Origin of the sequence: Xanthobacter flavus, from assembly GCF_017875275.1 — a bacterium.
Lineage (GTDB): Bacteria > Pseudomonadota > Alphaproteobacteria > Rhizobiales > Xanthobacteraceae > Xanthobacter > Xanthobacter flavus_A.
In genome coordinates this window covers 1,411,682-1,468,698 of record NZ_JAGGML010000001.1, presented here as the reverse complement: position 1 = coordinate 1,468,698, position 57,017 = coordinate 1,411,682, and the positions used below count along the sequence as shown (strand labels likewise).

51 protein-coding genes (2 of these 51 running past the window's edge) are annotated in these 57,017 nt (G+C 69.6%); 17 read left to right on the top strand and 34 right to left on the bottom strand.

What is annotated here, in order from left to right:
* Positions 1–1,014, top strand: partial view of an alkene reductase gene (locus J2126_RS07160; RefSeq protein WP_209485224.1) — the 3' portion only. Its footprint begins 135 nt before the window's first position; 1,014 of the gene's 1,149 nt are visible here — the last part of the coding sequence; its start codon lies beyond the left edge, outside the window; it ends in the stop codon at positions 1,012–1,014.
* Between the two features lie 140 nt (positions 1,015–1,154).
* Here the strand turns inward: J2126_RS07160 and cydB are convergent, their stop codons facing one another.
* From cydB to J2126_RS07120, 8 genes are all read right to left on the bottom strand, one after another.
* Positions 1,155–2,189, bottom strand: coding sequence for a cytochrome d ubiquinol oxidase subunit II (gene cydB / locus J2126_RS07155; protein WP_209485222.1), 1,035 nt, complete (start codon positions 2,187–2,189; stop codon positions 1,155–1,157).
* A gap of 2 nt (positions 2,190–2,191) precedes the next feature.
* Entirely contained in the window at positions 2,192–3,610 is a 1,419-nt protein-coding gene (locus J2126_RS07150) for a cytochrome ubiquinol oxidase subunit I (RefSeq protein WP_209485220.1), read from the bottom strand.
* Between the two features lie 2 nt (positions 3,611–3,612).
* Complete coding sequence (locus tag J2126_RS07145) at positions 3,613–5,910, bottom strand: FdhF/YdeP family oxidoreductase (RefSeq protein ID WP_209485218.1); 2,298 nt, start codon at positions 5,908–5,910, stop codon at positions 3,613–3,615.
* Between the two features lie 249 nt (positions 5,911–6,159).
* A complete protein-coding gene (locus J2126_RS07140; RefSeq protein ID WP_209485216.1) occupies positions 6,160–7,059 on the bottom strand; it encodes an efflux RND transporter periplasmic adaptor subunit in 900 nt (299 codons plus the stop codon).
* On the bottom strand, positions 7,056–7,262 hold the full coding sequence (locus J2126_RS07135) for a DUF1656 domain-containing protein (RefSeq protein WP_209485214.1): 207 nt from the start codon (positions 7,260–7,262) through the stop codon (positions 7,056–7,058). Before J2126_RS07135 ends, J2126_RS07140 begins: the two co-directional genes overlap by 4 nt.
* Before the next feature lie 22 nt (positions 7,263–7,284).
* Positions 7,285–9,309, bottom strand: a complete 2,025-nt coding sequence (locus J2126_RS07130) for an FUSC family protein (protein ID WP_209485211.1) — start codon at positions 9,307–9,309, stop codon at positions 7,285–7,287.
* Between the two features lie 116 nt (positions 9,310–9,425).
* Positions 9,426–10,553 (bottom strand): FAD binding domain-containing protein, encoded by a 1,128-nt coding sequence (locus J2126_RS07125; protein WP_209485209.1) that lies wholly within the window; start codon positions 10,551–10,553, stop codon positions 9,426–9,428.
* A gap of 18 nt (positions 10,554–10,571) precedes the next feature.
* Positions 10,572–11,348, bottom strand: coding sequence for an SDR family NAD(P)-dependent oxidoreductase (locus J2126_RS07120; protein WP_209485207.1), 777 nt, complete (start codon positions 11,346–11,348; stop codon positions 10,572–10,574).
* 259 nt (positions 11,349–11,607) lie between these two features.
* On the opposite strand from J2126_RS07120, the gene J2126_RS07115 reads away from it, so the two are divergent.
* The 7 genes from J2126_RS07115 (at position 11,608) to J2126_RS07085 (ending at position 18,411) form a co-directional block, all read left to right on the top strand.
* A complete protein-coding gene (locus J2126_RS07115; protein WP_209485205.1) occupies positions 11,608–12,123 on the top strand; it encodes a peroxiredoxin in 516 nt (171 codons plus the stop codon).
* A complete protein-coding gene (locus J2126_RS07110) occupies positions 12,120–12,662 on the top strand; it encodes a DsbA family protein (protein WP_209485203.1) in 543 nt (180 codons plus the stop codon). The genes J2126_RS07115 and J2126_RS07110 overlap by 4 nt, the downstream gene beginning before the upstream one ends.
* Before the next feature lie 147 nt (positions 12,663–12,809).
* A complete protein-coding gene (locus J2126_RS07105) occupies positions 12,810–13,946 on the top strand; it encodes an MFS transporter (RefSeq protein ID WP_245327759.1) in 1,137 nt (378 codons plus the stop codon).
* 35 nt (positions 13,947–13,981) lie between these two features.
* Positions 13,982–15,160, top strand: coding sequence for a lipase family protein (locus tag J2126_RS07100; protein WP_209485199.1), 1,179 nt, complete (start codon positions 13,982–13,984; stop codon positions 15,158–15,160).
* Between the two features lie 214 nt (positions 15,161–15,374).
* Positions 15,375–16,211, top strand: coding sequence for an alpha/beta fold hydrolase (locus J2126_RS07095; protein WP_209485197.1), 837 nt, complete (start codon positions 15,375–15,377; stop codon positions 16,209–16,211).
* Positions 16,212–16,368: 157 nt separating this feature from the next.
* Entirely contained in the window at positions 16,369–18,009 is a 1,641-nt protein-coding gene (locus J2126_RS07090) for a Na+/H+ antiporter (RefSeq protein ID WP_209485195.1), read from the top strand.
* 114 nt (positions 18,010–18,123) lie between these two features.
* Complete coding sequence (locus J2126_RS07085) at positions 18,124–18,411, top strand: hypothetical protein (RefSeq protein WP_209485193.1); 288 nt, start codon at positions 18,124–18,126, stop codon at positions 18,409–18,411.
* A 157-nt stretch (positions 18,412–18,568) separates the two neighbouring features.
* On the opposite strand, the gene J2126_RS07080 is transcribed toward J2126_RS07085, so the two are convergent.
* The 4 genes from J2126_RS07080 to J2126_RS07065 form a co-directional block, all read right to left on the bottom strand.
* On the bottom strand, positions 18,569–19,084 hold the full coding sequence (locus J2126_RS07080) for a Dps family protein (RefSeq protein WP_209485191.1): 516 nt from the start codon (positions 19,082–19,084) through the stop codon (positions 18,569–18,571).
* Between the two features lie 281 nt (positions 19,085–19,365).
* Complete coding sequence (locus tag J2126_RS07075) at positions 19,366–19,746, bottom strand: response regulator transcription factor (RefSeq protein WP_209485189.1); 381 nt, start codon at positions 19,744–19,746, stop codon at positions 19,366–19,368.
* Between the two features lie 104 nt (positions 19,747–19,850).
* The gene (locus J2126_RS07070; RefSeq protein ID WP_209489944.1) at positions 19,851–20,489 is read right to left on the bottom strand and encodes a response regulator transcription factor; all 639 of its coding nucleotides are present in this window, start codon (positions 20,487–20,489) and stop codon (positions 19,851–19,853) included.
* 11 nt (positions 20,490–20,500) lie between these two features.
* Entirely contained in the window at positions 20,501–21,979 is a 1,479-nt protein-coding gene (locus J2126_RS07065) for a two-component system sensor histidine kinase NtrB (RefSeq protein ID WP_245327234.1), read from the bottom strand.
* Positions 21,980–22,432: 453 nt separating this feature from the next.
* On the opposite strand from J2126_RS07065, the gene J2126_RS07060 reads away from it, so the two are divergent.
* Together J2126_RS07060 and J2126_RS07055 are read left to right on the top strand one after the other, a co-directional pair.
* Positions 22,433–22,993: a helix-turn-helix domain-containing protein gene (locus J2126_RS07060; RefSeq protein WP_209485185.1), complete on the top strand. Its 561-nt coding sequence runs from the start codon at positions 22,433–22,435 to the stop codon at positions 22,991–22,993.
* Positions 22,994–23,214: 221 nt separating this feature from the next.
* Positions 23,215–23,502 carry a hypothetical protein gene (locus J2126_RS07055; protein ID WP_209485183.1) on the top strand — a complete coding sequence of 96 codons (288 nt, stop codon included), beginning with the start codon at positions 23,215–23,217 and terminating at the stop codon, positions 23,500–23,502.
* A gap of 78 nt (positions 23,503–23,580) precedes the next feature.
* On the opposite strand, the gene J2126_RS07050 is transcribed toward J2126_RS07055, so the two are convergent.
* The 15 genes from J2126_RS07050 to J2126_RS06980 form a co-directional block, all read right to left on the bottom strand.
* On the bottom strand, positions 23,581–23,997 hold the full coding sequence (locus J2126_RS07050; protein ID WP_209485181.1) for a hypothetical protein: 417 nt from the start codon (positions 23,995–23,997) through the stop codon (positions 23,581–23,583).
* Between the two features lie 26 nt (positions 23,998–24,023).
* Positions 24,024–25,685, bottom strand: coding sequence for a cation/acetate symporter ActP (gene actP, locus J2126_RS07045; protein ID WP_209485179.1), 1,662 nt, complete (start codon positions 25,683–25,685; stop codon positions 24,024–24,026).
* The gene (locus tag J2126_RS07040) at positions 25,682–26,038 is read right to left on the bottom strand and encodes a DUF485 domain-containing protein (RefSeq protein WP_209485177.1); all 357 of its coding nucleotides are present in this window, start codon (positions 26,036–26,038) and stop codon (positions 25,682–25,684) included. The genes actP and J2126_RS07040 overlap by 4 nt, the downstream gene beginning before the upstream one ends.
* Positions 26,035–27,309 (bottom strand): FAD binding domain-containing protein, encoded by a 1,275-nt coding sequence (locus J2126_RS07035; RefSeq protein ID WP_209485175.1) that lies wholly within the window; start codon positions 27,307–27,309, stop codon positions 26,035–26,037. The genes J2126_RS07040 and J2126_RS07035 overlap by 4 nt, the downstream gene beginning before the upstream one ends.
* Positions 27,310–27,502: 193 nt before the next feature.
* Entirely contained in the window at positions 27,503–28,120 is a 618-nt protein-coding gene (locus J2126_RS07030; RefSeq protein WP_348634253.1) for a TetR/AcrR family transcriptional regulator, read from the bottom strand.
* A 174-nt stretch (positions 28,121–28,294) separates the two neighbouring features.
* Positions 28,295–29,017: an ABC transporter ATP-binding protein gene (locus J2126_RS07025; RefSeq protein ID WP_168462100.1), complete on the bottom strand. Its 723-nt coding sequence runs from the start codon at positions 29,015–29,017 to the stop codon at positions 28,295–28,297.
* Positions 29,007–29,756, bottom strand: a complete 750-nt coding sequence (locus J2126_RS07020; protein WP_209485173.1) for an ABC transporter ATP-binding protein — start codon at positions 29,754–29,756, stop codon at positions 29,007–29,009. The genes J2126_RS07025 and J2126_RS07020 overlap by 11 nt, the downstream gene beginning before the upstream one ends.
* Positions 29,753–30,757, bottom strand: a complete 1,005-nt coding sequence (locus J2126_RS07015; RefSeq protein ID WP_245327233.1) for a branched-chain amino acid ABC transporter permease — start codon at positions 30,755–30,757, stop codon at positions 29,753–29,755. The genes J2126_RS07020 and J2126_RS07015 overlap by 4 nt, the downstream gene beginning before the upstream one ends.
* Positions 30,754–31,605, bottom strand: coding sequence for a branched-chain amino acid ABC transporter permease (locus J2126_RS07010; RefSeq protein ID WP_209485171.1), 852 nt, complete (start codon positions 31,603–31,605; stop codon positions 30,754–30,756). The genes J2126_RS07015 and J2126_RS07010 overlap by 4 nt, the downstream gene beginning before the upstream one ends.
* A 39-nt stretch (positions 31,606–31,644) precedes the next feature.
* Positions 31,645–33,186: an aldehyde dehydrogenase gene (locus J2126_RS07005; RefSeq protein WP_209485169.1), complete on the bottom strand. Its 1,542-nt coding sequence runs from the start codon at positions 33,184–33,186 to the stop codon at positions 31,645–31,647.
* A gap of 30 nt (positions 33,187–33,216) precedes the next feature.
* Complete coding sequence (locus J2126_RS07000; protein WP_209485167.1) at positions 33,217–34,200, bottom strand: amidohydrolase family protein; 984 nt, start codon at positions 34,198–34,200, stop codon at positions 33,217–33,219.
* Between the two features lie 50 nt (positions 34,201–34,250).
* Positions 34,251–35,477 carry an ABC transporter substrate-binding protein gene (locus J2126_RS06995; RefSeq protein ID WP_209485165.1) on the bottom strand — a complete coding sequence of 409 codons (1,227 nt, stop codon included), beginning with the start codon at positions 35,475–35,477 and terminating at the stop codon, positions 34,251–34,253.
* A gap of 156 nt (positions 35,478–35,633) precedes the next feature.
* Positions 35,634–36,359 (bottom strand): YoaK family protein, encoded by a 726-nt coding sequence (locus tag J2126_RS06990; protein ID WP_209485163.1) that lies wholly within the window; start codon positions 36,357–36,359, stop codon positions 35,634–35,636.
* 102 nt (positions 36,360–36,461) lie between these two features.
* Complete coding sequence (locus J2126_RS06985) at positions 36,462–37,655, bottom strand: cupin domain-containing protein (RefSeq protein ID WP_209485160.1); 1,194 nt, start codon at positions 37,653–37,655, stop codon at positions 36,462–36,464.
* Positions 37,656–37,840: 185 nt separating this feature from the next.
* Positions 37,841–43,000: a trifunctional serine/threonine-protein kinase/ATP-binding protein/sensor histidine kinase gene (locus J2126_RS06980; RefSeq protein ID WP_209485158.1), complete on the bottom strand. Its 5,160-nt coding sequence runs from the start codon at positions 42,998–43,000 to the stop codon at positions 37,841–37,843.
* Between the two features lie 223 nt (positions 43,001–43,223).
* On the opposite strand from J2126_RS06980, the gene J2126_RS06975 reads away from it, so the two are divergent.
* Positions 43,224–44,120, top strand: a complete 897-nt coding sequence (locus J2126_RS06975; RefSeq protein WP_209485156.1) for a helix-turn-helix domain-containing protein — start codon at positions 43,224–43,226, stop codon at positions 44,118–44,120.
* 9 nt (positions 44,121–44,129) lie between these two features.
* Here J2126_RS06975 and crcB read toward each other — a convergent pair whose 3' ends face one another.
* The 4 genes from crcB to J2126_RS06955 all read right to left on the bottom strand — a co-directional run bounded on the left by crcB (position 44,130) and on the right by J2126_RS06955 (position 49,672).
* Entirely contained in the window at positions 44,130–44,534 is a 405-nt protein-coding gene (gene crcB / locus J2126_RS06970) for a fluoride efflux transporter CrcB (protein ID WP_209485154.1), read from the bottom strand.
* 128 nt (positions 44,535–44,662) lie between these two features.
* A complete protein-coding gene (locus tag J2126_RS06965; RefSeq protein ID WP_209485151.1) occupies positions 44,663–47,818 on the bottom strand; it encodes an efflux RND transporter permease subunit in 3,156 nt (1,051 codons plus the stop codon).
* A 5-nt stretch (positions 47,819–47,823) separates the two neighbouring features.
* On the bottom strand, positions 47,824–48,957 hold the full coding sequence (locus tag J2126_RS06960) for an efflux RND transporter periplasmic adaptor subunit (protein ID WP_209485150.1): 1,134 nt from the start codon (positions 48,955–48,957) through the stop codon (positions 47,824–47,826).
* Positions 48,958–49,312: 355 nt separating this feature from the next.
* A complete protein-coding gene (locus J2126_RS06955; protein ID WP_209485148.1) occupies positions 49,313–49,672 on the bottom strand; it encodes a hypothetical protein in 360 nt (119 codons plus the stop codon).
* Between the two features lie 280 nt (positions 49,673–49,952).
* Between J2126_RS06955 and J2126_RS06950 the strand changes: the two genes are divergently transcribed.
* The 3 genes from J2126_RS06950 (at position 49,953) to J2126_RS06940 (ending at position 52,795) form a co-directional block, all read left to right on the top strand.
* Positions 49,953–50,702 carry a transaldolase family protein gene (locus J2126_RS06950; protein ID WP_209485146.1) on the top strand — a complete coding sequence of 250 codons (750 nt, stop codon included), beginning with the start codon at positions 49,953–49,955 and terminating at the stop codon, positions 50,700–50,702.
* A gap of 330 nt (positions 50,703–51,032) precedes the next feature.
* Positions 51,033–52,070, top strand: a complete 1,038-nt coding sequence (locus J2126_RS06945; protein ID WP_394027721.1) for a Ppx/GppA phosphatase family protein — start codon at positions 51,033–51,035, stop codon at positions 52,068–52,070.
* On the top strand, positions 52,067–52,795 hold the full coding sequence (locus J2126_RS06940; protein ID WP_209485144.1) for an RlmE family RNA methyltransferase: 729 nt from the start codon (positions 52,067–52,069) through the stop codon (positions 52,793–52,795). The genes J2126_RS06945 and J2126_RS06940 overlap by 4 nt, the downstream gene beginning before the upstream one ends.
* Here J2126_RS06940 and J2126_RS06935 read toward each other — a convergent pair.
* Positions 52,792–54,231, bottom strand: a complete 1,440-nt coding sequence (locus J2126_RS06935; protein ID WP_209485142.1) for an MFS transporter — start codon at positions 54,229–54,231, stop codon at positions 52,792–52,794. The genes J2126_RS06940 and J2126_RS06935 overlap by 4 nt on opposite strands.
* A 173-nt stretch (positions 54,232–54,404) precedes the next feature.
* On the opposite strand from J2126_RS06935, the gene J2126_RS06930 reads away from it, so the two are divergent.
* Entirely contained in the window at positions 54,405–54,659 is a 255-nt protein-coding gene (locus tag J2126_RS06930; protein WP_209485140.1) for a hypothetical protein, read from the top strand.
* Between the two features lie 36 nt (positions 54,660–54,695).
* Here the strand turns inward: J2126_RS06930 and J2126_RS06925 are convergent, their stop codons facing one another.
* Positions 54,696–55,706, bottom strand: coding sequence for an NAD(P)H-quinone oxidoreductase (locus tag J2126_RS06925; RefSeq protein ID WP_209485138.1), 1,011 nt, complete (start codon positions 55,704–55,706; stop codon positions 54,696–54,698).
* A 140-nt stretch (positions 55,707–55,846) separates the two neighbouring features.
* On the opposite strand from J2126_RS06925, the gene J2126_RS06920 reads away from it, so the two are divergent.
* On the top strand, positions 55,847–56,029 hold the full coding sequence (locus J2126_RS06920) for a DUF1192 domain-containing protein (RefSeq protein ID WP_209485136.1): 183 nt from the start codon (positions 55,847–55,849) through the stop codon (positions 56,027–56,029).
* Positions 56,030–56,299: 270 nt separating this feature from the next.
* Positions 56,300–56,704, top strand: a complete 405-nt coding sequence (locus J2126_RS06915; protein WP_209485135.1) for a hypothetical protein — start codon at positions 56,300–56,302, stop codon at positions 56,702–56,704.
* A gap of 103 nt (positions 56,705–56,807) precedes the next feature.
* On the opposite strand, the gene rpmE is transcribed toward J2126_RS06915, so the two are convergent.
* A protein-coding gene (rpmE, locus tag J2126_RS06910; RefSeq protein ID WP_024277552.1) for a 50S ribosomal protein L31 crosses the window boundary here: on the bottom strand, positions 56,808–57,017 show its 3' portion. It continues 15 nt past the right edge of the window; 210 of the gene's 225 nt are visible here — the last part of the coding sequence; its start codon lies beyond the right edge, outside the window; it ends in the stop codon at positions 56,808–56,810.

Below are 57,017 nucleotides of genomic sequence, written 5' to 3'. Positions count from 1 at the left end.
CGCGCCAGCGCCGGCCTCATCATCTCCGAGGCCACCGGCATCAGCCGGCAGGGCACCGGCTGGCCCTTCGCGCCCGGCATCTGGAGCGACGAGCAGGTCGCAGCCTGGCGGCCGGTGACGGAAGCGGTGAAGCAGGCCGGCGGGCGCATCGTCTGCCAGCTCTGGCACATGGGGCGGATCGTGCATCCGAGCTTCCTTGATGGGGCCAAGGCGGTTTCCGCCTCGGCCACCACGGCGCCCGCCTATGCCCACACCTATGACGGCAAGCAGCCCCACGCCGAGGCGCGCGCCCTCGACGCGAGCGAGATTCCCGGCCTGCTCGACGACTATCGCCGGGGCGCGCGCAACGCCCGCCTCGCCGGGTTCGATGGCGTGGAGATCCACGCCGCCAACGGCTATCTCATCGACCAGTTCCTGCGCGCCTCGGCCAATCACCGCACGGATGCCTATGGCGGCTCCATCGAGAACCGCGCGCGGCTGCTGCGCGAGGTGACGGAGGCGGTGGCCGGCGAGATCGGCGCCGACCGCACCGGCGTGCGCCTCTCGCCCAACGGCGAGAGCCAGGGCGTCAACGATCCCGATCCGGTGCCGCTGTTCCGGCACGCGGCGAAGCTCCTGTCGGAGATCGGCATCGCCTTCCTCGAACTGCGCGAGCCGCCGCCGGACGGCACCCGGGGCAAGCCCGACCATCCGCCGGTGCATCCCGAGATCCGCGCCGTGTTCGACGGGCCGCTGGTGCTGAATTCCGATTTCGATGGCGCCCGCGCCGCTGCCGCGCTGGAGAAGGGCGAGGCCGACGCCATCGCCTTCGGACGGGGCTTCCTCGCCAATCCCGACCTGCCCGCCCGTATCCGGCGCGGCATCCCGCTGGCGCCGGACCAGATGGAGACCTGGTACACGCAGGGGCCGGAGGGCTACATCGACTACCCCACCGCCGACGCGGCGCTGCTGGACGAGGCGCTGGAGGAGACTTTCCCGGCCTCCGATCCCGTCGCCACAGGCGATTTCCGATAGCTGCGTAGAACGAAGGACTCGGCGATTTTCGCCTGGCCCTTCATCTCAATCTGCCCACCAAAGAAAGACGCCCCGCGCGATGACCACCATCGCGCTGGGCGTCTCTGTTTCGGCCGGGCCTGTCAGGTGAACAGTGCGGATCAGCCGTAGCCGCCGTGCGCGCCGTCCGCCTCGTGCTGCACCTTGCCCCGGAAGATCCAGTAGGCATGGGCCTGATAGGCCAGCACCACCGGGATGATGACCATGACGCCCACCCCGAGGAAGGCGAGCGACCGGGGATCGGACAGGCCGTCCCAGACGGTGACCTGACGCGGCACCACATAGGGCCACAGGCTCACCACGAGGCCGAACAGGCCGAGGGCGTACAGCACGAGGGCGAGCGCGAAGGTCTGAGCCTCGCGGCCGTTCCAGATCGCCCACCAGATCCACGCGATCACCGCCACGGTGAGGAGCGGCACGGGCGCGAGCCAGAACAGGTTCGGCAGGGCGAACCAGCGCGCCGCGACCTCGGGCACGCTCCAGGCGCTCCACAGGCTCACCAGCAGCATCATCGCCGCGGTGAGGATGAGCGCCGCCCGGGCGATCTCCCGGCCGAACACCTGCGTCGGCCCCTCCGCCTTCCAGATGAGCCAGCCGGCGCCGATGAGCGCATAGCCGCCCACGAGGCCGATGCCGCACAGCACGCCGAGCACGCTCAGGAAGCTGAAGGCGCCGCCCGCGAACATGCCGTTCTCCACCGGCACCCCGTCGATGAGCCCGCCGAGGATGAGCCCCTGGCAGAAGGTGGCGAGGAGGGAGCCGGCGAAGAAGGCGGCATCCCACACCGGCCGGAACCGTGTCGCCTGCAGGCGGAAGCCGAAGGCGACGCCCCGGAAGATCAGGGCGAACAGCATGAACATGATGGGCAGATAGAAGGCCGGCAGCAGGATGTAGTATCCGGCGGGGAAGGCGGCGAAGAGCAGCGTGCCGCCCATCACCAGCCACGTCTCGTTGCCGTCCCAGACGGGCTCGATGGAGGCCATCATCACGTCGCGGTCCTGATCGCGCGGGGCGGCGAGGAAGAGGATGCCGACGCCGAGGTCGAGCCCGTCCGCGAGCACGTAGACGGTGACGCAGAAGAGGGCGGCGGCGGCGAAGAGGAGCGGCACATGGTCCGCCTGCATCAGCTCGGTCATGGTCAGGCCTTCGCTTGTCCGGCGCCGGGGACGGGCGACGGAAGGGTGGGGGAGTTGGTGAAGAGGCCGACGCTGGTGCGCTCCATGCCGGGGCGCTCGGCCACCTCGGGCGACGTGTCGGTCGGGCCCTTGAACGCCACCCGTCCGGCGAACCAGAGGAAGGCGAGCAGCAGCAGATTGTAGACGGCGAAGAAGATGAGGAGGCTGGTGGTCACCGCCCCGGCGGCGACCGGGGCGACGGCATCGGCGGTGCGCAGCACGCCGTAGATGATCCAGGGCTGCCGGCCTGCCTCCGTCACCGTCCATCCGGCCAGCACGGCGACGAGGCCGAGGGGGGTGGTCGCCATGGCGACGTATTGAAACCAGCGGGTGTCGTAGAGCCGGCCGCGCATCCGCAGCACCAGCCCCGTCACCGCCGTCACCAGCAGCAGCATGCCGATGCCGGCCATGATGCGGAAGGCGAAGAACACGATCGGCACGTTGGGCTGGTCGGCGGGCGGCACCGCCTTCAGGCCCTGAACCTCGCCGTCCCAGCTGTGGGTGAGGTAGAGGCTGGCGAGGTGGGGGATTTCGATGGCGTAGAGGTTTCTCTGCGCCGCCATGTCGGGCCAGGCGATCACCGTCATGGCCGGGCCGCGGGTGGTGTCCCACAGGCCCTCCATGGCGGCGAGCTTGGTCGGCTGCTCCACCAGCGTGTTGCGGCCGTGCAGGTCGCCGATGAAGATCTGGAGCGGCGCCAGCACCAGGGCCAGCCACAGCGCCATGGAGAAGGCGGTGCGCGAGGCCGCCACATGCCGGCCGCGCCACAGATGGAAGGCGGAGACGCCTGCGATCATGAAGGCGCAGGTGAGGAAGCTGGCGCACACCATGTGGGCGAGGCGATAGGGGAAGGACGCGGTGAAGATCACCTGCCACCAGTCCACCACATGGAAGATGCCCCCGGCATCCGCGACGGCGCCGGCCGGGGTCTGCATCCAGCTGTTGGCGGCGATGATCCAGGTGGTGCTGATGAGCGCGCCGCCCGCCACCATGAGGCAGGCGAAGAAGTGCGTTCCCCTCGACACGCGGGATTCGCCGAACAGCATGATGCCGATGAAGCCCGCCTCCAGGAAGAAGGCGGTCATGGTCTCATAAGCGAGGAGCGGGCCGAGCACGTTGGCGACGGAGCGCGAGAAGCCGGCCCAGTTGGTGCCGATCTCGTAGCTCAGCACGATGCCGGTCACCACGCCCATGCCGAAGACGAGGGCGAACAGGCGCATCCAGAAGCGCATGAGGTCGCGATAGACCGTCCTGCCGGTCCGCCACCACAGGAAGCTGAGGAGCGTGACGAACCAGGCGGTGCCGATGGTGAGCGTCGGCCACAGGATGTGAAAGCCGACGGTGAAGGCGAATTGCAGGCGCGAGAGCGCAAGGGCGTCCATGGTCATTTCGCTCCGGTGGCGGGGGCGGATTTCACGAGGCGCACGGGGACGCCCTTCGAGGCCGGGGTGAAGCTCTGCGGGTCGTGCGCGTAGAGCGGCACGAGGGGGTTGGTCTCGGGGTAGTAGGCCGCGCAGCTCGCCTCCGGGAACGGATGGAGCACGACACGGAAGCCGCGCACCGCGCGCTCGATGCCGTCGGTGGAGAGGGTCACGATGTCCACGCGGTCGTCGGGCTTCAGCCCGCGCTTCTCCATCTCGGTCTCGCCAAGGAAGATCACGTCGCGCGCGCCATGGACGCCGCGATAGCGGTCGGAGAGCGAATAAAGCGTGGTGTTGTACTGGTCGTGGCTGCGGATGGTGGTGAGCCAGAGCGGGTGACCGGTGACGCCGGGGTCCTCGCACAGGCCCTCGCAGACGATGAAGTTCGCCTTGCCCGAGGCCGTCGCCCAGATGCGCTCGCGGGCGGTGGAGGTGAGGTGGAAGCCGCCCGGCTCCTGGATGCGGGCGTTGTAGCCCTGGAAGATGGGGAACACCGCTTCGATGTCCTCGCGGATCCGCGCGTAATCCGCCGTCAGCGCCTCCCAGTTCACCCTGGACCGGCTGCCGAGGGTCGCCCGCGCCATGCCGGCGATGATCGCCGGCTCGCTCTTCAGATGCTCGGAGGCCGGCGGGTTGTGACCCCTGGAGGCGTGGACCATGGACATGGAATCCTCCACCGTGACCGACTGCGGCCCGCTCGCCTGCATGTCGATCTGGGTCCGCCCGAGGCAGGGCAGGATCAGCGCGTCCCGCCCGTGGACGAGGTGGCTGCGGTTGAGCTTGGTGGCGATGTGGACGGTGAGGTCCAGCCGGCGCATGGCCTCCTGGGTCAGCTGCCAGTCCGGAATGGCGGCGGCGAAATTGCCGCCGAGGCCGATGAACACCTTCGTCTCGCCCCGCAGCATGGCCTCCAGCGCGGTGACCACGTTGTGGCCGAACGCGCGCGGCGGGGTGAAGCCGAAGCGCGCCTCGATGGCCGCGAGCAGCGCGTCGGAGGGCACTTCCGTGATGCCCACCGTGCGGTCGCCCTGCACGTTGGAATGGCCGCGCACCGGGCAGATGCCGGCGCCCTCGCGCCCCACATTGCCCTTGAGCAGCGCGAGATTGGCGATCTGCTGCACGTTCTTGGTGCCATGGCGATGCTGGGTGATGCCCATGCCGTAAACCAGGATCGCCCGCTCCGCCCGCATGTAGGCCTCGGCCGCCGTCTCGATGTCGGCGCGGGCGATGCCGCTCTTGCGCTCGATATCCTCCCAGTCGGTCGCCGCGAGGTCGGCGACGAGGGCGTCGATGCCGGCGGTGTGGCCGCGGATGAAGTCCCAGTCGAGCACCGGCGCCAGTTCTTGCGCGCGGGCCGCCTCATCCGCCGCCACGAGGTGCTTCATCATGCCCTTGAGGAGGGCCACGTCGCCGCCGACGCGCACCTGGAAGATGCGCGAGGAGATGGGCGTGGAGGTCAGCGTCGCCATCTCCACCGGGTTCTGCGGCGCCTGGAAGCGCTCCAGCGCCCGCTCGCGGAAGGGATTGAACGACATGATGGTGGCGCCGCGCCGCGATGCGTTGCGCAGCTCGCTCATCATGCGCGGTGAGTTGGTGCCGGGGTTCTGGCCGAAGATGAAGATGCAGTCCGCCCGCGCGAAATCCTCCAGGAGCACCGTGCCCTTGCCGACGCCGATGGACTGGGGCAGCCCGACGCTGGTCGCCTCGTGGCACATGTTCGAGCAGTCGGGAAAGTTGTTGGTGCCGTATTCGCGGGCGAAGAGCTGATAGAGGAAGGCTGCTTCATTGGAGGCGCGGCCAGACGTGTAGAAATCCGCCATGTTCGGATCGGACAGGGCATTGAGATGCCGGCCCACCAGAGCGAAGGCCTCCTCCCAGCGCACCGGCACGTAGCGGTCGCTTGCCGCGTCGTAGCGCATGGGGTGGGTGAGGCGGCCTTCCATCTCCAGCTCGTAATCGCCGAGGGCGCTGAGCGCGGTGACGGTGTGGGCGGCGAAGAATTCGGGCGTGCAGCGCTTCGTGGTCGCCTCCCAGGCCACCGCCTTGCCGCCGTTCTCGCAATATTCGAAGGGCGAGGTGTGCTTGGGGTCGCCCCAGCCGCAGCCGGGGCAGTCGAAGCCGCCCGGCTGGTTCATGCGGGCAAGGGTGGCCATGCCGGACACGGCGACGTGCTGCTCCACCAGCGCGCTGCCCATGGCCTTCAGGGCGCCCCAGCCGCCGGCGGGCTCGTGATAGGGACGGATGGTTTTCGCGATGCCCATGGGCGGCTCCCGCAGCAGGGGTGAGAGGCTCTTGCGCGCGTCTTGCTCGACGGCGCGCGTCGCCGGTTCGGAAGTAACCGGAAGACGAGCCAATGATGACCTGCGGGGTCGGCTGCAATAAATGGGCTTCACATATGTCCGGCGCATACCTTGGTATGGCGCGGCACAGTCATTTCGGGGAAAGATCAGGACACGGGAAGCGGACGCGGCCCGCCCGTTGCGGGGCAGGCCGTCCCTGCGCGCCGGCGATCATTTGCCGGTGATGGTGACCGTCGCGGTGAGCCCGGCGGAGAGGGTGACAGACGGCGGCACGGGATCGAGCGCGATGCGCACCGGCACGCGCTGGGCGAGGCGCACCCAGGTGAACACCGGGTTGACCGAGGCGAGGCCGGAAACGTCCGGCGCCACATTGGGGATGGCGATGCCCCGGCCGATGCCGCTCACACGCCCGGTGAGGGGCGCGCCATAGGCCATCAGCGCCACTTTCGCCGTGTCGCCCAGATGGATGCCGGAGAGGACGGTTTCCTCGAAATAGCCGTCCACCCAGAAGCTGTCGCTGTCCACCACGGAGAGGGCGCGCTGGCCGCTGATGCCGTAGTCGCCGACCTGGGTGAGGAGGTTCGTGACATAGCCGTTCACCGGCGAGACGATGCGCGTGCGGCTGAGGTTCAGCTTCGCCTGGTCGCGGTCGGCGAGCGCCTGCTGATAGGCCGCCACCGCCATGTCCGCCGAGGCCGCGAAGCTCTCCTTTTCCTCTTCCGAGGCGGCGATGGCGCTGAGCTTCGTGCGGCGCTCCGCCTCCGCCTTCTTGTTCTCGAGATCGGCCTTGGCGCGGGCGACGGCGGCCTCGGCGCTGGCGAGGGCGTTCTGGTAGTCGGCGGGCTCGATGACCATCAGGAGATCGCCCTTGTGGACGAACTGGTCGGCCTTAACCGGCAGCTCCACGATGCGCCCCGAGATCTGCGGCGCGACGGTGACCACATAGGCCCGCACGGTGCCGTCGCGGGTCCAGGGGGTGGTCATGTAGGTCTCCCACATGCGCCATCCGAGCGCCCCGGCGACGCCCACGGCGGCGAGGGTCACAAGCACCCGCGCGAGGCGGGGCAACAAGGAAGCGCGCTTCCCGGCGGGCAATTCGATGGCGCTCATGAACGGGCTCCCATGGTAAGCACGGTGAGGGACAGCACGATCACGTAGATCGCGAGGGTGAAGAGGGCGGGGTGCCACACCACACGGGACAGGCCGATGCGGTTGCCGAGCATGATGAGCGGCATGGTGATGAGCCATGCCACGGCCATCATCGCCACGAAGGGCGAGAACAGCACGCCGAGGACAGACAGCTCCGAAAACATGATCCGGCTCCGTGTTGTGCGGTCAGGACGCACGGGCGCGCTGGCGCGGGGTGTCATCGAGACATTCCGCGAGGGCGTCGAGCGTGCCGATGAGGGTTGCGAGCTGCGCCCGTATCTGCGTGGCGGCGGGCGTCGCGGCCGCTTCGTCCAGCCGCGCCGCCAACTCGGCACAGGCGTCGCGGGCGGCAGCCGGGCGGCCATCGCCAAGCGCGACGCAGGCGCCGGTGACGAGCTGTTGCCCGTCTTCATCCGGGAGCGCGGCGCGCAGGAAGATGATGGCGCGGCCGAGCGCGAACAGGGCCAGCAGGCGGCGGGCCTCATCGTCGCTCGCCTGCGGCGGCAGGTCTTCCGCGCGGCGGGTCATCAGCGCACGCCAGCGCACGGCATCGCCGGGTCGCGCCCGCGCCGCCAGCCGCCGCACGTCGCGCACGGACAGGGCGAGGAGGCGCCGCGTCCGCGTCTGCGGTGACAGCACCGGCAGGATGATGAAGCAGACCAGCCCTGCGGCGGTGCCCCCGACGATGGTCAGAGCGCCATTGAAGAACGCGGACGGATCGTAGGCGATCGGATTGCCGATCTGAAGCATCGGCAGCGAGGTGACGGCCATGGCGAGGAAGAGGGTCGGGTGCCAGCTCCCCGCCTGCATGAAGCCGATGGGAACCATCAGCAGCACCAGCATCGTCGCCAGCCCGGCGAAGGTGGAGAGGAAGGGCAGGACGCCGAAATAGAGCACGCCGCCGACCACCGCCATCAGGACCGAGCCGATGGTATAGTCCACCGCCAGCGCGCGCGTCTGGTCGCCGGCCGCTCCGAAGATCAGGGTGGCGATGGCGACGAACGCGATGGCGAGTGGCCCTTGCGGCCAGGCGGTGAAGATGGCGAACGCCGCCGCCCCCGCCACCGCCGTGAACACCCGCACGCCGCTGACGATGGCCGGCAGCGGATCGCCGATGACGACGGCCCGGGGCGCGAACTGCACCCGCGTCGCCCGCGCGCCCTGAAGCAGGGCGATGCTCTCGGCCATCTCCTCAAGGCTGGCGGCGAGGGTGCGGGTGGCGTCCAGAAGCACGGTGGTCCGCCGGTCGCCGGGCGGGATGGCTTCGATGGCCTCCAGCGCCGCGCGGCAGGCATCGCGGAACCGCTGCGGGTCGGCGGCAAGGGTGCGGGCATCGAGCCGCGCGAGCACCGCGTCCAGTTGCGCGCGCGCCGCTTCGCCCGGAGCGCCGGGGACATCCGCGACGCGGGCGATCTCCTGCCACGCCAGCACCGCGTCCATCAGACGGGCGGAGGCGCGGCGCAGATTGCCGCCGCGGGACCGCAGATAGGAGGAGTCCGCGATGGCCGCGTCCGTCGCGAGGTGAAGCGGGCCGAGCGCGCGCAGGAGGTCCCTGAACCTCCCGCGCTGCCCGGCCGCCTCTCCCGGCGCGACGAGGGTCGCGCGGAAGCCCCTGGAAATCTGCCCGGCGGCCTCCTGCAGCAGGTCCGCGAGCCGCCGGCTGGCCGCGCCGAAATCGGTGAGCAGGATGACGAAGACCGTCGCGCCGATGCCGATGCAGATTTCGCTCACCCGGATGAGCGAAAGGAAGAACGCCGAGGTCGGATCGCTGATCGTATCGGCGAAGACGACGGACGCCGTGAAGCCCGCCAGCGCCGCGGCATAGGAGGCGAAATTGCGCAGCCCGACGACGGCGACGCCGCACGCCCCGCACCACACGGCGAGGCTGAGGGCGAGCGCGTAGCGCTGCTGGGCGAACACCGCCAGAAGGGCGATCATGGCCAGCGCGCCGACGATGGTCCCGATAATGCGCCAGCGCCCCTTCTGAAGCGAGGTGCCGAGATTGGGCTGGCAGACGATGGCGGCTGTCGTCGCCGCCCAGAAGGAATTCTGAAGTTCCAGAGCATAGGTGATGTAGAGGGCAAGACAAACCGACGCCGCGAGCCGCAACCCGAACACCAGCCTAGGCGCCAGGGGACGAAGGCGCGCCCGCAGCTCCTCGGACCATGCCGCGGGCCGCGTGTCGAGGCTGTCGTGAGAGAGGGAATTCATCGCTGTCGCGCCTGCCGGGCCGAAAGTGTGTGCTGTCAGCATAGGCGTCGGCGCACAGCGCGAAATTATACGCAAGGAAGCGGGGACCTACCTTCGTTTGCCCCTTTCCCATCCCCTCAGCCCAGCGCGCGCCCCAGGCGCTGGCCGTAGGCGACGATGGCGGCGCCCACCGGCAGGCGTGCCGCCGAGTAGGCCGCGAGGGCGGCGTCCATATCCACGCCCATATCCCGCTTTCCGGCGAGCGCATCGCGGAGCGCGAAGGCGTCGCCCGCCGCCTTCGCCACGCCCATGGCGGTGTGCGGGCGGGCCACGAACGCTGCGTCGCCCATGAGCGCGATCCGGCCCGCCACCATCCGTGGGGGTGCGTAATCGAAGATGGCATGAACGAAGGGGCGCGGCTCCGCCGCCACCATGGCCGCGAAGGACGGCGGCAGCAGGCGCGCGGCATCGGCCTTCATCGCATCGGCGACCTCATGGCGCACGCGGCCGGGGGCGAGGGAGAAGGGGCGGCGGGCGCCGTCAATGTCGGTGAGCACGTCACCGAGCGCGTCCTGCGTGTAGCGTCGGTACCAGACCCAATTGTAGCGCCGCCGGCCGGGGGCGATGGAGCCGTCCGGGCCGGGCACGAGATAGCCGAGGATGTGCGAGCCGGGCATCTCGTAGAAAGCGAAGCGGTCGAAGAGCTGCTCGGCCGCCGCCTCGGGCACCTCGGCTTCTGGAATAAGCCCGCGCCAGGTGGCGTAGCCCACATAGGTGGGATGGGACTTGGGGCCATTGACGGCGCCTCGCAGGGTCGAGCCGACGCCATCGGCGCCGATCACGAGATCCGCCCGCTCCTCCCGGCCATCCGCATAGGTCACGCGGGCGCCGCCGGTCATCTGCGACACGGAGACCGCCGGCCGGTCGATCTCATAGCGCTCGTCCGGCAGGAGCTGGCGGAAGGTGCGGAACAGCACGTCCCAGGAGAGCTGGGTCTGCGGCGTGCGCTGGCGGTGGATGATGGCGCCATCCCGGTCGAGATAGATGCGCTCGTGGGCCGTGACACCCACATGGGCGAGATGCTCCACGCCCACCTCGCGCAGGATGTCGAACACCTCGCGCTGAGCGACGAGGCCGGCACCGCGCCCTTCCAGGCCATGCACCGAGCGTTCGCTCACCCGCACGTCGAAGCCGGCGCGGTGGAGCAGCACGGCGGCGAACAGGCCGCCGATGGAGCCGCCGACGATGAGGATGCGCGGGGCCATGGCCTGTCTCTCCGGCGGTCAGACGATGAAGTCGATGACGCCGCCATCGACGCGCAGGGCGGCGCCGGTGGTGGCGGAGGCGAGCGGCGAGGCGATGTAGACGGCCATGTTGGCCACCTCCTCCACGCGCGCCGGCCGCTGGATGATGGAGCTTGGCCGGTGCGCCTTCACGAAGTCGGCGCCGGCCTCCTCCAGCGTCTTTCCGGCCGCCACCGCGTCCTTCAGCATGGCCGCGACACCCTCCGAGAGGGTGGGGCCGGGGAGGATGGAATTCACCGTCACGCCCGTGCCCGCCATGCGCTTGGCGAGGCCGCGCGCGAGGGAGACGTCCGCCGTCTTGCTGACGCCGTAATGGATCATGTCCGCCGGGATGTTGAAGGCGGATTCCGAGCCCAGGAACAGCATGCGCCCCCAGCCGCGCGCCGCCATGCCCGGCAGATAGGCGCGGGCGAGGCGCACGCCGGACATGACGTTGATCGCCCAGTGGCGATCCCAGACGTCGTCATCGGCCTCGAAGAAGTCGGACGGCTGGAAGATGCCGAGATTGTTGACGACGATGTCGAACGCGGACTCGGCCGCAACCAGCGCTGCGGCACCCTCGGCGGTGCCGAGATCGATGGCCCGGCCCCGCGCCGCGCCGCCGATGCGCGCGACCGCCTCCGCCACCTTCGCCTCCGAACGCCCATTGACGACCACCGCCGCGCCGGCCTGCGCGAGGCCCTGGGCGATGGCGAAACCGATGCCTTCGCTCGACCCGGTGACGAGGGCGGTCTTGCCCGTGAGATCGATGTTCATGGCTGTCTCCTGAGGGTGTGCCGCGCCGCGTCCGGCGCCGGGCGCAAGTGGGCCTCATCATGGCCCATAGCCGGTGGGGGAAGATGCGGCGGGTCTGGGGCCGGCTTCTTTCCCAATCGCACGGGCAGGGCGCGCGGCAGCCGCAAGCAAACCCAAGTATGAGCGGCCCAAGCCTATGGCCGATGTCGACCGGCCCGCCTTCTCGGCATTGTCGCTGCCGACATTGGACACCCGCGACGCGGGACGAACGAGGCACCCCATGGCCGATCCGCACGACGCCGCACCCCCCTTGCTGCAGCCGGGACAGGCGGCACCCGACTTCACCCTGCCGGCGACGCCGGACCAGATGCTGTCCCTCGCCGACCTCCGGGGCGCGCCGGTCGTCCTCGCCTTCTATCCGGCCGACTGGAGCCCGGTCTGTGGCGACCAGATGGGCCTCTACAACCAGATGCTGCCGGAGTTTCACCGCGCCGGCGCCCAGCTCGTCGGCATCTCCGTCGATGGCGTGTGGTGCCACGCGGCCTTCGCCGAGGCGCGCAAGCTGCATTTTCCGCTACTCGCGGATTTCGAGCCCAAGGGCACGGTCGCCCGGCGCTATGGCGCCTACCGCGCGCAGGACGGCGTCGCACAGCGGGCGCTGTTCGTGCTCGATGCCGGCGGCATCATCCGCTGGAGCTATCTCTCGCCGCTCGGCCTCAACCCCGGCGCCGACGGCATTCTCGATGCGCTCGACGCGCTCGCCCCCACCCAGAAGCCACAAGGAGCGCAGGCATGACGCGCCGTCTTCCCCCCGTGAGCGCCACCGACACCGTGGCCGGGCCCGCCGACGCGCCGGTGACCCTGATCGAGTATGGCGATTACGAATGCCCCTATTGCGGCGAAGCCTATCCGGTGCTGAAGACGGTGCAGGAAGCGATGGGCGCGCGGCTGCGCTTCGTGTTCCGCAACTTCCCGCTCACCGAGATGCACCCGCACGCGCTGCGTGCCGCGCAATTCGCCGCGGCGGCCGCTGCCTCCGGCGTGTTCTGGGCGGCCCATGACATGCTCTACGAGCATCAGGATGCGCTCGACGTGGCAAGCCTCACCGCTTATGCCGCGCGGCTCGGCATCGAGCGCCGCGTCCTGCAGGCGGCTTTCCAGGGCCAGTATGATGCCCTCATCCAGCAGGATTTCGTGGGCGGGGTGCGGGCCGGCGTGAACGGCACTCCGTGCCTCTTCATCAACGGCGTTCGCTACGACGGCCCGCGCGACCGGGAGAGCCTGATCGCGGTGCTGGAGCAAGCCGCCGCTGCCGCGCTTCACGCACCGGCCTGAGGCCGGATGCGCTGCCCTAAGGAGGCACCCATGATCTTCAAGCAGACATCGACCCTTGGTCGTTCCGCCGCGCCCGATCTTGCCGGCGCGCCCGATCTCGCCGCCGCGCCGCAGCCCGGCGCGCTCGGCTTCGGCGCGACGCTGGCCATGGCCACGGCCGCCGGCCTCGCGGTGGCGAACATCTATTACAACCAGCCCATGCTGGAGCTGATCGAGCAGGATCTGCCCGGCGCCCTGACGGGGGCCATTCCCACCGCCACCCAGCTCGGCTACGCCATCGGCCTCATACTGCTGGTGCCGCTCGGCGATCTCGTGGAGCGGCGGCGGCTCATCGTCGTGCAGTTCGTGCTGCTCGCGGCGGCGCTGGTGCTGGCGGCGGTGGCGCCAACGGCGCTGCTGCTGGTGGCGGCCTCGCTGGTGGTGGGGCTCGCGTCCACGGTGGCCCAGCAGATCGTGCCCCTCGCCGCGCATTTCGCCGCGCCCGAGAAAAGGGGCGCCACGGTGGGCACGGTGATGGCCGGCCTTCTCACCGGCATCCTCCTCAGCCGCACCGTCGCCGGTTTCGTCGCCTCCCACGGCGGCTGGCGCGAGATGCTGTGGCTTGCGGCGCCCATGGCGCTCGCCGGCGCGGGGCTGATGGCGGTGACGCTGCCCGCCAGCAGGCCGGAGCAGCGCCTGAGCTACCACCGGCTGCTCCACTCGGTGTGGCAGCAATGGCTGGATTTTCCGGCACTGCGGCTCGCGGCCATCACGCAGGCGGCGCTGTTCGCGGCCTTCACCGTGTTCTGGACCATCCTTGCCTTCCGCCTCGCCGAGCCGCGCTTCGGCCTCGGCGCCGAGGTGGCGGGACTGTTCGGCCTTGTCGGCGCGGTCGGCATCCTCGCCGCGCCCCTCGCGGGACGGTTCGCCGACAAGCGCGGCCCGACGCTGGCGGTGCTGGTGGGCTCCATCGTCACCCTCGCCGCGTGGGTCGTGTTCGGCGCATGGGGATCGCTCGCCGGGCTGATCGTCGGCGTGATGCTGCTGGATTTCGGCATGCAGAGCGCCCTCGTCTCCAACCAGCACATCGTCTTCGCCCTGCGGCCGGAGGCACGCGCGCGGATCAACACGGTGCTCATGAGCGCCATGTTCCTCGGCGGCGCCCTCGGCTCGGCAACGGCGACGCTGGCGTGGGGCGCGGGCGGCTGGTTCCTGGTGAGCGTGCTCGGCACGGCCTTCGCCGCCTTCGCCGTCGGCCTGCAAGGGCTCGCGGCCCGGCGGCGCCGGTCCGATCCGGCGCGCTGACGGCCGGGCACATGAAGGGTGAAGGAGGCTCCGCCATGGGCACGGGACGCTGTTTCGCCCTTCTTCTCGCCGCGCTCCCCGCCGCCCTGTGGCCGGCGCAGGCGGTCTCGTCCGAGGGCTTCTATGCCATTCCGGACGGCCTGAGGCAGGGACCGCCTGGCGCACTCCTGAAGGCGGAGCCCGTGCCGGCGCCGCCGGGCGCGGGCGCCGCCTATCGCATCATCTACCGCTCGCGCGACCACGCCGGCCGGCCGGTGGCGATCTCCGGCCTCGTCGCGCTGCCGCCGGAGGGTCGCGCCGGTGCGCGCCCGGTGGTGGCATGGGGGCATGGCACGAGCGGCGTCGCGACGCGCTGCGCGCCCTCCCGCGACCCGGCGCAGTCCTTCGCCCGCATCGACGGCCTTTCCGAGCTGATGGCTCACGGCGTCATCGTCGCGGCCACCGACTATGGCGGGCTGGGCGAGGCGGGACAGCATTCCTATCTGCTCGGAGCGAGCGAGGCGCATGCCATGATCGATTCCGTGCGCGCGGTGCGGCACCTGCCGGGCGCCGATGCTGGCGCGCGCTATGTGGCATGGGGCTTCTCACAAGGCGGTCACGCCGCCCTTTTCACCGCCGCCGAGGCCCGTGCCTACGCCCCGGAGCTGCGCCTTGCCGGTGTCGCCGCAGCCGCCGCGCCCACCGAGCTGAGGCGCCTCCTGCGGGACGATATCGATACCCTGCCGGGGCAGGTCGTCGCCTCCTTCGCCGCGTGGTCGTGGGGACAGGCCTACCGGCTGCCGCTCGACGGCATCGTCCGGCCCGCGGCACGGGCGACGGTGGAGCGGATCGCCGCCGATTGCAGCCTCGATCCCCTGGGCGACGTGTCGCTCGGCCTGGCGGCGCTGTCCTACGGCGCGACCGGCTTCCTGCGCTCCGGCGCCGACCGGCGGCCCGGCTGGGACCAGCTGATCGCCCGCAATTCCGATCCGGACCCCAAGGGCGTGCCCGTCTTCTTCGCGCAGGGGAGCCTTGATGCCCTCGTCGAGCCGGCCACCACGCGGGACTATGTGGGGCGCCTGTGCCGGACGGGCACGCCCGTGACCTATGTGGAAGTGCCGTGGGCATCCCATGGCGGGGTGGCGAAGGCCGTGGCGCCCATGGCCGTGTCCTGGCTGCTCGCCCGGCTCTCGGGCGCGCCGGTGCCGGACGGGTGCGTCCGCGCCGGCCGCTGAGGCGACGCGCGCGGCAGTACAAGTTCGGACATCGGACCCAAAGATATGCATTCCCCTATATTGATGGGCTAGACAGTATACCCGCGTATAGGCTCATTCCGCAGCCTCCTCTTCTACAGTGTTCCTGTGTCGGCGCTGGATCTCGGGCCGCGCGTGCCCCGCACGCCGCCGCCACGGAAGACCCATTCTGGAACACAGCAAGAGGACCAGGACCATGCCCTACGTCACCACCAAAGACGGCGTTGAAATCTTCTACAAGGATTGGGGTCCGAAGGAGGCGCAGCCCATCGTCTTCCATCACGGCTGGCCGCTCTCCTCGGACGACTGGGACGCGCAGATCCTGTTCTTCCTCCAGAAGGGCTTCCGGGTGGTCGCGCACGACCGTCGCGGCCACGGCCGCTCGGCGCAGGTGAGCGACGGCCACGACATGGATCATTACGCCGCCGACGCCGCCGCCGTGATGGAACATCTCGATCTGAAGAACGCCGTCCACATCGGCCATTCCACCGGCGGCGGCGAGGTGGCCCGCTATGTGGCGCGGCACGGCCAGCCGCAGGGGCGCGTGGCGAAGGCGGTGCTGGTGAGCGCCGTGCCGCCGCTGATGGTGAAGACCGCGACCAATCCAAGCGGCACCCCCATCGAGGTGTTCGACGGCTTCCGCTCCGCGCTCGCGGCCAACCGCTCCCAGTTCTTCATGGATGTCGCCTCCGGCCCCTTCTACGGCTTCAACCTGCCCGGCGCGACGCCGGTGCCGGGCGTGATCCAGAACTGGTGGCGGCAGGGCATGACCGGCGGCGCGAAGGCGCATTACGACGGCATCAAGGCCTTTTCCGAGACCGACCAGACCGAGGATCTGAAGCTCATCGCCGTGCCGACCCTCGTGATGCACGGCGATGCCGACCAGGTGGTGCCCATCGACGACGCCGCCCGGCTGAGCGTGAAGCTGCTCCAGAACGGCACGCTGAAGGTCTATGCCGGCTATCCCCACGGCATGCTGACCGTCCACGCCGATGTCATCAATCCCGACCTGCTGGCCTTCGTGAAGGCCTGACGGGCCGATGCGCGGCGGTGCGGGCCCTTCCGCACCGCCGCCGCCCGCCGGCTCTCAAAACTTCAGACGAAACCTTGCGACTGAGCGCGCCACCCGCGTGCGGCATGCATGCTCCAGGCCGGCGTGCGCACGGCGCCGAGACAGGCCGGTGGTGCGCATGACCGACATTCGCTACATCCTCGTTCTGCTGGCCGGCGTCGTGCTCACCAATTGGGTGGCGCGCGTGCTGGGCGATCGCGTGGCGCTGCCCCTCATCCAGGTGGCCGTGGGCGCCGCGATCGGCTCCCTCACGAGCTTCGGCGCCACGCTGAAGCCGGAGCAGTTCTTCCTCATTTTCCTGCCGCCGCTTCTGTTCTTCGATGGCTGGCGCGTCTCCAAGACGGACCTTGCGGCGAACGCGCCGCTCATCCTTTCCATGGCGCTGGGGCTGGTGGTGGCGACGGTGGGCTGCGTCGGGCTGATGCTCCACTGGCTCATCCCGGCGATGCCGCTCGCCGTGTGCTTCGCCCTTGCCGCCGTGCTCTCGCCCACAGATGTGGTGGCCGCCGGCGCGGTGGCGCGGCACATTCCCATTCCGCGCGGCGTGCTGCGCCTTCTGCAGGGCGAAGCGCTCTTCAACGATGCGGCCGCGCTGATCTGCCTGCGCCTCGCCATCGCCGCGGTGGTGACGGGGACGGTGCCGGTGCTTTCCTCCCTCGCCGCCTTCGCCTGGGCCGCCGGGGGCGGCATCGCCATCGGCATCGCCTTCAGCTGGATGGTGGCGACCGCGAAGGCCTTCATGGTGCGCCGGGTGGGAGAGGACACCTCCGGCCAGATCCTCATCAGCCTGCTCATTCCCTATGGCGCCTATCTGCTGGCGGAAGCGGCCGGCAGCTCGGCCGTGCTCGCCGCGGTGGCCGCCGGCATGATGATGAGCCGCATCGAGGTTTCGGGCCGTGCGCTGCCCCTCACGCGGCTGCGGCGCGTCGCGGTGTGGGAGACGCTCCAATTCACGCTCAACGGCATCATGTTCCTCCTGCTGGGAGAGCAGATGCCCGGCATCCTCTCCGGCGCGGCGCGCAGCATCGCGGAGGGCGGGCACCATGCGGTGGGGTGGCTCGGGCTCTATGTGGCGGCCACGGTGCTCGCGCTCGCGGCCCTGCGCTTCGCCTGGGTGCTCGCGGCGCTCTCCTGGTGGCCCGCCGGCGGACGGCGCGGGGAACCTAGCACCACGCCCCACTGGCGCTCGGTGGCGGTGATGGCGTTCGGCGGCGTGCGCGGCGCGGTGACGCTCGCGGCCGCCCTCAGCCTGCCGCTGGTGGTGAAGGACGGCGTGCCGTTTCCGGCGCGGGATCTCGCCGTGTTCATCGCGGCGGCGGTGATTCTGGTCTCCCTCGCCCTCGCCAATGTGGCGCTGCCGGTCCTTCTGCGGGGCATCGAGCTGCCGCCGGATGTCGCCGATGCGGAGCAGGAGCGCGCGGCGCGCGCGGCAACCTTGAAGGCGGCGCTCGATGCGCTCGCGGATACGGCGCAGACGCAGACGGCGGGCACGCCGCCGGTCGCCATGATCGTCGCCGACCACTACCGGCACCGCCTGGAGCAACTGGAGGCGGAGGGCATCGACGGCGGAACCGCCGCCTGGCCCGAGGAGCGGCGCATGCACCTTCTCGCCATCCAGGCCGAGCGGCGCTCCATCGTCAGCCGCGTCCGGCAGCGGCTCATTCCCATCGATCTGGCGCACAGGCTCCTGCGGGAGACCGACGCCGAGGAGGTCGCCCTGCCCATCGGGCCGGGCCGCGCAGATCGCGGAGATGTCTGATAAACCCACGTATAATTCGGCAAGACAACCATATCCCTGGGATGAATTTCTGTTCGATACCGGGAAGGAGATGCGAAATGTAAAACATGATCATCGACAACAGAGGAGGTTCTCATGTCTGCGAATTCGAAGTTCATCATGGCGTTCGGTGCTCTCGCCTTCGTGGTGGCCGGCGTTGCGGGCACCGCCCGCGCGGACACCAGCTTCCCCACCGAGGCGCGCGGCGAAACCACTTTCTTCGATGCCCAGCCGGCGCCGGTGGCCCAGCCCTTCGACATCTTCCAGCTGCCTTCGCCCGCGAAGCTGCGGGCCATGAACGCGGCCCGCCCGTTCATCGGCCAGCCGGCCCAGCCCGATCCGCACTGGGGTCCGGCCCAGGATGCCACCTCGCCGGGGGCGTGAGCCTTCCGCCATGATCTGGAACGATGAGGCCGGCGCCCACAGGGTCGCCGGCCTTCTCGCGTTCGGGGCCGGCAAAGGCGCACGTCCGTGCGGGCAAAAAAAGGCCCGCCGGGGATGCCGGCGGGCTCAGTCGGGGAGGAAGGGGAGGGCGGGGAAATCAGCGGGTCCGGGTCGCCTCGAAGAGGAACCACACGCGGCGTTCGGCCTCGTCGATCCAGACCTCGATGAGGCTGGTGGTGGCGACATCGTTGTAGTTCTCGCACACCACATGGGCCTCGCGCAGGAAGGTGATGAGGCGCTTGTTGTCGTCGGCCAGCTCGGCCAGCATGTCCTCGGCGGTCACGAAGTCCGCGTCATTGTCGGCGAGGCGCTGGAGGCGGGCGACATGGCCCACGGAGCGCAGCGTCGTGCCCCCCACCTTGCGGGCCCGCTCGGCGATGGCGTCGGTGGTGGCGAAGATCTGGTCGCCGTGCTCATCCAGAAGAAGATGGTAATCGCGGAAGTGCGGGCCGGACATGTGCCAGTGAAAATTCTTCGTCTTCAGATAAAGCGAGAACATATCCGCCAGAAGAACGGTCAGCGCGCCGGCGATGTCGCGGGTAGCGTCTTCGCCGAGATCGGTGGGGGTCCGCAGGGGCGCCTGCTGGCGCAGCTTCGCAATGGTCTTGTCCATGATCGTCGTCCTATGTGAAAGGCAGAAGGAAACCGGTGCGCGGCGGAAGTGCCGGGGCGACCGCTCGGTAACGGGTCACGGCGATCACCATAGGATCGTGCGGCGAATGAAAGTATTGGGCGCTCGTTTGCCCGCATCATACGAGGGTATGGGGGCCGCCGGGCTGCCGGGGCGCGGGCCCTCGGGCGCGGGCGCGCGAGCCCCCCGCGAGGGCCGCCACTGCGCGGGTCCATGTCAACGAGAGGGAAGGGGGCAGAACGGGGAGGCGGGCGCGTCGGCGCTCAGCGGCGCGGGGCGGCCTGCAGCGCGCGATCGATGCAGTCGATCATCTCGTTGCCGTCGAACGGCTTGGCGAGGAATCCGAAGGCGCCGGCCTCGTCCACCTGGCGGCGGATGCGCTCCTCGGGAAAGGCGGTGATGAAGATCACCGGCACCGGGTCGCCTTCGGCGCGCAGCCGGGACTGAAGCTCGACGCCGCTCATGCCGGGCATCTGGACATCGGTGATGACGCACGCGGTCCCGCTGCGCTCCGTGGACCCGAGGAAATCCTCGGCGGAGGCGAAGGACCGCGCGCCGAAGCCAAGGGAGCGGACGAGGCTCTCCGTGGCGATGCGAACGGATTCGTCGTCATCGATGATCGTTATGGTCGGCGCGCGTGACACTCGGGGCACCTCAACGTGCAATCCTCGGCACGGACGTTCGCACCGGACTGACCCTATATAGCCTGCGGCTTGCCCAACCCGGAATCATACAGACGTTTGCAATTCTAGCTTTTTGCACTCAGCCCCAGCGCCTCCGCCATCCGCACCAGATCGGCGAGCGAATGGGCCTCCATTTTCCGCATGACGTTACCGCGATGAATCTTCACGGTAATTTCGCTCAGGCCCACCTCGCCGGCAACCTGCTTGTTCATCAGGCCGGAGGTGACGAGCGCCATGATCTGGCGCTCGCGCTCGGTCAACGTATCGTAAAGGGCGCGCAGCTTCGAGGAGGAGGCACGCTCGGCGCGGCGGCCGCGGTCGATCTCGATGGCAGCCGAGACCGCGTCCAGCATGTCCTGGTCGCGGAACGGCTTGGTGAGGAAGTCCACCGCGCCCGCCTTCATGGCGCGCACGCTCATGGGAATGTCGCCGTGCCCGGTCATGAAGATGATGGGCAGCTCCATGTCCGACCGCGCCAGCTGGGCCTGGAAATCGAGCCCGCTCACGCCCGGCAGGCGGATGTCCAGCACCAGGCAGCGCGGCGCATCCGGCAGCTTGGCGGCGAGAAGCTCGGCGGCGGAGGCGAACAGCGCCACCTCCAGCCCGATGGAGCGGAACAGGCTGGACAACGCCTCACGCAGGCTGGCGTCGTCGTCCACGACGATCACGACGGGGGCGCTCGGGGGCGGCGCCGGGCGGGTCAGCGGTCGACTGGTCACGGGCGGATGTCCCTGGTGCTGGAAGGGGAGGTGGCGCCGGAAATTGGCAAGGTGAGGGAGAAGCACATGCCCCCCTCGTTGTTCAGTGCGGCGTTGATGCGGCCGCCGTGGGCCTGCGCGATGGAACGCGAGATGGAGAGGCCGAGGCCCATCCCATCCTCCTTCGTGGAGACGAAGGGCGAGAACAGGGTGGCGAACATGTCGGGCGCGATGCCCGGCCCGGTATCGCGCACGCAGATGGTCAGCTCCGCCTCGCCGTCCGTGGGCCACGGCGGCGTCGCGAGCGCGGTGCCGATGTGCAGCACGCGGCGGGATTCCGGAACCTCTTCCATGGCCTGGATGGCGTTGAGCACCAGATTGATGAGCACCTGCTGCAACTGGATGCGGTCCCCCTCGATGAGCGGCAGGCCGGGCGCGAGGGCAAGCTCCAGCCGGACACGGTGGTTCCACAGTTCCCGCTCCAGCAGCAGCACGCAATCCTCCACCAGCTCGGCGCTGTCCAGCGCCTGGCGCACCGGCGTGCCGCGGCGGGCGAAGGCGCGCAGCCGCTCCACCACGTCGCTCGCGCGGCGGGCGTTGGCGATCATGCGGGTGACCGAGGATTCCGCCTCGCCGAGGTCCGGCTCCGCGCGGCGCAGCCAGCGCAGGCAGGCCTCGCCGTTGGTCACCACCGCCGCCAGCGGCTGGTTGACCTCATGGGCGATGGAGGCGGTGAGCTCGCCCATGGTGCTGACGCGGGTGACATGGGCGAGATCGCTCCGCACCTGGTGCAGCTCCTGCTCGGCCTTCTGCCGTTCGGTGATGTCGCTGCTGGTCTCCATGATGCCGCTGGGCCGTCCACGCGCGTCGCGCTGGAGCGACCAGCGGCTGGCGCAGACGAGCTTGCCGCCGTCGCGGGTGGTCTGGACGATCTCGCCCTCCCAGTGCCCGGTCTCCAGCACGGCGCCCATGATCTCGGCGCGGGGGGCGGGGTAGTCTGTCTTGAGCAGCGCGCCGGCCGGCTGGCCGAGGGCCTCGGCGCGCGTCCAGCCGTAGAGCCGCTCGGCGCCGCGGTTCCAGTACACGACCGTATCGGAGAGGTTCCGCACGAAGATGGCGTCGTGGGAGAGATCGAGCAGCGCGGCCTGCTCCTTCAGCGCCCCCGTCGCCTGCTGGTTGCGCAGGGTGAGGAAGGTCGTGACGGCGATGGCTGCGACGCTGACGAAGCACCGCATGGCGGAGGAGATGTTGTAGTCGGTGGCGTGGATGATCCCGAAGCTCAGGATCGTGAGCAGGACGCACACGCCGGCGACCGTCACCAGCCCCGTGCGCCCGAACAGGGTGGCGCTCAGGGTCACGACGACCACGTAGAGCACGGCAATCGCCATGTCTAACGGCGAGAGCGTGTCCACGAGGAAGATCGCGAGGCACAGCAGCGCCACGAGCACGGAGCCGGTCCGCCGCCGGGCGGCGGCATCCGCGCTGTTGCTGGACAAGGAACCGGCCGGACCAGACATCATGCCCTCGCGCGTTTGGCGTGCGCCCGGCGATCGGCCGGAATGCAGTCGCCGGCCGTGCGCCGTGCGGCTGCCGGTCGCCCGCTATCGTGCTTCGGTATCACCGCCATAGGCCTCGATCTTGCCAGTTTGAACGGCGGATGCGCCGGCTCGCGAGCAGGCAGTGCAGCAAAAACGGCCGGCCGGCTCAAGCCCGCTAACCCTAAAGTCCTTCCGCCTATACCAAGGTATGCCCGCCGCAACCCGATCATATGAGCGGCGAACCCCAAGTAGAATGGAGCAAAACACGGTGGCGACCGATGCTTGGCTCCAATCGGCGAAGCGTTAGGTCTTTCCGCCGGAACGGGCTGGCGCCGTGATCGCGCCGCTGCCGGGCCGGGCGCAACGGTGGGGCCGCGCGGAGCCGTCCATCCAGCATTGGGGGTCTTCCGCATGTCGTTCCATGCCACGTCATCCACCGCCGCCGAGGCCATCGCGCAGAGCCATGCGGGCCTTCATGCGGGTCTTGATGCCGAGGTCCGCCGCATCGGGCGGCTCGCGCCGTTCCCAGCCCGCCAGGCCCCGGTCCTGCCCCGGCCGGAACAGAAGCCGGCGCGGGCCAGCTCCGGCCTCGTGGCATGGCGGCTCAAGCGGGTGCTGGCCTTCATGGAGGAGCATTATTGGGAGCCCGTCACGCTCGCAGACATGGCGCGCGTCGCCGGCCTCAGCCGCATGCATTTCGCCGCCCGGTTCCGCGTCTCGACAGGCGTCCGGCCGCATGAATATCTGCTGCGGCTGCGCGTGGAGCGCGCCCAGAAGCTGATGCTGGAGAGCGCGGAGCCGCTCGCGCAGGTCGCTTTCAGCGTGGGTTTCCAGACCCAGGCCCACTTCACCACCGTCTTCCGGCGCTTCGCCGCGACGACGCCCAATCGCTGGCGGTCGGAGCAGTTGGCCCGCGCGCCGCGCGGCGGCCGGCCCGCCCCGCATGCGCTGGGGCCTGCGCATCAGGCCTGATATCCGCTTTCCAGCAATCCCGATGATCAGAGGCCGGTGCCGGCATGGCGCCGGCCTCTTGCGTTTGCGCTCCGGCGGGCGCGCGGTGCATGCCTGTTCGGGCAAAGGCCATACGTTCGTATACTGAATAGTCGAAGCATATGAGAAGAATAAATCACGGCATAATATTCCCGGTCGGCAGCATCTCCTAAATTCATCACATCAACAACGGAGTGCTTGCCATGTCCATCAAGTCTGCTGTCCTCGCCGCCGGTGTCGCCGTGGCGCTCGTCTCGTCCATGGGTTCGGCCTTCGCCGGCCCGACCGTCCAGAAGGAGAATGTGGAGCAGTATGCCGTCTCCGCGCAGGGGAGCCTGACCCCGACCTCGCCGGCGGCCGTGGCCCGCGAGCAGGCCCGCCTCGAGCGTCCCAGCGCCTTCGGCACCCCCGGCCCCTATTATGTCTCCGAGCGCCCGTTCGAGACCGGCAACGCCCAGTCCGGCCCCGCCCACGACGCCGACGACAATTGATCGGCGCAATACTGAAAGCAAAAAGGGGTCGCCTCGGCGACCCCTTTTCTTTTGCGCGGACGGGCATGCGCCCCGGTCTCAATCGACCTTCAGCGGCGCGTTGTCGCTGTCGAGGAACTCGACGGTGGTGAACACCAGTTCAGTATCCCCGATGTTGGTGAGGTCATGCATCATGAACTCGCCGGGGCCGAAATGGTGGTGCTTGGTGTCGCCGGCCTCATACGTCACTTCGGCGACGTGCCCGTCGGCATAATGGGAGCGGGCGCGCCCGCCGGTCACGGCCGTCCAGAAATAGTCGAGCACATGGGTGTGAAAGCCGATGCGCTCGCCGGGCTTCAGCGCGAGGTGCCACACCCGCACCCGCTCGCTCTGCGACACGAGACGGCTGCCGACGCGGCCATTACCGCGGCTGGCATGCAGATCCGCCCGCAGGGCCTCGGGCCAGTCGCGCGGAGCTTCGATGGTGGCGTAGGTGGCGGTGGTGTTGATGTTCATTGGGTGTCTCCCTGTATTTCGGCGTTTCAGTCCAATGCGAAGCCGGTCTGCGCCCGCACGTTCTGCGCGGCGAAGGCCGCGCGCACGCGCTCGGCCGCCGTGCTGCGATCCGCCAGCGAGACGAGGATCGAGACGAGGAAGGCGAGCGGCACGGAGAACAGCGCGGGGTTGTCATAGGGGAACGGCGCCGGGCCGAGCTTCAGCGTCGTCGTCCACACGCTGGGGCTCAGCGCCACGAGCAAGAGGGCGACCACGAGGCCGGTCACCGAGCCGGTCACGGCGCCGCGCGTGGTCAGGCCGGGCCAGGACACCGACAGCACGATGACGGGGAAGTTCGCGCTCGCCGCGATGGCGAAGACGAGGCCCACCATGAAGGCGATGTTCTGGTTCTCGAACAAAAGGCCGAGCGCCATGGCGAAGAGGCTGATGACCACCGCCGCCGCCTTGGAGACCCGCACCTCCTCCTGCTCCGAGGCCTTGCCGCGCCGGATGACGCGGGCATAGAGATCGTGGCTCGCCGCCGACGCGCCGGCGATGGTGAGGCCCGACACCACCGCGAGGATGGTGGCGAACGCGACCGCCGAGATGAAGCCGAGCAGCACCGAGCCGCCGAGCGCGTTGGCAAGGTGCAGCGCCACCATGTTGGTGCCGCCCACCACCGCGCCGGTCGCATCCCTGAAGCTCGGGTCCGACATGACGAAGGCGATGGCGCCGAAGCCGAGCACGAACAGCAGCGTGTAGAAGACGCTGATGAAGCCCGTCGCCACCAGCACGGAGGTGCGCGCCTGCCGGGCATCGGCCACGGTGAAGAAGCGCATCAGGATGTGCGGCAGCCCGGCGGTGCCGAACACGAGGGCGACGCCCAGCGAGATGGCCGAGATGGGGTCCTTCACCAGCCCGCCCGGCGCCATGATGGCCATGCCCTTGGGGTGGAGCGCGGCGGCGCGGGCGAACAGCGCCTCCAGGCTGAAGCCGAAATGGCCGAGGATGAGCAGGGACATCACCACCGAGCCGGTGAGCAGCAGCACCGCCTTGATGATCTGCACCCAGGTGGTGGCCAGCATGCCGCCGAAGGTCACATAGGCCATCATCAGCAGGCCCACGAGGCCCACCGCCACCCAGTAGGGCAGGCCGAACAGCAGCTCGATGAGCTTTCCGGCCCCCACCATCTGGGCGATGAGATAGAGCAGCACGATGACCAGCGTGTTGGTGGCCGCCACCACCCGCACCGGCACTTCCGAGAGCCGGTAGGCCGCCACGTCGGCGAAGGTGTAGCGCCCGAGGTTGCGCAGCGGCTCGGCGATGAGGAACAGGATCATCGGGAAGCCCACGAGGAACCCGATGGCGTAGATCATGCCGTCATAGCCGGAGGAATAGACCAGCGCCGTCACGCCGAGGAAGGTCGCGGCGGAGGTGTAGTCGCCGGCGATGGCGAGGCCGTTCTTGAAGCCGCTGAGGCCGCCGCCGGCAGCGTAATAATCCTGCGCGCCGCCGGTGCCCTTGCGGGCCGCCCACCAGGTGACGCCGAGGCTGACCGCCACGAACATCAGGAAGAGGGTGATCGCCACCGGATTGACGGGCTGGCGGGCGCCGCCTTCGATGGCGCCGGCGGCCGAGGCCGGAGTGGCGGCGCAGGCGAGGGTGAGCGCAAATGCGAGGGCCGCGCCGTTAAGCTGAGGCCGTTTCATTGCACGTCCTCCCTGAGGTTCTGGGTGAGGCGATCGAAGGTGCGGTTGGCGACGGCGACGTATATCGCCGTCAGCACGAAGCCGAGGCCGAGCAGGCCCACCCCCGCGACGATGCCCCAGGTCGAGACCGCATCCGGCAGCACCGGCGTGCCGAGTGCGCTTGGCTTCAACGCCACGGTGAGGATGTAGGCGAAATAGAGCGTCGCCATCAGCGCGGCCATGGAGAGGCCGAGCCGGGCGCGGATGGCGGCAAGGCGGCGGAAATTGGGGTTCTGCCGGATAGCCTCGATGCGCGCGGCGGCATCGAGCGAACGCGCATGCGGGCGCGGGGGGAAGGCGCCGTCGGGCTTCATGCTGCGATCCCCGTGGCGACGGCGGTTTCGCTCATCACCGCCTCGGGGTGGCGGTGCCGCTCGGCGCGGGCGCGCTGCTCCTCGTCGAGGATCTGCGCCTGCATGTAGGCGCCGAGATGCCGCGCCCGCTGCACCACGGCGCGGCCGAAGGCGAGACGCTTGGCTTCGAAGGCGGCAAGCGCGGCTTCCACATCCGTGCCGTCCGCGAGCGCGTCGGCGAGGGCTGCGGCATCGGCTGCGGCCTTGGTCACGCCCATGCCCACATGGGGGCGGGCAACGAAGGCCGCATCGCCCAGGATCACCACATGGGGCGAGAGGCGCAGGCGCGGGCTCTCCAGGTCCTGGATCGCCTGCAGGAAGGGCTGCTGCGTGCGCTCCACCACCTCGGCGAATTGCGGCGCCAGCAGGCGGTGCGCGTCCGCCCGCATGCCGGCCACCACTTCCGGCCGGATGAGGTGCGGGGGAATGGAGAGGGGATGGCGCGTGCCGTCCACATCGGTCAGCAACTCGGCGAGCTGCCCGTCGCTGGCGGCCGGGCGATACCAGACGAAATTGTAGCGGCGGTGCCCTTCGTCGAGCTGCTCGTCCGCGCCGGCGACGGGATAGCCGAGCATCTGCTCGCCGGGCGGCAGGCTGAAGGAGAAGTGGCCGCAGAGCGCCGCGCGGGTTTCGGGCGAGAGCGCACTCTCGTCCACCAGTCCGCGCCAGGCCACATAACCCGCATAGCTGGGCTTGGCCTCCGGCACGAAGGCGGCGCGCACGGTGGAGAACAGGCCGTCCGTGCCCACCAGCAGGTCGGCTTCCTCCACCGCGCCGTCGGCGAAGTAGGCGCGCACGCGCTCGGCGCTGTCCTCGACGCGCACGAGGTTGCGGCCGTGGTGGTAGCTGTCGTCCGGCAGGGCCGAGCGCAGCAGGCGGTAGAGGTGGCCCCAGGAGGTGAGCACCTGCGGCAGGTCGAGCTGGCCGGTGATGCGGCCATCCGGCCCGAACACCCGCCGTCCGCTGACGCCCACGCCCACGCGGGCCTCGGTGACATCGAGGCCGGTCTTGCCGATGACGTCGAACAGCTCGGGATGGGTGACGATGCCGGCGCCGCGCCCGGCGAGTTCGCTGCCGATGCGCTCGAAGACGGCCACGTCCCAGCCCGCCCTGCGCAGCAGCAGCGCGGTGAACAGGCCGCAGATGGAGCCGCCGATGATGACGGCGCGCTTGGGGCGCGCGAGGGCCGCGGCGGTGCGCGCCTGCGGCCCGGCGTTGGTGTGCGTTGGCATGGTGTCCTCCCTCGGCTCCTGAAGGCGGCAGCCCGTTCGCCTGTGCGAGGGCCGGCCGGCGCGAGCCGTCCAGTGGTCGCGTCGCATCGCCGGTGCCCGGTCTGTGCCGGGCTGGGCGAAGCGGTCCGACTATTTATCGGATGATAGATAGTGGCGCGAAATGCGACCGGCGTCAAACTAATTTATCAAATGATTATTTCCGGCCCGCGACCTTCCTGCGCGCCGGCTTGGCGCGGTCGATCACCGAGGCGAAGGCCGCCGGGGCGCCGTTGAGGAAGGCGTTCACCTTCACGTCGATGTCGGCCTCGGGATCGGCCGGAATGGGCATGCCGTAGATGAACTTGCGCACGCCGATGTAGAAGATGCCCGCGTGCAGCGACCAGATGAGCTCGATCTCTTCCTCGCTCACCGGGGCTTTCTCGTCGAGACCGTTGGCGGCGCGGATCTCGATGACCATGCGCTCGAACAGGCGCGCGCGCAGGAAGGCGAGATAGCGGCTGTTGAAGTCCAGCCCCTTCAGGCCGGCGAACATGAACAGCCGCACCCATTCATAGGTCTGGATGACGGCGGCATAGGCCCGGTAGAACCGCTTCAGCCGCTCCTCGATGGGGATGGAGCGGTCGGCGATGGCGGTTTCCCACTCGGTCTGCCAGCGGCTCTGGTAAACCTCCTGATAGACCCGGTCGAGCAACGCATCCTTGCCGGGAAAATAGCGGTAGAGCAGCGGCTGGGTGATGCCGAGCCGCTGCGCCAGATCCCGCGTCGCGCCGTCGAATCCGAATTCGGCGAAGAAGGCCACCGCCCCCGCCACGATATCCCGCTCCCGGTCCGCGGGTGACAGGCGACGACGCTGGGGGGAGGGGGCTTTAGAGGACGGCACTGCGGACACCCGGTCTTTATCGGACGATCAATCCTAGCACGGCTCGCGTGCGATTCATCACCCTGCGACGAGATGCCGGAAGGTCAGGTGCCGTTTCTGCCGCCGTCAGTGGACGCCCAGATGCTCCTCCAGCCGGGCCGGATCGGCCTGGAAGTCCGCCGCCGAAGCCTTGTCCACCACCCGCCCCGTGCTGATGACCACCACCTCGTCGGCGAGCTTCAGGGCGAAGGCCATGTGCTGCTCCACCAGGATCACCGACAGCCCGGCGGCCCGCAGCCGACCGACGATGGCGCCCACCTCGGCGACGATCTGGGGGGCGAGGCCCTCGGTCGGCTCGTCCATCAGCAGCACGCGCGGCGCGGTCACCAGTGCCCGGCCGATGGCCAGCATCTGCTGCTCGCCGCCGGACATGAGCCCGGCCGGATGCCGGCGCCGTTCCTTCAGGCGGGGGAAGAGGCCGAAGATGTCGTCGTCCGTCCACGCCACACGCCCGTCCGGCGGCCGGGCGCAGCGGGCGACGGCGAGATTCTCCTCCACGCTGAGGCTGCGGAAGATGCGCCGGCCCTGCGGCACCAGCGCAAGCCCGGCCCGGCAGATGGCCTCGGGCGAGAAGGCGGAGATGTCCCGCCCATTGAGCACGATCCGCCCGGTGCGGGTGGGCAGCAGGCCGGCGAGGGCGTTCATGCAGGTGGTCTTGCCCGCGCCGTTGCGGCCGAGCAGAGCGAGAATGCGCCCCGGCGCCACCTCCAGCGACACGTCGTGCAGGATGTGGCTGTCGCCATAGAAGGCGTTCAGGCCGGAGAGCGAGAGCGCGGCGTCACTGGGCAAGATAGGCCTCCCGTGTCCTCGGGTCCGCGATCACCTCCTCGCGCGTGCCGTCCACGATCAGGCGGCCATGGTGCAGAAGGGCGATCTTCTCGGCGAAGGCGAGCGCGACATCCATGTCGTGCTCGATCATCAGGATGGTGAGGTCGCGCGGCAGCTCCGCCAGAAGCGCACTGACCGTGCCGCGCTCCTCCTTCGACAGGCCGGCGAGCGGCTCGTCCAGCAGGAGGATGCGCGGCGCCTGCGCCAGCGCCATGGCGATCTCCAGCCGCCGCTTCTCGCCGTAGGAGGTCTCCGAGACCGGCCGATCGGCGAGCGTGTCGAGCCGCACCCGCGCCAGCACCTCCAGCGCCTCGCGCCGCAAGGCGGGGTCCGTCGCCACTGCGCCATAGGGCTTCCAGCGCTGCGGGCGCCCGCCGAGGAGGGCCATGATGACGTTGCCGATCACGCTCTCGCGCGCGAACAGGGTGAGGATCTGGAAGGTGCGGCCGATGCCCCGCGCCGCACGCCGGAAGGTGGGCAGGGCCGACACGTCTTCTTCCGCGATGCGGATCTGCCCGGCGGTGGGCCGGAGGTCGCCGGCGATCAGGTTGAACAGCGTGGTCTTGCCTGCGCCGTTCGGGCCGAGGAGCAGGCGCCGCTCGCCCGGCGCGACGGTGAAGTTCACGCCCTGGATGACATGGAGCCCGCCGAAGCTCTTGTGCAGATCGTCTATCCGAAGGGCGGCAGTTGGCGCGGTCACGGGCGAGCCTCCTTGACGGGGGTGGCGGGGATCGCCGTCGGCCCGCGCCGCGTGGCGAGGTGCGCGCCGAGCGTGCGCATCAGCCGCCGCGCGCCGGGCAGAAGCCCTTCCGGCACCACCACGATGATGAACAGGAAGATGAGGCCGAGCAGCGTCGGCCAGCGGTCGGTGTAGGCGCTGGCGACATTCTTCAGCAGCACCACCAGCGCCGCGCCGACAATCGGCCCGAAGGTGGTGCCGAGCCCGCCGGCGATCACCATCAGCACCGCTTCCGACGACACCGTGAGCGAGAGCGTGTGGGGGCTGATGAAGCGGAACAGCAGCATGTAGAGCACGCCCGCGATGCCGGCGATGCCCGCCGAGAGCACATAGGCCGCATAGCGGATGCGCCACACGTCATAGCCCAGCGTGCTCATGCGCCGCGGCTGGTCGCGCACGCCCTGCATGGAGGCGCCGAGCGGCGAGCCGGCAAGGATGGTGACGAGCGCGAGGCAGCCCCCCGTCACCACGAGGCACAGGTAGAAAAGCCCCGTGCCGTTGGCGAGCAGCCCCTGGAAGCGGGGCATGGAGATGCCGTTCTCGCCATTGGTGAGGTCCACGTAGCGGAAGGCGACGCCCCACACGATCTGGCCGAGCGCGAGGGTGATCATCAGGAAGCTCAGGCCCGAGGTGCGCAGCGCCACGAGGCCGAACAGCGCGCCCGCCGCCACCGACAGGCCCACCGCCGCCGGGATCGCCGCCCAGAGCGGCCAGCCGGTGCTGGTCGTCAGCAGCGCGAAGGCATAGCCGGCGATGCCGAGAAAGGCCGCGTGGCCCAGGGAGACCATGCCGCAATAGCCGGCGATCAGGTTCACGCTCACCGCGAACAGGCCGTAGACGAGAACCTGCGTGGCGATGGACAGATAGAACGGCCCGGGCAGCACGAGGGGAACCGCCGCCGCGCAGATGAGGAGAATGCCGAGGGTCTTGAGGCCGGGGTTTTTCATGCGAAGGCATTTCATGCGGCTTGCCTCCCGAAGAAGCCCTGGGGCCGCACGGCGAGCACCACCACCATGGGCAGGAAGAGGATGACGTAGGCGAGATCCGGAAGAAGCATCTGCCCGAAGGTGTAGACGAGGCCGATGACGAGGCTGCCCGCCAGCGCCCCGGTGAGCGAGCCGATGCCGCCGAGGATGACCACCAGCAGCGCCAGCGGCAGCATTTCGGAATCAAGGCCGGGATAGACCGACATGATGGGCGCCGCGAGCGCGCCGCCGATGCCGGCGAGCCCGGCGCCGAGGCAGAACACGGTGGTGAACAGGCGCGACACCGGAATGCCCATCGCCCGCGCCATCTCCCGGTCGTCCACCGCCGCGCGGATGCGGGCGCCCAGCGTGGTGCGCTCCACCAGCGCCCAGATGCCGACGAACGCCACCAGCGCCAGCGCCACCAGCGCCAGCCGATAGGCGGGAAAGACGATGCCGCCGAACCCGACCGCGCCGCGCAGCGCCTCCGGCGCCGGCTGGGCGATGGGATCGCCCGACCACACCAGCAGGCACTGGTCGGCGATGATGAAGGCGAGGCCGAGCGTGCCCAGCACCTGCGCCAGCTCGCGACCCGCGAGGCGGCGGATGAGCGTGCGCTCCAGGATGCCGCCGAAGACGGCGCACGCCGCCCCGGCCGCCAGCACCGCCCCCGCGAACCCGAGCCCCACCGCGGAGGTGGCGATGTAGCCCCCCAGCATGAAGAGCGCGCCGTGGGCGAGGTTCGCGACCCGCATGAGGCCGAAGATCAGGGAAAACCCGACCGCCAGCAGGAACAGGATCGCGCCGAACGCGAAGCTGTTCAGGAAACCGTTGATCCAGAACATGGGGGCCATCTCCAGGGGCCGCCGCGGGGGCGGGCGGTTTCAGTTCAGCCGTTGGGTGGGGGCGCTCATGTCGAACCAGTCGAACGGCTGGTCGCCGACGTTGACCATCACCGCCTTCACGTCGAAATAGGCGTCGAACGCCTCCTTCCCGAACTCGCGGCCGATGCCGGAGAGCTTGAACCCGCCCCAGGGCGAGGCCGCATCCACCCGGTGGTGATCGTTGATCCAGACGATGCCGGCCTCGATGCGGTCGGCGACGCGATGGGCGCGGGCGATGTCACGGGTACGGACAGCGGCGGCGAGGCCGTAGGGGCTGTCGTTGGCGATGCGCACGGCATCGTCCTCGGTGTCGAACGGGGTCACCACGGTGAACGGTCCGAACACTTCCTCCTGGAAGATGCGCATGCGCGGGTCCACATCGGCGAAGACGGTGGGCTCCACATAGAAGCCGTGGCTGCCTTCGAGTCCGGGCGGCACACGACCGCCCGCCACCAGCCGGGCGCCCTCCTCAAGGCCGATGCGGGCGAAGTCCAGCACCCGCGCCCGCTGCCGCTCGGAGATGACCGGCCCCATCTGGGTCGCGGCATCGAAGGGGTCGCCGACGGCGATGGCCTTCGCCTTGGCGGCGAGCTTCTCCACGAACGCATCGTAGATGGAGCGCTGCACGATGTGCCGCGCGGCGCAGACGCAGGTCTGCCCCGCGCCCACGAAGGCTCCGAAGGCGGCATAGTTCACCGCCTGGTCGAGGTCGTAATCGTCGAAAACCAGCACCGGCGTCTTGCCGCCGAGTTCCAGCGTCTGGCGGGCGAAATTGCTGGCGGCGGCGGCGCCCGCCCGGCGCCCGGCTTCCGTGCCGCCGGTGAGCACCAGCTTGCGGATGCCGGGATGCTCCGACAGCGCCCGCCCGGTGACGGCGCCCGGGCCGGTCACCACGTTGAACACGCCCGGCGGCAGGCCGGCCTCCGAGAAGATCTCGGCGAGGCGCAGCGTGGTGAGCGGCGTGTATTCGGAGGGCTTCACCACCGTGGTGCAACCCGACGCGAAGGTGGGGGCAAGGTTTCGGCAGGCGATGAGCAGAGGATGGTTGAAGGGCGTCACATTCGCCACCACCCCTACCGGCAGGCGGCGGGCGTAGGTGAGATAATCGCCCTCCACCGGGATCACGTCGTCGCGCCGCGCCATGGCGAGGCCGGCATTGTAGCGGAACAGGTCCGGCACGCGGGCGAGCTGGGCGCGCGTCTCGCGCACGGGCCGGCCATTGTTCAGCGTCTCCAGCTCGAACAATTCGTCGAGATGGGCCTCCATCACGTCGGCGAGCTTGTTGACGAGGCGGGCGCGGGTGCGCACCGACATGGAGCGCCACTCCTTGGAGCGGAACGCCGCGTCGGCGCTGGCGACCGCGCGGTCCACATCCTCCGCGCTCGCCTCGATGACCTGCGCGATGGTGGTGCCGTCTCGCGGGGCGGTGATGTTCATCAGGGCGCGCGGGCCGGGATCGACGCTGCGGCCGTCGATGAACAGGCCCTTGACGAGGTCGTGACGGGGCGTTCCGGCCGAAGCCGGTTCCAAAGTGAGTGCCATGTGTGTCTCCGTTTCGTCGGGATGCGGCGGTCAGCCGCCGGTCAGAGCCCAGGCGTTGCCGCCGGCGATGCGGGCGCGCGCATCGGCGGAGAGGCCGGGCACGGCGTCGAGCGTGTCGAGCGCGGTCTCGTCCGCCATGTCGAAGGGGATGTCGGTGCCGAGCAGCACATGCTCCGGCCCGACGAGATCGATGAGATAGGCGAGCGCCCCGGCATCATGGGTGATGGTGTCGAAATAGAAGCGCCGGAACAGCTCCTTCGGCGAGGTCGGAATGGTCTGCGCCTCGCGCCGCACCTTCCAGCCGTGGACGAGGCGGCCGATCTGATAGGGCAGGAAGCCGCCGCCGTGGGAGAGCGCGACCTTCAGGTCGGGAAGCTCGTCCATCACCCCGCCGAAGATCAGGTCAGCCGCCATGATGGCCGTGTCGAGCGGATTTCCGGCAAGGTTCGTGAGGTAGTATTTCTCGAAGCCCGCCTTGGTTCCGAAGTAATAGGGGTGGGTGAGGATGAGCACGCCCAGTTCCGCGGCGCGCCGCAGCACGGGCCGGAACTTCGGCTCGGAGAGGGCGGCGCCGTCGATGTGGCAGCCGATCATCACCGCGCGCATGCCGAGATCGGCGACGATGCGCTCCAGCTCCGCCACCGCCGCGTCGGGCGACTGCATGGGCAGGGTGCCCATGGGCCGAAGGCGCTGGGGCGCTGCGGAGGCGAAGGTCGCGATCTCGTCATTGAGACGCCGCACGAACGCCACCTCCGCCTGCGGCGGAACGCGGTAGAAGAACAGGGTGGGCGAGGGCGAGATGATCGCGGCGTCGAGGCCCCGGCGGTCCAGCGCCTCGATCTTCGCCGAGGGGGTGAGAAACTCCTCGAACAGGGGATAGGCGAAGCCCTCCCGGTGGGCGAGGCGCGTTGCGCCCTCCGCCCGGTCCACCCGGACGCCGAAGACATCCGCTTGGGTTTCGAGGTGCCGGATGATGGCCTCCGGCATGACATGGTTGTGGGCGTCGACGATCATGGAACCGTGCTCGCAAGGGTGGGGCAGGGGTGCCGCGGGGCGGCGCGCGCTCAGAGCTTGGTGGGCTCGCCGCGCGAGTAGACCGGCGCGGCAAGGAAGGCTTCCGGCTTGTAGGTCCAGAACTGCGAGACGTTCTCGTAGGTCTTGATCACCGTGTTCATCAGCCTTCCGTCGCGACGTTCCGTCTTGCGGATGTAGATGTTCTCGATGGGATTGCCGTAAGCATCGAGCCGCCACGGGCCACGCGGATCGTCCTTGATGTCCACCTTGCGCAGGGCGTTCATGAAGGCCTGCTTGTCCTCGATCTTGCCGTCCACCACTTTGAGAGCGGCCTCGAGCGCGAGGCCGGCCGAGTATGCGCCTTCGGAATAGAAGCCGGGATCAACGCCCGTCTGCTTGCGCAGCGCGGCGACGAAGCGCGCGTTGGCCTCGCCCGGCAGCGCGGCCGAATACCAGCCGGCGGAGATGATGCCGATGGCCTCGTCGCCCATGCTGTGCAGCACGCCCTCGTCCACCGTGGTCATGGAGCCGATGAGGGGGATTTTCCCCTTCAGGCCATATTCCGAATACTGCCGCAGGAAGCGAAGGCCGTTCGCCCCGGCGAAGGCGGCGAAGACGGCATCGGGCTCGCCGATCTGCGAGATGTAGGAGCCATAGTCCGCCACGTTGAGCGGCGCCCACAACTTCTTGACGAGGGTGCCGCCGGCCGCCTCGAATGTGCGCTGGAACCCTGACGTCTGCTCCTGGCCGAAGGCGAAATCATCGGCGATGGCGACGATCTTCTTGTACTTCAGCTCCCGCGCCACATAGTCACCGAGCGGGTGGCAGGGTTGGGCGGAGGTGGACGAGGTGCGCACGAACCAGGGGTTCAGGCGGCGCTGGGTCAGGTCTTCCGCGGCGGCCGAGCAGCACAGGAAGGGAACTTCCGCCTCCTGCAAGTAATCGTTGATCGCCAGAGCCTCGAAGGCCGCCACCGGCCCCACCACCACCTGCACGCCGGAGCGCTGCACCAGCTCCTGCGCCCGCGTCTTGGCGAGCGCCGGCTGGCCGCCCGTATCGGCGACGATGAATTCCACCGGACGCCCGGCGACACGTTCGGCGCGCTCGCGCAGGAAGAGGCGGAAGCCGTCCTCCATCTGCCGGCCGCCTGCGGCGAGGGCGCCGGATTTGATCGTGAGCATGCCGATGCGAATGGGCTGTTGCTGGGCCATCGCGGGCAGCGCGCCATAGGAGACGGCAGCCGCTGTCGCTCCCAGGAATCCTCTCCTTGAGATCATGTAATCCTCCCGGACGATTTTTATTTATCGTTCGATCACTATTCGCATGGGAGGTGATCTGCGTCAAGGCGGTTCGCGGCGGGATGTGACGGGCAAGGCGCGAAAAATGGTTCGGCGCCTGCACGCTCGGCGTCGGAGCGGGCCGCCCAAGCCTTTTCAATGCCGGAATAAATCGGCAACCAACATCGCCACCAGAATGGCCGCCGCGATGAGCAGGCAGGCAGCGGGGCCGAGCGGCGTGATGAGGAGCGCGCCGCCCGCCGCGCCGGCGACGAAGGCGATCCAGCCGAGAAAAAGGGTCGCCGTGCCGGCGGGGTCCGCCGCGCGTGCGCGCAGCCGGGCAATGGACTGGCCGAGGCGGACGAGTTCGCCGCTGACGAAGCCCTTGCCGACCGACGTCTGTCCCGACGTCTGATGGAGGCTGTTCTGCAGGCCCATGGCAAGCGCGACGGGCAGAAGGCTGATCGTGGACAGCGCGATGCTCGACGCGGCGGCGGCGAGGAGGAGAAGCCCGGCCTCGATGCCGAGCGCCAGCGGCAGCAGCCGCACGCCGGCATGATCGTGAAGCAGCGTTCCGGCCGAAGCGCCGAAGACGAACGCGGCTACGACTCCGGAAATGGCTGCGATATCTGGAATGCGCAAGGTGGCGAGCGCTATTCCCAGGTGAATGCTGTTGCCGCTCATGAAGGACACGTAGAGATGACTGAATGTCACATAGGCCACGACATCCAGAAAACCGGCGACGGCGGTGAGCAGGGCGCCGAACACTGCGGGATGCGCCATATCGAGCGGAACGGGGGCGGCTGATCTCACCGGCGGCGGGGCGGGCGGCGCCGGCGTCGGATCGGCCGAAGAGGCTGGCGGATAGCCGAGAAACGTCATGGCGTCCTCGCGGGTTCTACGCGGGCCGGGGCTCCCAAGACTGGGCTGAGGCGGGTTTTACTGGCGACCGGCGGCGCGGACACCGCCGGTCGCCCTCCCGGATCACGGGAGGAGGGGATGGTGGCCGGTGGGGATTTTGGCGATCTCCCCGGCCGTGAGGTGGGTGTGGTCCATCACCACCTGTTCGGGTAGCGCGCGCAGCCAGCGGTTCAGGGAGATGTCGTGGAATTCGGGCGCCACGAACAGTTCGAGGAAGACGAGATCCTCATCTCCGGTATTCTCGATGTAATGGCCGGCCATGTTCTGCACGAAGCCCACGTCGTTGGAGCTGAAATCCATCGTGCGGGCCGCTTCCTGGCCGGGGAACACGGTCATGCGGCCGCGTCCCTTGATCCAGTATTGCCATTCGCTGCCGTTGGGGTGCCAGTGCAGCTCGCGGATGCATCCCGGCTTCACCGTCACGATGGCGGAGGCGATCTTCTGCGAGGCCGGGAAGTTGCGGGAATCGATGACCTTCACCGTGCCCGATGCGCTTTCCCGCGTGGGCGTCATGGTGCTCGCCTTGAAGGTGTAGGAGATTCTCGGCGTCTCGGCGTGGCGCGCCACCTCGGCGATGTCCTGGTCGAGCGTATTGGTCGGCTCGGCGGCGGAGAAGATGTAGAGCGGTTCGCCCTTGGGCAGCCGCGCGATGGCCTCGGCATCGAGGCCGAAGTTCTTCTCCAGTATTTCGGGCGGGGTATGCTTGAGCCAGTCGGAAAGAAGCAGCGTGCTTTCCTCTGAGAAGTCGCCCTGGTTGAAGACGAGCAGGAATTCGCAGCCGTCCTCACCGAGGGCCTGGATGGAGTGCGGCGCGCCGGCCGGGAAGAGCCAGAGGTCGCCCTCGCCCACGTCGTCCACGAACAGGGCGCCGTCCGTCGTGAACACCGTCACCCGCGCGCGGCCGGAGAGCATGATCGCCCACTCGTCCGCGAGGTGCCAGTGCAGCTCGCGGAAGCTGCCACGGGTGAGGCGCATGTTGACGCCGGCGATATCCTTCGAGACCGGAAGCTCGCGCGAGGTGACCTGATGGGTCCACCCTCCGTCCTGCACGCGGCGGTGGGTGAGATCGAAGGAGTACCAGAAGGGCTCGACCACGCCGTGATCGGTGGGCGGCGGCACGTCCGAGCTGGGGTTGAGCGCCATGAGGGCGCGGTTCTTCGGCCCCGTATTGGTCGCCGAGACATTGCGCTCGGCCGTGGCGGTTTCCTGGGCGAGGGCGCTGTAGAAACCGGCGGGCTGTTTGGCGTCGTTGGCCATGGCTGCTCCTTTACGGTCTTTGGGCAAGGTGATGGCGTGGGCTTTGCTTTGAGCCTCGACTTCGGCATGACATGTCGAATGCCGGATAAGAGTGCGCGTCGCTGGCCCGTCGCGCCATAACACCTGAAGACCGGGCGGCGCCGTCTTGGTATGGGGGCACGAGATGTTGGTATGACGCCCGCGCGTCAGGTCACCGCAAAGGGCATGCGGATGGAGAAGGTGCTGCCCGCGCCGGCCTCGGACGTGGCCTCCAGCGCGCCGCCATGCCGCTCGACGATGGATTTGCAGATGGCGAGCCCGACGCCCATCCCGGCGGCCTTGGTGGTGAAGAAGGGCCGGAAGATGCGGGTGAGCACCTCCGGCGCCATGCCGCAGCCGGTGTCCGTGATGGTCACCTCCAAATGGCCCTCCCGCGCGGAGGTCGCGACGCGCAGGCGGCGGGCCTCGGGCGGGGTGGTTTCCATGGCGTGGATGGCGTTGGTGACGAGGTTGAAGACCACCTGCTGGATCTGGACGGCGTCCGCCATCACCGCGCGCGGGGCGGCGGCGAGGGCGAGGTCGAGCTGCACCTGGTGCGCGCGCATGTCGGGCCCCACCAGCCGCAGCACCTCTTCCACCACGCGCTCGATGAGGAGCGGGGAAAGCTCCGACGCGCCCGGCTTCACCAGTGCGCGCAGGGCCTTGATGATGTCCGCCGCGCGCCGGCCGGCGTCGCGGATGCCCTTGAGGCTGCGCGTGGCCTCGCCAAGGTCCGGCTCCGGCCGGTCGAGCCAGCGCAGCGCCGCGTCCGAATGGGCGACGATGGTGCCGAGCGGCTGGTTGACCTCGTGGGCGATGGAGGTGGCGAAGCTGCCCATGGCGGTCATCTGCGCCGCCTGCGCCAGCTCGCTGCGGGCCTCGCGCAGGTCGAACTCGACCCGCACGCGGCGCAGATTCTCCTCCATGAGGTCGCCATAGAGGCGCGCGGCGTCGAGGGAGATGGCGGCCTGCGGCGCGAGGATGTCCAGCATCGCCATCCGCCGCGGCGTGAAGACGTCGGCGGCCAGCGCGTTTTCTAGATAAAGGATGCCGATCAGCTCGCCGCGCTTGAGGAGCGGGATGCAGGCGAGCGAGCGCACCGGGCGCTCCCCCATGGCAAGGCCCCGGTCGGCCGCCTCGCGCGCGGCATCGCCGAGGATGATCGGCCTTGCGGTCCGCAGCACCGTGTTGAGCACGGAGGGCGGCACGCGGGCCTCCGGCGCGCCGCCGGGCTTGAGGACGATCTCCAGCTCCTGGCTCTGCACCAGCGCCGCCGCCTCGGCCACCAGCGTCCCCTCGCGCAGCAGCAGCAGGAGGCCGAACTGGGCGCCGGCATGGACGATCATGCTCTTCATCAGCGTGCGCACCACCTGTTCGAGGCCGATCTCCTCGGCCAGCGTCTGGGAGGTGGCGGACATCACGGCGAGGTCGAGCGCGTCCTGGATCTGGCCCGGCGCGGCGGTCGGGTGCGGGTCGTGCGCGGTGGGGAGCCGGGCGCCGATTTCGTCCGCCTTGCGGTGCGCGCCCCATTGGCGATAGCAGCGGGCGGCGGCCTGAAGGCAGCCCTGGGCGGGCGCGGTCAGGCCGGCATCGAGATAGCACTGGCCCGCCAGCTCGTGGGCGAGGGCCTGATCGTGGATGAAGCCCGCCGCGCCGGCGGCGTTCGCGGACTGCTCGTAGAGCAGGAGAGCGGGGCCGAGCTGGCCCGAGAGGCGCGCGGCCTCGGCTTCCAGCAGCAGGTGCTTGCAGGAGAAGGTCTCGGGATTGAGCGCGGCCCAGGCGGTGAAGCGCGCGCGGGCGTCCGCCATGCCGGCGACCCGCCCGGGCAGCGGCCCTGCACCGGCCGCGCGCGCGCGGGCGAGGGCGAGGAAGAAGCAGCAGCTGGCCGTGTCGATATGCGCCGGCGCGGCCCAGGCCAGCGCGTCGGCGGCTTCGAGCCGGTCCAGCGCTGTCTCCATCTCGCCCCGGAAGAAGGCTTGCAGACCGGCGTAATGGAGAACCCAGAACTGGGTGGCGACGGAGGACGCCGAAAGATGCGGATCGAGCGGCGCGGGCGGTTCGTCGGTCGCCACGCTGTCCACGAAGCCGAGCTGCGCGGTGAGGATGGCGAGGATGTCGGTGTAGCCGATCTCCGCCACCTTGGAGAGGCTCTCCACCAGCTCCGGCCGCAGCCGGTCCAGCCGCTCGCCGATGATGATGAGGTCTGAGCCGATGTGGTTGAGGGCATAGCAGGTCATGCCGAGATCACCGGCGGCCTGCCCCACACGCGCGCCCTCGCGGGCATGGTCCAGCGCGGTGCGCATGGGCTTTGTCCAGACGCTCACCTGATCGAGGGCGAGCAGGGCGGCGGTCCGCTGCGCCTCGTAGCCGTCGCGGGCGGCGAGGGTGCAGGCGGCCGTGGCATAGGCGGTGCCGGTCTCGTAGGCGTCGTGATGGTGGGCACCGTAATGGTGGGCGCTGAGCACGCCGAACCAGGCGAGCCCATAGGCCGTCTCCGGCGCCAGCCCGTGTTCCAGCGTCAGCTCGATGATGCGGATGGCGTGCAGGAAGCGCAGCTCGCCCTTCACGAAGAAGGACGAGATGAGGGTGGAGAGCAGCGCCAGCGCGGATCGCGCGCGGCGGTCGGTCATGTCGTCGAGGGCGAGCAACTCGTCCATGCTGACGCCGGCGAGCTTTTCGAGGCAGCGCCGGTAGCTCTCCTCCAGCATCTGCGGCGCGGGCGCGGGATCGAGTGCGATGTCGAGCACACGCAAGCCCTGAAGCGCGGCGTCGATGGCCGGCCCGTAGGCCCCCTTCACCGTCTGGGCGATGGTCCTGAGGCGGTAGACGTCGGCCATGTCGATGGGGTCGCGGGCCTGCCGCGCCAGCCCGTCGAGGCCGGACAGCGCCTCCTCAACGCGGGCGAGGGCGAGCAGGCAGTCGCAGCGCAGCCATTCCGTTTCGAAAGCGAGGGCGGGGAGGGCGCCCGGCGGATCGTCAGCGCCCGCGTCGGGCCGCATGCGTCCGATCAGCTCGGCGAACTGGAGGGCGCGTTCGGCATCGCCGGCGGAACGGGCGGTGCGCGCGGCCTGAAGCACGATGCCCGCGAACCGGCGGCGGTCGTCCTCTCCCAGCCGCGCGAGATCGCAGCGCTCCACCTGCGCGGCAATGTCGAAGGCGACGGCACGGTCCGGCACGCCGGCACCGGCGGCAAGGCAGCGGGCGTTGCCGAGGTGCATGTCGGCCCGCTGGTCGGGCGCCATGTCCGCATAGGCCGCTTCCAGCACCCGGTCGTGGACGATGGCGAACTCGGCTCCCGCGCGGCGCAGAAGGCCGCCGGCCACGAGAGTGCCCGCCGCTCGCGCCGCCTCCTCGGGGCCGATGCCGCAGAGCTGGGCCGCGAGGCCCGTCGTCAGGCGCCCGCCGAGGCTCGCGCAGCGCCGCAGCACCTCCCGCTGGAGCGGCGGGAGCACGCCGATGCGCTCCTGCATCAGCTCCAGAACCTCATGCTGCCGGCCGAGGTGGGGCGGGTCGAAGTGCGGCGGGTCGAAGTGCCAGGCCTGCGCATCGGCATCGAAGCGCAGGGCCCTGTCCTCGCGCATGCGCTGGAGCAGCTGGCCGATGTGGAACGGGTTGCCGCCGGCTTCACGATGAAAGAAGGCGGCCATCGCGCGCACGTCGTCGGGCGCGCTGTTCAGCGTGAGGGCGATGAGGTCCGCCGTCTGCGGGAGGTCCAGCGGCGCGAGGCGCACTTCCCGAAGGTCCGTACCGGCGCCGCGCGCCACCTCCAGAAATGCCTTCAACGCGCCCCGGCCTTCGGCATCCTGCCGATAGCTGCAGATGAGCAGCACATGCGGGGGCGGCGCGGCGCACAGGTGGCGCACCACGTTGAGGCTGGCCTGATCGAACCATTGCAGGTCGTCGAGGAACAGCACCAGCGGCGCCTCGGGGGAGGCGAGGGCGGCGAAGGTCTCGGCGACGATGCGGGTGGCGCGGGCCTGCGCGAGATGGGCGGGCACATCCGCCAGCGCGTGGGTCTCGGGCGGCAGCAGCGTCGCCTCGGGCGCCAGCTCCGCCAGCATCCGGCTGCTGCCCACGATGGTGCCGAGGCGCGCGCGCACGCCCTCCAGCAGGGCCGCATCGGCGCCCATCACCGCGGCGATGGCGCTGCGCAAAGCCTGCCCGGCGGGGGCGAACGGCGTGCCCTGACGCAGCTGCACGCCCTTGCCCGTGGTGCAGAGCGCGCCGGTATCGCGGAGCGTGTCGAGCACTCCGTCCACCAGCGCCGACTTGCCGGCACCGGCCTCGCCGGTGACGAGCACGATCTGCCCGCGCGACGATCGCCGGGCGGCGGCATGGGCATCGAGCAGCGTCGCGCGGTCCCGGTCGCGCCCGACCAGATGGGCCGAGGCGCGCGTTAGATCGGCGAACTCGCCGCGTGCGAGCACGAAGTCTCCGGCCGCGCCGGTGGCGGCGATGGTGCGTGCCACCCGCCGCAGATCGGCATGGAGCGCCTCGGCGGTCTGGTAGCGCTGGCGGGGCTCCTTGCTGATGAGCTTCAGCAGGATGCGGTCGATGATGGCGGGCACCTCCGGCCGGGCCGGCCGGACGGAGGGGGCGTCCATCGCCACGTGCGCATGGAGCCAGTCGGCGAGGCTGGCCGCCGTCAGCGGCAGCCGCCCGGCCAGCAGTTCATAGAGCATCACCCCGAGGGCGTAGAGATCCACGCGGGCATCAACCGCCGCCGGCTCGGTGCGCAGCAGCTCGGGGGCGGCATAGGCGAAGTCGTGTTCCGCGACGGATCGGTCGCCGAGAACCGCGAAATCGGCGAAGCGCACCCGGCCGTCGGGCTCGATGAGCACGCGCCCGGGCGTCAGCGCCCCGTGGATGATGCCCGCCGCATGCACCTGCGCCAGCGCCGCCGTCGCCGCCAGCGCCAGGTCGAGGAAGGGGGCGACCTTGATCCCGCGCGGCGCCTCCGCGAGCGTCTGCCCGCTGCGGGCGGGATAAACCAGCGCCGGGCGCCCGGTGCCGCCCATGAAGAGCGGAACCTCCGCCAGCGCCGCGCCCAGCCGGAGGGCCACGGCCGCCTCGGTCTCAAGCCGGCTCGCGGCGGGGGCGCTCCACCTGGCCAGACGGATGCGCCAGCGCGCGCCATCCGCATCCGTGGCGGACCAGCATTCGATGCCCTGCTCGGAGGTGCGGGCGGTCACCGCAAGGCCCGCCCACCATGCCCGGTCCTTCGTGCCGAGACGGCCGGAGAGATCGTTGCCGAGGAGATACCAGTCGTCGGGCGCGGCCGTCACGTCGCGGTGAGACAGGTTCGGCATCTGCCTCCTCGGGTTCATGGCGGGCTCCCGGCGGGTTGCTGTTCGGCCCCGGCCGCGCAGGGGGCACTGCCGGAGCGAGCCTGACGCTACCGATCCGGCCGGGCGGCGTCTTTGCCGGAAGCGTCATTTTCATTGGCCAAAATTGACGTTCTTGATCGTTCCGGCCAGGAGCTTCACTATAGGGCGCTTGGGGAAGCATAGGGTGCTTGGGGAAGCCGGGCCTTCCGCATCGGAGCTTGAAATGGTTGGGCTGAATGATTTCGGCCGCATGAAATTCCCCCGCGCCGATCTCGTCGCGAGCTCCGGCGCGCGCAGGTGGAAGGGCTTGTGCGCCGAAATCCGCAACCATCCCGCCGGGGAGATTCCCCCGCCCGTGCCGCAGCAGCTGGAAATGACGCTGGCCCTGTCCGGTGCCGGCGGCGCGCGCGTGGAGCGCCGCGCCAACGGCCAGCTTCAGGACACGCCGGTGCAGGCCGGCACCCTCTGGCTCTGCCCGACCGGCGTGTTCGAGGACTCCATCCGGATCGGGGCCGACCTGACCAACGTGATGCATGTGTTCGTCGGCAGCGACATCTTCCGTGACATTTCCGACCTGCTCTCGCGCCCGGTCTCGTCCGGCGACATCCAGTACATCGCCGGGATCGACGACGATTTCCTGCGGGGGGTGGGATACCGCATCTCCGAGGAACTGGGGCAGGAGACGGCGTGCGGCGCCATGCTGGTGGAGGGGCTGGCGCGGGCCATGGCCGCCCACCTCGTGTCGCGCTATTCGGGCGCCGGCCTCATCGAGGCCTCGGCGGCCGCCGTCACCATCGAGGACCGGCGGCTGCGGCGCGTCATCGGCTTCATCAACGAGAACATCGAGACGGACATCTCCCTGTCCACGCTGGCGGACCTGGCGTGCCTGAGCCGCCACCATTTCGCCCGCGCCTTCCGCACGGCGACGGGCGTGCCGCCGCACCGCTTCATCAGCGCCCTGCGCTTCAAGCGCGCGCAGGAGCTTCTGGCCCACAGCGAGGCCAGCCTCGCCGATGTGGCCCTCTCCTGCGGCTTCTCCTCGCAATCGACCTTCACGCGGGCTTTCCGGCGGCAGCTCGGCGTGTCGCCCGGCGAATTCCGGCGCAGCGCCCGGATCTGAGCGGGCGGCTCACGCACCGACGCTGCGCGACACCGTGGCGAGCGCGCCGGGCGCGAGGAAGCCGAGCGTCACGGCGGTGAGGCCCAGCGCCACCGACAGGCCCACATTGAGCGCCGCGCGTCCCGGCTCGCCGGCCTGGATGAGGTCGAGCGTCTGGAGGCTGAAGGAGGAGAAGGTGGTGAAGCCGCCGCACAGCCCTGCCAGCAGGAACTGGCGGACCTCGTTCGGCGCGCCCGATCCCGCCCCCTGGAAGAGCCCCGCCAGCGCGCCGATGACGAACGAGCCGGCGATGTTGATGAGGATGGTCCCCCACGGCAGCGCGCCGCCGACGAGGAGGGTGAGCCAGCGGTTCATCCCGTAGCGCAGAATGGAACCGAGGGCGCCGCCAAGTGCGACATAAGTATAAACGAGCATTATCCCCTCGCCGGACAGAAGAAGCGCGCCGAAGCGCCGCAATGACGGGGAGAAGCATTCCACGCGGTGGCGGAGGCGGACATTCTCCATCCATTTTTCCAGCCTGAACCATCGGGTGATGGGCCGACCTATGGGTATGTACCTTCGGCCGTCCGGCGCCCCGCGCCCGCGCGCAGGCGGTCGAGCACGAGGTAGATGACGGGCGTCGTGTAGAGCGTCAGCACCTGGCTGACGAGGAGCCCGCCGACGATGGCGTAGCCCAGCGGCTGGCGCAGCTCGGAGCCGGTGCCGTGGCCGAGCATCAGCGGCACGCCGGCGAGCAGCGCGGCGCAGGTGGTCATCAGGATCGGCCGGAACCGCAGCAGGCAGGCCTCGCGGATGGCTTCGCGCGGCGACAGGCCGGCCCCGCGCTCGCGGGCGATGGCGAAGTCCACGATCATGATGCCGTTCTTCTTCACGATGCCGATCAGCAGGATCACGCCGACGAGGGCGATGATGGAGAAGTCGAAGCCGCACGCCCAGAGCATGACGAGCGCCCCGAGCCCCGCCGAGGGCAGCGTCGAGAGGATGGTGAGGGGGTGGACGTAGCTCTCATAGAGCACGCCGAGGATGATGTAGATCACCACCAGCGCGGCCGCGACGAGATAGGGCTCGCGCGCCAGCGACTGCTGGAAGGCCTGCGCGTTGCCCTGGAAGGTGCCGGCCAGCGTCGGCGGGGTTCCGAGCCCCTGCTCCGCGCCGTGGATGGCCGCCACCGCATCCCCCAGCGCCACGCCGGGCGCGAGGTTGAAGGAGAGCGTCACCGAGGGGAATTGGGACTGGTGGTTGATGGAGAGGAAGGTCGTCGGCAGCGAGGTCCACCTGGCGAGCACGGAGAGGGGGACCTGCTCGCCCGTGCGCGGCGATTTCACATAAAGCGCGTCGAGGGCATGGGGCGAGGCCTGCATGGCCGGCAGCAGCTCAAGGATGACGTGGTAGCTGTTGAGCTGGGTGAAATACTGCGTCACCTGCCGCTGACCGAAGGCGTCGTAGAGCGTGGCGTCGATGTCGGCGGGGCTGATGCCGAGCCGCTCGGCCTGCTCCCGGTCGATGGTGAGGGTGAGGGTGGCGCCCCCGGTCTGCTGGTCCGAGGCGACGCCGGTGAGCTGCGGCAGGCCCTTCATCGCCGCGAGGAGCCGCGGCGCCCAGGTGTTCAGCTCGCCGATGTCGCCATCCTGAAGGGTGTACTGGAACTGCGTGCGCGACAGCCGCCCGCCCACGTTGAGATCCTGCGCCGCCTGGAGAAACAGCGCCGCGCCCTCGACACCGGCGAGCTTCGCCTGCAGCCGGTCGATGATCTGGAAGGCGGAGGCGGTGCGTTCGGCGCGTGGCTTCAGGGTGATGAACATGCGCCCGTTGTTCACCGACTGGCCGGCACCCGCGCCCACCCCCGTGCCCACCGAGGCGACATCCGGATCGGCCGAGACGATCTGCGCGAGGGCGAGCTGGCGCCGCGCCATCTCGGCGAACGACACGTCCTGCGCGGCCTCGGAAATGCCGATGATGAGGCCGGTGTCCTGCTGCGGGAAGAAGCCCTTCGGAATGGCGTAGAACAGCACGCCGGTGGCCACGACCGCCGCCAGAAAGATGCAGAGCGTCACGCGGGCATGGTCGAGCGCGAGGTCCAGCGTGCGGCGATAGCCGGCAAGCAGGGCGCCAAAGGCCCGCTCGGACACGAGATAGAGCCGCCCGTGGGCCTGTGGCGCGCCCTTGGGGCGCAGGAAAAGGGCGCACATCATGGGGGTCAGCGTCAGCGAGACGAGGGCCGAGACGGCGATGGTGATGGTCACCGTCACCGCGAACTCGCGGAACAGCCCGCCGACGATGCCGCCCATCAGCAGCAGCGGGATGAACACCGCCACCAGCGACAGGCTGATGGAGAGGATGGTGAAGCCGATCTCCGCCGAGCCGTCGAGGGCCGCCTGAACGGGCGATTTGCCCATGTCCACATGCCGCTCGATGTTCTCCAGCATGACGATGGCATCGTCCACCACGAAGCCGACCGCGATGGAGAGCCCCATGAGCGAGAGGTTGTCGAGGCTGTAGCCGAGCGCGTACATCGCCGCGAAGGTGCCGACGATGGCGAGCGGCACGGCGACGGCGGGGATGATGGTCGCCCACATGGTTCGCAGGAAGACGAAGATCACCGCCACCACCAGCACGATGGTGATGACCAGCGTCTTCTCCACATCGTCCACCGAGGCGCGGATGGTGACCGTGCGGTCCGAGAGGATCTCCAGATGGATGCCGGCGGGGGCGGTGGCCATCAGCGTCGGGAGACTGGCCTTGATCGCGTCTGCCGTGGAGATGACGTTGGCGCCCGGCAGCTTGTAGACGGGCAGGAGAATGGCGCGCCCGCCGTTGGCCCAGGCCGCGAGCTGCGTGTTCTCGGCGGCGTCCACCGCCATGCCGATGTCGCGCACCCGCACCGGCGCGCCGTCGCGCCAGGCGAGAATGGCATCCAGCCACGGGCCGGCGGCGGTGAGCTGGTCGTTGTCATAGAGGGTGAAGGTGCGCGCCTTGCCCTGCACCGTGCCCTTGGGGCCGTTGAGCGTGGTGGCGACGATGGCCTGCCGGATGTCCTCCAGCGAGAGGCCGAGGTTGGCGACCTTTGCCGGGTCCACCTGAATGCGCACGGAGGGCTTCTGCTGGCCCACCACGTTCACCTGCCCCACGCCGTTGATCTGGCTCAGGTGCTGCTCCAGCACGGTCTCGGCGAAATCATCCACCTGAATGATGGGCAGCGTGTCCGAGGAGAGGGCGAGGACGATGATGGGCGGATCGGCCGGGTTCACCTTCCTGTAGGTGGGCGGGGCCGGCAGGTCGGCCGGCAATTGCCCGCCGGCGGCGTTGATGGCGGTCTGCACGTCCAGCGCGGCGCCGTTGATGTCCACGCCCAGATTGAACTGGAGCGTGATGGCGGAATTCCCCAGCGTCGAGATGGAGGTCATCTGCGCGAGGCCGGGAATCTCCCCGAACTGGCGCTCCAGCGGCTGCGTGACCGACGAGGCGATGATCTCGGGGCTGGCACCGGGCAGCGCGGTGGAAACCTGAAGGGTGGGAAAATCCACATCCGGCAGGGGCGCCACCGGCAGGAGCGGAAAGCAGATCGCGCCGAGCGCCAGCAACCCCGCCATCAGCAGCGATGTGCCGATGGGATTGCGGATGAACCAGGCGGAGAGGGAGGTCGTCGCGGCGGACGGGGAAGCGGACGGGGAGGCGGCACGGGGCTCGGCGTTGGCCATGGCGCTCAGCCCCCCTGCGCCTTGCCGCGCACCGTCACGCCGGGAGCCAGGCGAGACTGGCCCTGTACCACCACCTCCTGCCCTTCGGCGATGCCCGCCTTGATGACGGCGATGCCCTCCGCGATCTGGCCAGGCGTGACGGGAGTGGCCGCGACCCGTCCGTCCGCGCCCACCGTGTAGACGAAGGGGCCGTCCGGCCCGCGCTGCACGGCCTCGGCGGGGACCGTGACGACGCCCGTGAGCGTGGTGACGCGCAGCCGCACATCGACGAACTGCCCCGGCCAGAGCCGGTCCTCCCGATTGGCGAAGGTGGACTTGACCCGCAGCGTTCCGCTCTTCGGATCGATCTCGTTGTCGATGATCTCCACCGAGCCGGTGTCGAGCACCGTCCCGTCCTCGCGCGAGACCGCCCGCGCCGCCACGGGGCCGGCGGCAAGGGCCGCCCGGATGGTCGCGACATCCGACTGGGGCAGGGTGGAGATGACCGCGATGGGATGGATCTGGTTCAGCACGACCAGGCCGGTCGGGTCCGCCGCATGGACGATGTTGCCCTCATCCACCAGCCGGAGCCCGGCGCGCCCATCGATGGGGGCGGTGATCTGCGTGTAGGAAAGCTCCGTGCGGGCGGTTTCGATGGCCGCCCTGTCCTGGGCGACCTGCGCCTCAAGCTGCGCCACGGCGCTATGCTCGTTGTCCACCGTCTGCTGGCTGACGAAGGCATCGCGGCCGAGCTTGGCGTCGCGCTGGAAGATCAGCTGGGTGTTGGCGAGCGCCGCCTGATCCTGCTGGAGGCGCGCCTCGGCCTGTTCCAGCGCCGCCTCATAGGTGCGCGGGTCGATCACCGCGATGGGCGCGCCCTTCGCGATGTCCTGCCCTTCGTGGAACAGCACCTGCTGCAACGCCCCGTCCACTCGCGAGCGGATGGTCACGGTGTTGAACGGCGTCACCGTGCCGATGCCGGTGAGGTCCACCGGCACGTCCTGTCGCTTGGCCGCAGCCGTCACCACCGGCACGGGCGCGGAGGCGGACGGGGGCGCCGGCTGACGCTCATGACGGGTGACGGCGTAGGCGCCGCCGACGAGCGCTGCCGCGAGGCCGCAGGCGAGGGCGAGGCGGAGGGGGCGGGAGCCGGTGCTCATGGCAGGCGCTCCCGATCCCGCTCTGCGGCCCGGTGAAGAGGATCAACAGGATTGGTCCGGGCCCTGCCCATCGCGCGCTCCGACAGCCGCTGGGCGCGGAAGGTCGCGCCTGTGCCGTCGCCCTTCCCGCGAGAGAGGTGCGAGGGCGACGGATGGAGCATGGCTGCGGGGTCGCCGGCCCTCCATTCTACGAGGGGGTGGCGGTCTAGGCTGAGGGTTTGGCGGGCTCGTACAAGGGTATGCCCCCTGCGGGACAGGGCATGGCCGCGGCGCTGCGCGGCCGCGTCTCACGCGTCATCTCCCGCTTCGCACGGACGATGAGGGGACAGGGGGAAGGTGGAGCCGGGTGGCGGCCTCAGACAGCGCCTTCGGCATGGCGGGTGGCCAGCGGCAGGGAGGCGGTCGCGAGGAAGGAGCGGTAGCGCCGCCGGGCGTCCATGGCCGTGCCGTTGTCGGAGATGGCGGCTTCCTGCAGCTCCGCCAGCGCCCAGGGCGCCGGCTCCAGCGGCACGGCCACGATGGCCGGCGCGGCGCGGGAGGTGATCTCGATCACGTCGTGGGGGGTGAGGGCCTGGAGGGCATGGGCGGCGAGCTGGCGCTGGTAGGCCCGCCGCTCGGGGGAGAGCTCGTCCCACGGCTCCAGCAGGGGGTAGCGCTGCTGCGAATAGGCGTGCATCGCCTGCGCCATCCGCTCCACCATGTCCGTCGAGACCATGCCCGTCCCTCGATGCCCTGACCTTCGGAGTGTGGAGGTATTGCAGTGCGCAGGCCGTGCGCTTTTGCCCCTGCCTCCGGACGAAGGATGCCGCGGCGGTTCTTTCCCGGAAGTTGCCGGCCCCGGCTCTGTTCGACACATGGTGAACAGGCTCTTAACGCCATCGATATCCCACCCTGAAACCTCGGCTGACACCCGGTTCGAATTCTCGATCCGGGCTGTGTCCAATTCGCCGCAAACGGCCTATAGGATGGCCGAAATCGTCAAGGGAGCCGAAGAGATGTCCGTGAAGCTGAGCGACCTGAAGGTGAAGCTGTTCACCGACGGCGCCGACAAGGCGCAGATCGTGGAAATGGCGAAGCAGCCCCACATCGCCGGCTTCACCACCAACCCCTCTTTGCTCCGCAAGGCCGGCGTAACCGATTATGAATCCTACGCAAAGGATCTCGTAGCGGCGGTGCCCGACCGGCATATCTCGTTCGAGGTCTTCTCCGACGACATCCCCGAAATCCGCGCCCAGGCCCGCGTCATCGCCACCTGGGGCGAGCACGTCCATGTGAAGCTCCCGGTCTCCACCACCCGCGGCGAACCCTTGTACGATCTGGTGCGCGACCTCGTGCAGGACGGCGTGAAGGTGAACCTCACCGCCATCTTCGACGTCCCCCAGGTGGACGAGGGCGTGAAGGCCCTGGCCGGCGGAGCGCCTTCAATTATCTCGGTTTTCGCCGGTCGGCTGGCCGATCTGGGCATCGATTACAAGCCCGCCATTTCCCGCGCGGTCGAGCTCTCCCGCGCAACCCCGAACGTCGAGGTCATCTGGGCCTCCACCCGCGAGGTGTGGAACGTGATCGAGGCGGATGGGATGGGCTGCCACATCATCACCGCCCCCGCCGATGTGCTGAAGAAGCTCCCGGCCCTTGGCTCGCGCACCGCCGCCGAACTGTCCCTGGATGCGGTGAAGGCTTTCCGCACTGATGCCCTCGCCGCCGGCCTGACCCTCGACCTCAAGGGCCGCGCCGCCGCCGAGTAACCCTTATCTCAGCCTGATTACGAACAGGGCACGCCGCGGCATTGCGCAGCGGCGGCACGCTGTTACACTGGCCGCAAGGCGCAGCCGGCCGCGGACCTTTGCGGCTGGCCTGAGCGCACGGGACCGCCTTGCGGCGAGGGACAGGACATGAGGGACGAGACGCACGGGCCCGCCGGGGGTCCGGAGCAGTCTTCCCGCAGCGGAAACCTTGCGGAGGCAACGGTTTCTCCCCTGCGTGCGGGAACGGGTGATGGTCCAAAGGACCAGCCTCCTGCCGTCCGCTCCTGCGCCACTCCCGCCCCGTCCCACGATCGCCCGACAGAATCGCGGGTGCCGAGCCCGCAGGGCATCTATGCCGCCATTGACCTCGGCACCAACAATTGCCGCCTTCTGGTCGCCCGGCCGACCGCCCGCAGCTTCCGCGTGGTGGACGCCTTCTCGCGCATCGTCCGCCTCGGCGAAGGGCTCGGCGCGACTGGCCGTCTGTGCGACGGCGCCATGGAGCGAGCCCTCGGGGCGCTTGAAATCTGCGCCGCCAAGATGGACCTGCGCGGCGTCACCCGTGCCCGCATGGTGGCCACCGAAGCCTGCCGCTCCGCCGTCAACGGCGAGGATTTCTGCGCCCAGGTGGAAGCCCGGACCGGGCTGACGCTGGAGGTGGTGGACCGACGCACAGAGGCGGGGCTTGCCGCCACAGGCTGCGCGCCGCTGGTGGATCCCTCCTGCGAGGGCGCTGTGCTGTTCGACATCGGCGGCGGTTCCACCGAAGTGGTCTGGCTCGGCCGCCGTTCGGCGGGCGACGACGGCCCGCCGCGCGCCCGCATCCGCTCCTGGGTCTCGCTGCCCGTCGGCGTCGTTTCGCTCTCGGAGCGCCACGGCGGCGTGAAGGTGTCGCCGGACGTGTTCCACACCATGGTCGACGAAGTGTGCGCGATGCTCGACGGCGTGCGCCAGAGCTGGGGTGTGCGCGCCCCCGCCCGGCTGCATCTCCTGGGCACGTCGGGTACGGTGACGACCGTGGCCGGCATCCATCTCGGGCTCGATCGCTATGATCGGGCGCGTGTGGACGGGGCCTGGCTGGGCGCCAGCCACATCGAGCAGGTGGTGGACCGGCTGATGACCATGAGCTTCGAGGAGCGTGTCGCCAATCCCTGCATCGGCGCCCAGCGGGCCGATCTCGTGCTCGCCGGCTGCGCCATCATGGAAGCGGTGCGCCGCGTGTTTCCCGCCGACCGGCTTAGGGTGGCCGATCGCGGGCTGAGAGAGGGGATGCTGGTGCAGATGATGCGGGCGGACGGCGTGTGGCGGAACGGCCGCTCGGCCGACGGCTTCCAAGCGAACCCGCCGAACGGAAGCCGCCCAGCGTGACCACACCCCCCCGCGGGCCGGACGGCCGGCCCTTGAAAGTGCGCGTGAAGACCTCGCGCGGCCGCACCACCTCGCAGCAGAAATGGCTTCAGCGTCAGCTGAACGATCCCTATGTGGCGCGCGCCAAGCGCGAGGGCTGGCGCTCGCGCGCCGCGTTCAAGCTCATCGAGATCGACGAGAAGGCGAAGCTTCTGAAGCGCGGCATGCGCATCGTCGATCTCGGCGCGGCGCCGGGCGGCTGGAGCCAGGTGGCGGCGCAGAAGATCGGCCTGGAGCAGGGGCAGGGCAAGATCGTCGCGATCGACCTCCTTGAGATGGACCCTATTCCCGGCGTCGCCTTCGCCCAGATGGACTTCCTCGCCCCCGATGCACCCGCGCGGCTGATGGAAATGCTGGGCGGGCAGGCGGACTTCGTGATGTCCGACATGGCGGCCAACGCCACCGGCCACAAGAAGACCGACCATTTGCGCATCGTCGGCCTGGTGGAACTGGCGGCGGACTTCGCTCGCCAGGTGCTCGCGCCCGGCGGCGGCTTCCTCGCCAAGGTGATCCAGGGCGGAACGGAGGGCACGCTGCTCGCCAACCTCAAGCGGGATTTCGCACTGGTGCGCCACCTCAAGCCGGCTGCCAGCCGCGCTGATTCGGCCGAGCTTTATGTGCTCGCCACCGGCTTCCGCGGCAAAGCCGAGGATGGGGCGCAAGAGCCGGACGAGGCGGAAGCCTAGTCCGGAGGCACTTCGCTGCGTGGGTCGTCCAGATCCGGCTTGCGGGCCGTGAGCGAGGCGCCGGCATCCTTCGGCAGGGGGATGAAGAAGAAGACGCTGAGCGCGCTCACCGCCGCCACCACGAGGAAGGCGGCAGAGAAGTCGCCCTGCGTCACCGTCACCTCGCCGCGCGAGGCGCGCATGGTTTCCAGCACCAGGCCCGCCACGGCGACGCCGAAGGACAGTGACACCTGCTGCGCCACGCTGGCGAACGAGGTTGCGCGGCTCATTTCGGCCGGTTCCACGTCGGCATAGCTAAGCGCGTTGAGGGCCGTGAACTGCAGCGAGCGCAGGAACCCGCCCACCAGAAGCAGTGACGCGATGAGCCAGTGCGGCGTCAGTGGTGTGAAGGCGGCATTGATCGCGATGAAGCCGCTGCACAGGAACACGTTGGCGAGGAGAACCCGCTTGTAGCCGATGCGCCGCAACAGCCGGGCGGCGGTGAACTTCATGGCCATCGCCCCGGCAGAGGCGGTGAAAGTCAGGAGGCCGGAGGCGAAGGGCGAGAGGCCGAAGGAGAGCTGCAGCATCAGGGGCAGCAGGAAGGGCATGGCGCCGATGCCGACCCGGAACAGGGAGCCACCCACCACGCCGGCGCGGAACGTGCCGTGGCGCAGCAGCCTGAGATCCAGCACCGCATGGGGTGTGACCCGCGCGTGGCGCACGTAGAGGAACAGGAAGAACGCCCCCGTCGCGCCAATCGTGATTGCCGCCCATTGCGGCACCAGCACCTCCTGCCCGAGCACGGCGAAGCCGAAGACGAGGCCGGCCAGCCCGACACCCGACAGGATCAGGCCCTTGAGGTCGAGGGGCGGCACATCCTCTTCGCGCACGTTCTCGATGAAGCGCGTGGCGAGGAACACGCCCAGCACGCCGATCGGCACATTGATGAAGAAGATGAGGCGCCAGTCGAAATAGGTGGTGATGAATCCGCCCAGCGGCGGCCCGAACACCGGCCCGAGCAGCGCGGGAATGGTGAGCCAGGCCAGCGAGGAGACCAGCTCGGATTTCGGCACCGAGCGCAGAATGACGAGGCGCCCCACCGGCACCATCATGGCCCCGCCCATGCCCTGGACGATGCGGTAGAGCACGAAGTCCGCCAGCGAGGAGGACAGGCCGCACAGGATCGAGCCGATGGTGAAAATGACGATGGCCGAGCGGAAGACCGTGCGCGCGCCGTAGCGGTCCGCGGCCCAGCCGCTCGCGGGAATGAAAACGGCCAGCGAGAGGAGGTAGGAGGTCAGCGCCAGCTTCAGCGATACCGGGTCCTCGCCGAGGTCGGCGGCGATGGCGGGTAGCGAGGTAGCGATGACCGTCGAGTCCACCTGCTCCATGAAGAGCGCGCAGGCGACGATGAGCGGGATAAGGACCTGAGGCGGAAGCGCCTTGAGCTGCATGAGCTAACCTTTGGGCCGGCCCATTCGGGCCTCGCCGTTCCCCCTTCTTCGCAATAGGCGGAGGCGGCGTACCGATCAACCGGCGTTCGGCGCATGGTCCGGCCCCGATCCTTGCAGCACGGGCAGGGCACACCATATGGACGATGGGCCTCAAAGGAGGGCCCGGGAAGACCATGATCTACATTCTCGCCGCTCTGCTGCCGCCCGTCGGCCTGCTGGTGAACGGGCAGCCCGTCTCGGCCATCATCAATCTGGTGATGATCGTGCCCTGCATCCTGCTCGGCCTGATCTTCCCGTTGATGTTCCTGGTGCCCTCCGCCCATGCGGTGATCGCGGTGCACATGAAGCGTACCGATCGCCGCCAGCGCGAGGTCATCGAGGCTATCCAGCGCTCGGGCGGCGTGCCGCCGCGCGACTGGCGCTCCTGAAATCGGAGGCGGGGCAATCCCCCGCCTTGTCCGAAACTAGCCCACCACCAGCACGATCTTGCCCACGTGCGCGCTCGCGTCCATGCGGGCGTGCGCGCCGGCAGCGTCCGCCAGCGGGAAGGTCTCGTCCATCACCGGACGGTACTTTCCGGCGGCGATCAGCGGCAGCACATGCGCGACGATAGCTGCCGCGATGGCCGCCTTCTCTGCCACCGGGCGCGATCGCAGGGTTGAGCCGGTATGGGTGAGGCGCTTCAGCATCAGGCGCATGAAGTCGACCTCGGCCTTGGCACCCTGCTGGAAGGCAATCTGAACGATCCGGCCATCCTGCGCGGCCGCTTCGTAATTCTTCTGGATATAAGGTCCGCCGATCATGTCGAGGATGACATTGGCGCCCTTGCCGGCGGTGAAGCTCTTCACCTCGGTGACGAAATCCTGCGTCTTGTAGTTCACCGCGAGGTCCGCGCCGAGATTGACGCAGGCGGCGCACTTCTCGTCCGAGCCGGCGGTGACCACGACGCGGGCGCCGAACGCCTTGGCCAGCTGTATCGCCGTCGTGCCGATGCCGCTCGCTCCTCCATGAACCAGCAGCGTCTCTCCCGGTTTCAGGCCGCCGCGGTCGAACACGTTGCTCCACACGGTGAAGACGGTCTCGGGCATGGCCGCGGCCTCAGCCATGGAGAGACCGTCGGGCACGGGCAGGGTAGTGGCCTCATTGGCCGGGCAATATTCCGCGTACCCGCCGCCGGTGACGAGGGCGCACACCTTGTCGCCGATCTTGTAGGTGGTGGCGCCTTCACCCAGCGCCACCACGGTTCCGGCAATCTCCAGCCCCGGGATGTCGGAGGCGCCGGGCGGGGGCGGATAGAGACCCTTGCGCTGCATGACGTCCGGCCGGTTGATACCGGCGGCCTCGACCTTCACCAGCACCTCGCCCGGCGCCGGCTTGGGCACGGGACGGGGGCCGGGCACCAGCACCTCGGGGCCGCCGGGCGTGCTGACGGTGATGGCGGTCATGGTTTCGGGCAAAGCGGCGGCGCTGGACATGGAACGCTCCGGGAGGAGGGGCGGCGGCGCGAGCCTCTTCCCAGCCCGGCCGCGGCGCGCAAAATAGGATCGGACAGGAAACGAGCCGCGCCTGAGGCGGCGGTCGATCCGGAGAATAGGGAAGGGGAGGAGCAAAGCCAATGGACGAGGAGATCAGGCCGAAGCCCATCGATCCCCTGACCGGCGCGGACATATCCCGCCTGTCGGTGGACGAGATCGAGGCGCGCATCGCCGCGCTGAAGACGGAGATCGCGCGGTTGGAATCGGCGCTGCAGGCCAAGCGCGCGTCCCGTGCGGCGGCGGATGCAGCGTTCAAGTTGTAGCGCGGCGCTTGCGCCCGGGCCCGTTCGTGGGCGGACGGGCGTCTAGCGGCCTCGCGTTAAGGCGACCTTAATAAGCGGCGCGCATTGTCATGTTGTCCGCTGGAAATGATCCTTCCCGGACTTCTGGCAACTCTCCCTGTCGGACTTCGAGCCGCCGCAAGGCGGCTCTTCTTTGGCCAGCCCCCGATATCCCCAGTTTCTGCGGCGTTGTTCCTCTTTACGGGGACGCCGGCTCTGCGCTTCATGCCGGTCCCTTCAAAGGAGCGAGCGGTGGATCAGGCGCGGGACAAGGGGGACGAGATCGGGCGCGACTTCGCGCGGCTTGCCGCCGCGCAAGAGCGGCTGAACGCTTGCCCGCTTTCCGTCGGCGACCGCGAAACCCTCTCGCGCCTCAATGCGGACATCGCGTCCGGCTTGGTGCTGCTGCTGAGCATGGACGATGGCTGCATCGCCCGGGCGGAGCTGGCCGCTGCCGCCGCGCCGCTGGAGCTGGCTCTTCCCGCAAATGTGATGACCCGCCTGACGGCCGTGGCTCGCCTTGCGGCGCTAGATCTTGCCGCATTGGCCGAGGGCGTCGCAGCCCGCCTTGCTGCGGCGCAGGCGGCCGAGACCCGCAAAAACGAAAAGCCGCGACGGCGGCAGGTCCGCCCGCGGCTTGAACTCGTCAGTCCCTGAACGGTCGCCGGCCCTCATTGGAGCGCCGGTTGTGCGCTTGCGTCGCTGCGGCGGAGGCGCGCAGCCTCGCAGGGGAAGCGGGGGCCGGAAGGCCCCGTCGGCATCAGCCCTTGAGCAGCGCGCCGAACTTGTTCTTGAAGCGGGACACGCGGCCGCCGCGGTCCATCAGCTGCTGGCTGCCGCCGGTCCACGCCGGATGGGTGCGCGGATCGATATCGAGCTGAAGGGTGTCGCCCTCCTTGCCGTAGGTCGACCGGGTCGTGTACTCGGAACCGTCCGTCATCACCACCTTGATGAAGTGGTAATCGGGATG

Coding starts and splice junctions, on each gene's coding strand:
- J2126_RS06975 (WP_209485156.1), top strand. CDS start 43,224: ATGGTTGGGCTGAATGATTTCGGCCGCATGAAATTCCCCCGCGCCGAT.
- J2126_RS06980 (WP_209485158.1), bottom strand. CDS start 43,000: ATGAACCCGAGGAGGCAGATGCCGAACCTGTCTCACCGCGACGTGACG.
- J2126_RS06995 (WP_209485165.1), bottom strand. CDS start 35,477: ATGATCTCAAGGAGAGGATTCCTGGGAGCGACAGCGGCTGCCGTCTCC.
- J2126_RS06990 (WP_209485163.1), bottom strand. CDS start 36,359: ATGACGTTTCTCGGCTATCCGCCAGCCTCTTCGGCCGATCCGACGCCG.
- J2126_RS07115 (WP_209485205.1), top strand. CDS start 11,608: ATGGCCGATCCGCACGACGCCGCACCCCCCTTGCTGCAGCCGGGACAG.
- J2126_RS06920 (WP_209485136.1), top strand. CDS start 55,847: ATGGACGAGGAGATCAGGCCGAAGCCCATCGATCCCCTGACCGGCGCG.
- J2126_RS07080 (WP_209485191.1), bottom strand. CDS start 19,084: ATGGACAAGACCATTGCGAAGCTGCGCCAGCAGGCGCCCCTGCGGACC.
- J2126_RS06985 (WP_209485160.1), bottom strand. CDS start 37,655: ATGGCCAACGACGCCAAACAGCCCGCCGGTTTCTACAGCGCCCTCGCC.
- J2126_RS07140 (WP_209485216.1), bottom strand. CDS start 7,059: ATGAGCGCCATCGAATTGCCCGCCGGGAAGCGCGCTTCCTTGTTGCCC.
- J2126_RS06925 (WP_209485138.1), bottom strand. CDS start 55,706: ATGTCCAGCGCCGCCGCTTTGCCCGAAACCATGACCGCCATCACCGTC.
- J2126_RS07135 (WP_209485214.1), bottom strand. CDS start 7,262: ATGTTTTCGGAGCTGTCTGTCCTCGGCGTGCTGTTCTCGCCCTTCGTG.
- J2126_RS07125 (WP_209485209.1), bottom strand. CDS start 10,553: ATGGCCCCGCGCATCCTCATCGTCGGCGGCTCCATCGGCGGCCTGTTC.
- J2126_RS07120 (WP_209485207.1), bottom strand. CDS start 11,348: ATGAACATCGATCTCACGGGCAAGACCGCCCTCGTCACCGGGTCGAGC.
- actP (WP_209485179.1), bottom strand. CDS start 25,685: ATGAAACGGCCTCAGCTTAACGGCGCGGCCCTCGCATTTGCGCTCACC.
- J2126_RS06935 (WP_209485142.1), bottom strand. CDS start 54,231: ATGCAGCTCAAGGCGCTTCCGCCTCAGGTCCTTATCCCGCTCATCGTC.
- cydB (WP_209485222.1), bottom strand. CDS start 2,189: ATGACCGAGCTGATGCAGGCGGACCATGTGCCGCTCCTCTTCGCCGCC.
- J2126_RS07100 (WP_209485199.1), top strand. CDS start 13,982: ATGGGCACGGGACGCTGTTTCGCCCTTCTTCTCGCCGCGCTCCCCGCC.
- J2126_RS07040 (WP_209485177.1), bottom strand. CDS start 26,038: ATGAAGCCCGACGGCGCCTTCCCCCCGCGCCCGCATGCGCGTTCGCTC.
- J2126_RS07150 (WP_209485220.1), bottom strand. CDS start 3,610: ATGGACGCCCTTGCGCTCTCGCGCCTGCAATTCGCCTTCACCGTCGGC.
- J2126_RS07005 (WP_209485169.1), bottom strand. CDS start 33,186: ATGGCACTCACTTTGGAACCGGCTTCGGCCGGAACGCCCCGTCACGAC.
- J2126_RS06950 (WP_209485146.1), top strand. CDS start 49,953: ATGTCCGTGAAGCTGAGCGACCTGAAGGTGAAGCTGTTCACCGACGGC.
- J2126_RS07055 (WP_209485183.1), top strand. CDS start 23,215: ATGTCCATCAAGTCTGCTGTCCTCGCCGCCGGTGTCGCCGTGGCGCTC.
- J2126_RS07095 (WP_209485197.1), top strand. CDS start 15,375: ATGCCCTACGTCACCACCAAAGACGGCGTTGAAATCTTCTACAAGGAT.
- J2126_RS07145 (WP_209485218.1), bottom strand. CDS start 5,910: ATGGGCATCGCGAAAACCATCCGTCCCTATCACGAGCCCGCCGGCGGC.
- J2126_RS06965 (WP_209485151.1), bottom strand. CDS start 47,818: ATGGCCAACGCCGAGCCCCGTGCCGCCTCCCCGTCCGCTTCCCCGTCC.
- J2126_RS07050 (WP_209485181.1), bottom strand. CDS start 23,997: ATGAACATCAACACCACCGCCACCTACGCCACCATCGAAGCTCCGCGC.
- J2126_RS06955 (WP_209485148.1), bottom strand. CDS start 49,672: ATGGTCTCGACGGACATGGTGGAGCGGATGGCGCAGGCGATGCACGCC.
- J2126_RS07130 (WP_209485211.1), bottom strand. CDS start 9,309: ATGAATTCCCTCTCTCACGACAGCCTCGACACGCGGCCCGCGGCATGG.
- J2126_RS07015 (WP_245327233.1), bottom strand. CDS start 30,757: ATGAAATGCCTTCGCATGAAAAACCCCGGCCTCAAGACCCTCGGCATT.
- J2126_RS07035 (WP_209485175.1), bottom strand. CDS start 27,309: ATGCCAACGCACACCAACGCCGGGCCGCAGGCGCGCACCGCCGCGGCC.
- J2126_RS06930 (WP_209485140.1), top strand. CDS start 54,405: ATGATCTACATTCTCGCCGCTCTGCTGCCGCCCGTCGGCCTGCTGGTG.
- J2126_RS07085 (WP_209485193.1), top strand. CDS start 18,124: ATGTCTGCGAATTCGAAGTTCATCATGGCGTTCGGTGCTCTCGCCTTC.
- J2126_RS07000 (WP_209485167.1), bottom strand. CDS start 34,200: ATGATCGTCGACGCCCACAACCATGTCATGCCGGAGGCCATCATCCGG.
- J2126_RS07110 (WP_209485203.1), top strand. CDS start 12,120: ATGACGCGCCGTCTTCCCCCCGTGAGCGCCACCGACACCGTGGCCGGG.
- J2126_RS07105 (WP_245327759.1), top strand. CDS start 12,810: ATGGCCACGGCCGCCGGCCTCGCGGTGGCGAACATCTATTACAACCAG.
- J2126_RS07090 (WP_209485195.1), top strand. CDS start 16,369: ATGACCGACATTCGCTACATCCTCGTTCTGCTGGCCGGCGTCGTGCTC.
- J2126_RS07010 (WP_209485171.1), bottom strand. CDS start 31,605: ATGTTCTGGATCAACGGTTTCCTGAACAGCTTCGCGTTCGGCGCGATC.
- J2126_RS06960 (WP_209485150.1), bottom strand. CDS start 48,957: ATGAGCACCGGCTCCCGCCCCCTCCGCCTCGCCCTCGCCTGCGGCCTC.
- crcB (WP_209485154.1), bottom strand. CDS start 44,534: ATGCTCGTTTATACTTATGTCGCACTTGGCGGCGCCCTCGGTTCCATT.
- J2126_RS07060 (WP_209485185.1), top strand. CDS start 22,433: ATGTCGTTCCATGCCACGTCATCCACCGCCGCCGAGGCCATCGCGCAG.